Annotated in this window: 52 protein-coding genes, 7 tRNA genes and 2 pseudogenes (1 of these 61 running past the window's edge); 44 read left to right on the top strand and 17 right to left on the bottom strand. The window is 36.5% G+C overall.

The window, feature by feature from the left end; genetic code table 11:
* The 7 genes from nuoL to ACG94X_RS12420 form a co-directional block, all read left to right on the top strand.
* On the top strand, positions 1–855 hold the 3' end of the coding sequence (gene nuoL / locus ACG94X_RS12450) for an NADH-quinone oxidoreductase subunit L (protein ID WP_419384039.1). The gene continues 1,041 nt to the left of window position 1, outside the view; only the last 855 of its 1,896 coding nucleotides appear in the window; its start codon lies beyond the left edge, outside the window; the stop codon is at positions 853–855.
* A gap of 7 nt (positions 856–862) precedes the next feature.
* Entirely contained in the window at positions 863–2,467 is a 1,605-nt protein-coding gene (gene nuoM / locus ACG94X_RS12445; RefSeq protein ID WP_419384070.1) for an NADH-quinone oxidoreductase subunit M, read from the top strand.
* 2 nt (positions 2,468–2,469) lie between these two features.
* Positions 2,470–3,966, top strand: coding sequence for an NADH-quinone oxidoreductase subunit NuoN (gene nuoN / locus ACG94X_RS12440; RefSeq protein WP_419384038.1), 1,497 nt, complete (start codon positions 2,470–2,472; stop codon positions 3,964–3,966).
* Between the two features lie 121 nt (positions 3,967–4,087).
* Positions 4,088–4,723, top strand: a complete 636-nt coding sequence (upp, locus tag ACG94X_RS12435) for a uracil phosphoribosyltransferase (protein ID WP_419384037.1) — start codon at positions 4,088–4,090, stop codon at positions 4,721–4,723.
* 70 nt (positions 4,724–4,793) lie between these two features.
* On the top strand, positions 4,794–6,602 hold the full coding sequence (locus tag ACG94X_RS12430) for a hypothetical protein (protein ID WP_419384036.1): 1,809 nt from the start codon (positions 4,794–4,796) through the stop codon (positions 6,600–6,602).
* Between the two features lie 125 nt (positions 6,603–6,727).
* Entirely contained in the window at positions 6,728–7,516 is a 789-nt protein-coding gene (locus ACG94X_RS12425; protein WP_419384035.1) for an excalibur calcium-binding domain-containing protein, read from the top strand.
* Between the two features lie 98 nt (positions 7,517–7,614).
* Positions 7,615–7,908: a cold shock domain-containing protein gene (locus ACG94X_RS12420; protein ID WP_419384034.1), complete on the top strand. Its 294-nt coding sequence runs from the start codon at positions 7,615–7,617 to the stop codon at positions 7,906–7,908.
* A 97-nt stretch (positions 7,909–8,005) separates the two neighbouring features.
* On the opposite strand, the gene gigC is transcribed toward ACG94X_RS12420, so the two are convergent.
* Positions 8,006–8,884 carry a LysR family transcriptional regulator GigC gene (gene gigC / locus ACG94X_RS12415; protein WP_419384033.1) on the bottom strand — a complete coding sequence of 293 codons (879 nt, stop codon included), beginning with the start codon at positions 8,882–8,884 and terminating at the stop codon, positions 8,006–8,008.
* An 87-nt stretch (positions 8,885–8,971) separates the two neighbouring features.
* Here gigC and ACG94X_RS12410 point away from each other — a divergent pair, with 87 nt between their 5' ends.
* Positions 8,972–9,733: a ferredoxin--NADP reductase gene (locus ACG94X_RS12410; protein ID WP_419384032.1), complete on the top strand. Its 762-nt coding sequence runs from the start codon at positions 8,972–8,974 to the stop codon at positions 9,731–9,733.
* A 201-nt stretch (positions 9,734–9,934) separates the two neighbouring features.
* Here ACG94X_RS12410 and ACG94X_RS12405 read toward each other — a convergent pair whose 3' ends face one another.
* Positions 9,935–10,357 (bottom strand): hypothetical protein, encoded by a 423-nt coding sequence (locus tag ACG94X_RS12405; RefSeq protein ID WP_419384031.1) that lies wholly within the window; start codon positions 10,355–10,357, stop codon positions 9,935–9,937.
* Between the two features lie 155 nt (positions 10,358–10,512).
* On the opposite strand from ACG94X_RS12405, the pseudogene ACG94X_RS12400 reads away from it, so the two are divergent.
* From ACG94X_RS12400 to ACG94X_RS12390, 3 genes and pseudogenes are all read left to right on the top strand, one after another.
* Positions 10,513–10,647: pseudogene (locus tag ACG94X_RS12400) on the top strand (hypothetical protein); the annotation flags it as partial.
* A gap of 413 nt (positions 10,648–11,060) precedes the next feature.
* Entirely contained in the window at positions 11,061–11,222 is a 162-nt protein-coding gene (locus ACG94X_RS12395; protein ID WP_419384030.1) for a hypothetical protein, read from the top strand.
* 161 nt (positions 11,223–11,383) lie between these two features.
* Positions 11,384–11,545: a hypothetical protein gene (locus ACG94X_RS12390; RefSeq protein ID WP_419384029.1), complete on the top strand. Its 162-nt coding sequence runs from the start codon at positions 11,384–11,386 to the stop codon at positions 11,543–11,545.
* A 41-nt stretch (positions 11,546–11,586) separates the two neighbouring features.
* On the opposite strand, the gene ACG94X_RS12385 is transcribed toward ACG94X_RS12390, so the two are convergent.
* From ACG94X_RS12385 to ACG94X_RS12365, 5 genes are all read right to left on the bottom strand, one after another.
* Complete coding sequence (locus ACG94X_RS12385; protein WP_419384028.1) at positions 11,587–12,786, bottom strand: BaiN/RdsA family NAD(P)/FAD-dependent oxidoreductase; 1,200 nt, start codon at positions 12,784–12,786, stop codon at positions 11,587–11,589.
* Between the two features lie 66 nt (positions 12,787–12,852).
* On the bottom strand, positions 12,853–13,728 hold the full coding sequence (locus ACG94X_RS12380) for a 1-aminocyclopropane-1-carboxylate deaminase/D-cysteine desulfhydrase (RefSeq protein WP_419384069.1): 876 nt from the start codon (positions 13,726–13,728) through the stop codon (positions 12,853–12,855).
* Between the two features lie 72 nt (positions 13,729–13,800).
* Positions 13,801–14,931, bottom strand: coding sequence for an HlyD family secretion protein (locus ACG94X_RS12375; protein ID WP_419384027.1), 1,131 nt, complete (start codon positions 14,929–14,931; stop codon positions 13,801–13,803).
* A 91-nt stretch (positions 14,932–15,022) separates the two neighbouring features.
* Positions 15,023–16,675 carry an MFS transporter gene (locus ACG94X_RS12370; RefSeq protein WP_419384026.1) on the bottom strand — a complete coding sequence of 551 codons (1,653 nt, stop codon included), beginning with the start codon at positions 16,673–16,675 and terminating at the stop codon, positions 15,023–15,025.
* Between the two features lie 9 nt (positions 16,676–16,684).
* The gene (locus ACG94X_RS12365) at positions 16,685–17,233 is read right to left on the bottom strand and encodes a TetR/AcrR family transcriptional regulator (RefSeq protein ID WP_419384025.1); all 549 of its coding nucleotides are present in this window, start codon (positions 17,231–17,233) and stop codon (positions 16,685–16,687) included.
* A gap of 301 nt (positions 17,234–17,534) precedes the next feature.
* Between ACG94X_RS12365 and ACG94X_RS12360 the strand changes: the two genes are divergently transcribed.
* Together ACG94X_RS12360 and ACG94X_RS12355 are read left to right on the top strand one after the other, a co-directional pair.
* Positions 17,535–17,711 (top strand): NF038215 family lipoprotein, encoded by a 177-nt coding sequence (locus ACG94X_RS12360; protein WP_419384024.1) that lies wholly within the window; start codon positions 17,535–17,537, stop codon positions 17,709–17,711.
* Between the two features lie 200 nt (positions 17,712–17,911).
* The gene (locus ACG94X_RS12355; RefSeq protein ID WP_419384023.1) at positions 17,912–18,535 is read left to right on the top strand and encodes a LysE family translocator; all 624 of its coding nucleotides are present in this window, start codon (positions 17,912–17,914) and stop codon (positions 18,533–18,535) included.
* Positions 18,536–18,680: 145 nt separating this feature from the next.
* On the opposite strand, the gene ACG94X_RS12350 is transcribed toward ACG94X_RS12355, so the two are convergent.
* On the bottom strand, positions 18,681–19,658 hold the full coding sequence (locus ACG94X_RS12350) for an MBL fold metallo-hydrolase (RefSeq protein ID WP_419384022.1): 978 nt from the start codon (positions 19,656–19,658) through the stop codon (positions 18,681–18,683).
* 294 nt (positions 19,659–19,952) lie between these two features.
* On the opposite strand from ACG94X_RS12350, the gene ACG94X_RS12345 reads away from it, so the two are divergent.
* From ACG94X_RS12345 to ACG94X_RS12335, 3 genes are read left to right on the top strand one after another with little or no spacing between them, the layout of a single operon-like run.
* The gene (locus tag ACG94X_RS12345; RefSeq protein ID WP_419384021.1) at positions 19,953–20,624 is read left to right on the top strand and encodes a CsgG/HfaB family protein; all 672 of its coding nucleotides are present in this window, start codon (positions 19,953–19,955) and stop codon (positions 20,622–20,624) included.
* Positions 20,625–20,637: 13 nt separating this feature from the next.
* A complete protein-coding gene (locus tag ACG94X_RS12340) occupies positions 20,638–21,015 on the top strand; it encodes a DUF4810 domain-containing protein (RefSeq protein ID WP_419384020.1) in 378 nt (125 codons plus the stop codon).
* Positions 21,012–21,692 carry a DUF799 domain-containing protein gene (locus ACG94X_RS12335; protein WP_419384019.1) on the top strand — a complete coding sequence of 227 codons (681 nt, stop codon included), beginning with the start codon at positions 21,012–21,014 and terminating at the stop codon, positions 21,690–21,692. The genes ACG94X_RS12340 and ACG94X_RS12335 overlap by 4 nt, the downstream gene beginning before the upstream one ends.
* 38 nt (positions 21,693–21,730) lie before the next feature.
* On the opposite strand, the gene metG is transcribed toward ACG94X_RS12335, so the two are convergent.
* Positions 21,731–23,788, bottom strand: a complete 2,058-nt coding sequence (gene metG, locus ACG94X_RS12330) for a methionine--tRNA ligase (protein WP_419384018.1) — start codon at positions 23,786–23,788, stop codon at positions 21,731–21,733.
* A 179-nt stretch (positions 23,789–23,967) separates the two neighbouring features.
* Here metG and ACG94X_RS12325 point away from each other — a divergent pair, with 179 nt between their 5' ends.
* The 3 genes from ACG94X_RS12325 (at position 23,968) to ACG94X_RS12315 (ending at position 26,035) form a co-directional block, all read left to right on the top strand.
* Positions 23,968–24,765 (top strand): hypothetical protein, encoded by a 798-nt coding sequence (locus ACG94X_RS12325; RefSeq protein WP_419384017.1) that lies wholly within the window; start codon positions 23,968–23,970, stop codon positions 24,763–24,765.
* A gap of 387 nt (positions 24,766–25,152) precedes the next feature.
* On the top strand, positions 25,153–25,668 hold the full coding sequence (locus ACG94X_RS12320) for a hypothetical protein (protein WP_419384016.1): 516 nt from the start codon (positions 25,153–25,155) through the stop codon (positions 25,666–25,668).
* Between the two features lie 76 nt (positions 25,669–25,744).
* Positions 25,745–26,035: a putative quinol monooxygenase gene (locus ACG94X_RS12315; protein ID WP_419384068.1), complete on the top strand. Its 291-nt coding sequence runs from the start codon at positions 25,745–25,747 to the stop codon at positions 26,033–26,035.
* Between the two features lie 71 nt (positions 26,036–26,106).
* Here the strand turns inward: ACG94X_RS12315 and ACG94X_RS12310 are convergent, their stop codons facing one another.
* Entirely contained in the window at positions 26,107–26,325 is a 219-nt protein-coding gene (locus tag ACG94X_RS12310) for a DUF6500 family protein (RefSeq protein ID WP_419384015.1), read from the bottom strand.
* Positions 26,326–26,621: 296 nt separating this feature from the next.
* Between ACG94X_RS12310 and ACG94X_RS12305 the strand changes: the two genes are divergently transcribed.
* Positions 26,622–27,086 carry a hypothetical protein gene (locus ACG94X_RS12305; protein ID WP_419384014.1) on the top strand — a complete coding sequence of 155 codons (465 nt, stop codon included), beginning with the start codon at positions 26,622–26,624 and terminating at the stop codon, positions 27,084–27,086.
* Positions 27,087–27,533: 447 nt separating this feature from the next.
* Here ACG94X_RS12305 and ACG94X_RS12300 read toward each other — a convergent pair whose 3' ends face one another.
* Positions 27,534–27,833, bottom strand: coding sequence for a hypothetical protein (locus ACG94X_RS12300; protein ID WP_419384013.1), 300 nt, complete (start codon positions 27,831–27,833; stop codon positions 27,534–27,536).
* 357 nt (positions 27,834–28,190) lie between these two features.
* Here ACG94X_RS12300 and apbC point away from each other — a divergent pair, with 357 nt between their 5' ends.
* The gene (apbC, locus tag ACG94X_RS12295) at positions 28,191–29,444 is read left to right on the top strand and encodes an iron-sulfur cluster carrier protein ApbC (RefSeq protein WP_419384012.1); all 1,254 of its coding nucleotides are present in this window, start codon (positions 28,191–28,193) and stop codon (positions 29,442–29,444) included.
* 118 nt (positions 29,445–29,562) lie between these two features.
* Positions 29,563–29,823: pseudogene (locus tag ACG94X_RS12290) on the top strand (avidin-fold protein); the annotation flags it as partial.
* A gap of 78 nt (positions 29,824–29,901) precedes the next feature.
* On the opposite strand, the gene ACG94X_RS12285 reads toward ACG94X_RS12290, so the two are convergent.
* Entirely contained in the window at positions 29,902–30,468 is a 567-nt protein-coding gene (locus ACG94X_RS12285; RefSeq protein ID WP_419384010.1) for a DUF2062 domain-containing protein, read from the bottom strand.
* Positions 30,469–30,927: 459 nt separating this feature from the next.
* Between ACG94X_RS12285 and ACG94X_RS12280 the strand changes: the two genes are divergently transcribed.
* From ACG94X_RS12280 to ACG94X_RS12245, 8 genes are all read left to right on the top strand, one after another.
* Positions 30,928–31,521, top strand: a complete 594-nt coding sequence (locus ACG94X_RS12280; protein WP_419384009.1) for a LysE family translocator — start codon at positions 30,928–30,930, stop codon at positions 31,519–31,521.
* Between the two features lie 140 nt (positions 31,522–31,661).
* Entirely contained in the window at positions 31,662–32,231 is a 570-nt protein-coding gene (gene dcd, locus ACG94X_RS12275; protein WP_419384008.1) for a dCTP deaminase, read from the top strand.
* 367 nt (positions 32,232–32,598) lie between these two features.
* Entirely contained in the window at positions 32,599–33,936 is a 1,338-nt protein-coding gene (locus tag ACG94X_RS12270) for a hypothetical protein (protein ID WP_419384007.1), read from the top strand.
* A gap of 381 nt (positions 33,937–34,317) precedes the next feature.
* Complete coding sequence (locus tag ACG94X_RS12265) at positions 34,318–35,667, top strand: hypothetical protein (RefSeq protein WP_419384006.1); 1,350 nt, start codon at positions 34,318–34,320, stop codon at positions 35,665–35,667.
* Between the two features lie 237 nt (positions 35,668–35,904).
* Complete coding sequence (locus ACG94X_RS12260) at positions 35,905–37,533, top strand: hypothetical protein (RefSeq protein WP_419384005.1); 1,629 nt, start codon at positions 35,905–35,907, stop codon at positions 37,531–37,533.
* Between the two features lie 16 nt (positions 37,534–37,549).
* Positions 37,550–38,272, top strand: a complete 723-nt coding sequence (locus ACG94X_RS12255) for a hypothetical protein (protein WP_419384004.1) — start codon at positions 37,550–37,552, stop codon at positions 38,270–38,272.
* A 28-nt stretch (positions 38,273–38,300) separates the two neighbouring features.
* Positions 38,301–40,676 (top strand): DUF6160 family protein, encoded by a 2,376-nt coding sequence (locus ACG94X_RS12250; protein ID WP_419384003.1) that lies wholly within the window; start codon positions 38,301–38,303, stop codon positions 40,674–40,676.
* A gap of 104 nt (positions 40,677–40,780) precedes the next feature.
* On the top strand, positions 40,781–41,725 hold the full coding sequence (locus tag ACG94X_RS12245) for a DUF6160 family protein (protein ID WP_419384002.1): 945 nt from the start codon (positions 40,781–40,783) through the stop codon (positions 41,723–41,725).
* Positions 41,726–41,815: 90 nt separating this feature from the next.
* Here the strand turns inward: ACG94X_RS12245 and ACG94X_RS12240 are convergent, their stop codons facing one another.
* Positions 41,816–43,531: a proline--tRNA ligase gene (locus ACG94X_RS12240; protein WP_419384001.1), complete on the bottom strand. Its 1,716-nt coding sequence runs from the start codon at positions 43,529–43,531 to the stop codon at positions 41,816–41,818.
* A gap of 293 nt (positions 43,532–43,824) precedes the next feature.
* Positions 43,825–44,466: a hypothetical protein gene (locus ACG94X_RS12235; protein ID WP_419384000.1), complete on the bottom strand. Its 642-nt coding sequence runs from the start codon at positions 44,464–44,466 to the stop codon at positions 43,825–43,827.
* Between the two features lie 283 nt (positions 44,467–44,749).
* Between ACG94X_RS12235 and pilG the strand changes: the two genes are divergently transcribed.
* The 6 genes from pilG (at position 44,750) to ACG94X_RS12205 (ending at position 53,214) form a co-directional block, all read left to right on the top strand.
* Positions 44,750–45,133, top strand: coding sequence for a twitching motility response regulator PilG (pilG, locus tag ACG94X_RS12230; protein ID WP_004827613.1), 384 nt, complete (start codon positions 44,750–44,752; stop codon positions 45,131–45,133).
* 21 nt (positions 45,134–45,154) lie between these two features.
* A complete protein-coding gene (locus ACG94X_RS12225; RefSeq protein ID WP_419383999.1) occupies positions 45,155–45,523 on the top strand; it encodes a response regulator in 369 nt (122 codons plus the stop codon).
* A gap of 3 nt (positions 45,524–45,526) precedes the next feature.
* Entirely contained in the window at positions 45,527–46,063 is a 537-nt protein-coding gene (locus ACG94X_RS12220; protein ID WP_419383998.1) for a chemotaxis protein CheW, read from the top strand.
* A gap of 43 nt (positions 46,064–46,106) precedes the next feature.
* Positions 46,107–48,176 carry a methyl-accepting chemotaxis protein gene (locus ACG94X_RS12215; protein WP_419383997.1) on the top strand — a complete coding sequence of 690 codons (2,070 nt, stop codon included), beginning with the start codon at positions 46,107–46,109 and terminating at the stop codon, positions 48,174–48,176.
* A gap of 137 nt (positions 48,177–48,313) precedes the next feature.
* Positions 48,314–52,741 (top strand): hybrid sensor histidine kinase/response regulator, encoded by a 4,428-nt coding sequence (locus ACG94X_RS12210; RefSeq protein ID WP_419383996.1) that lies wholly within the window; start codon positions 48,314–48,316, stop codon positions 52,739–52,741.
* A gap of 8 nt (positions 52,742–52,749) precedes the next feature.
* Complete coding sequence (locus ACG94X_RS12205) at positions 52,750–53,214, top strand: hypothetical protein (protein WP_419383995.1); 465 nt, start codon at positions 52,750–52,752, stop codon at positions 53,212–53,214.
* A gap of 74 nt (positions 53,215–53,288) precedes the next feature.
* Here the strand turns inward: ACG94X_RS12205 and dapE are convergent, their stop codons facing one another.
* The 3 genes from dapE to ACG94X_RS12190 all read right to left on the bottom strand — a co-directional run bounded on the left by dapE (position 53,289) and on the right by ACG94X_RS12190 (position 55,783).
* Positions 53,289–54,422: a succinyl-diaminopimelate desuccinylase gene (dapE, locus tag ACG94X_RS12200; protein WP_419383994.1), complete on the bottom strand. Its 1,134-nt coding sequence runs from the start codon at positions 54,420–54,422 to the stop codon at positions 53,289–53,291.
* 225 nt (positions 54,423–54,647) lie between these two features.
* On the bottom strand, positions 54,648–54,788 hold the full coding sequence (locus ACG94X_RS12195) for an entericidin A/B family lipoprotein (protein WP_419383993.1): 141 nt from the start codon (positions 54,786–54,788) through the stop codon (positions 54,648–54,650).
* Between the two features lie 143 nt (positions 54,789–54,931).
* Entirely contained in the window at positions 54,932–55,783 is an 852-nt protein-coding gene (locus ACG94X_RS12190; protein ID WP_419384067.1) for a DUF1853 family protein, read from the bottom strand.
* A 231-nt stretch (positions 55,784–56,014) separates the two neighbouring features.
* On the opposite strand from ACG94X_RS12190, the gene ACG94X_RS12185 reads away from it, so the two are divergent.
* From ACG94X_RS12185 to ACG94X_RS12150, 8 genes are all read left to right on the top strand, one after another.
* Entirely contained in the window at positions 56,015–56,407 is a 393-nt protein-coding gene (locus ACG94X_RS12185; protein ID WP_419383992.1) for a YbaN family protein, read from the top strand.
* Between the two features lie 350 nt (positions 56,408–56,757).
* Positions 56,758–56,833 (top strand) — tRNA-Val (locus ACG94X_RS12180).
* Positions 56,834–56,856: 23 nt separating this feature from the next.
* Positions 56,857–56,933, top strand: a tRNA-Asp gene (locus tag ACG94X_RS12175).
* A 45-nt stretch (positions 56,934–56,978) separates the two neighbouring features.
* A tRNA-Asp gene (locus ACG94X_RS12170) sits at positions 56,979–57,055 on the top strand.
* Between the two features lie 73 nt (positions 57,056–57,128).
* A tRNA-Val gene (locus ACG94X_RS12165) sits at positions 57,129–57,204 on the top strand.
* 19 nt (positions 57,205–57,223) lie between these two features.
* Positions 57,224–57,300: transfer RNA gene (locus ACG94X_RS12160), tRNA-Asp, on the top strand.
* A 197-nt stretch (positions 57,301–57,497) separates the two neighbouring features.
* Positions 57,498–57,573, top strand: a tRNA-Val gene (locus ACG94X_RS12155).
* Positions 57,574–57,592: 19 nt separating this feature from the next.
* Positions 57,593–57,669: transfer RNA gene (locus ACG94X_RS12150), tRNA-Asp, on the top strand.
* Positions 57,670–57,671 lie beyond the last annotated feature (2 nt).

The raw sequence follows: 57,671 nt of genomic DNA, 5'->3' as shown, positions 1-57,671 counted from the left end.
TCTTCTGGTGCAGTCATTCTTGCGTATCACCATGAACAAAATATCTTTAAGATGGGTGGCTTGTTCTACAAAAACAAATTCTTATTTGCTTGTTTCGCCATCGGTGGCGGTGCATTGGCTGCAATTCCATTCCTTACGATTGGCTTCTTCTCTAAAGATGCAATCTTAGGTGCGTTATGGGTTCAAGGTCACCAAACTGCAGCAATGTATGGTTGGTTGTACTGGGTTGGTGTAGCAGGTGCATTCTTAACGTCTATTTATACATTCCGTTTAATTTGGGTTGTATTCTTTGGCAAAGAAAATACGCCGTATCATGAAATTAAAGGTGCAACATATTGGGCTCCTTTAGGTATCTTGGCAGTACTTTCAACAGGTTTAGCATATTTCATTAAAACACCTGTAGAAAAAGCGCTGACTGTTGCGAACATTCCTGTATTCAATATTTCTACTGAAGAATTGGTACATGGTATGCATTCTGCTGAATATACAGCAGTAGGTATTGCGTTAGCAGGTTTAGTCGTGGGTGTTGTGCTATTTGCTTTTGCATATAAAGCTGTGAAAAATTTTGCTGCAACTTCTTTTGGTGCAGGTCTGACCAATATTTGCCGTAATGCATTTGGTTTTGACGCGTTATACAACCTTGTATTCGTTCAGCCATATTTGCTTATTACGAAAATTTTGGGTCGTGATCCAATTGATGGCTTATGGCTTGTTTTACCTGCCATTGTGAAAGGTGGAAATAAATTTACAAGTGCCCGTCAAACAGGTTCATTACGTGAATATGCATCAAGTATGTCACTCGGTGTAGTGGTGTTGCTGATGATCTTGATCGTGATTCAGGTAGTGGGGAAATAAGATGGAAATCACAAACAATTGGATTTTACCCGCACTGATTCTTGTACCTTTTATTGCAGGTTTTACGTGCTGGTTAGTCGATAAAATTGATCAACATTTGCCGCGTTATATTGCTTTAGTTGGGATGCTCCTAACTTTAGTATTGACCATTGTATTATGGAAACAAGGCGGATTTACGTATGAGTTAGGTGCGAAAGCACCGACTTGGACAGCAGAATTTTATTTACCTTGGATTAAGACCCTTGGTATTAATATTCATTTGGCTGTAGATGGTCTTTCACTTCTTATGGTGGGCTTGACTGCATTACTGGGTGTACTTGCAGTTGGCTGTTCATGGGGTGAGATTCAAAAGAACGTTGGCTTCTTCCATTTAAACCTTTTATGGTCTTTGGGTGGGGTTATTGGTGTTTTCCTTGCAATTGATATGTTCTTATTCTTCTTCTTCTGGGAGATGATGCTGGTACCTATTTATTTCTTGATTGCACTTTGGGGACATACTGGCGCAGATGGTAAATCTCGTGTCTATGCTGCAACCAAATTCTTTATCTATACGCAAGTTGCTGGTTTAATCATGCTCATTGGTATTCTAGGCTTAGTGGTCTATGGATACATGATGACAGGTATGATCGGCTTCGATTATAACTACCTACTTGCAGTTGCGAATACACTTGATGCTCAAGCACCTCATATTGCTTATGCGTTGATGATCTGCTTCTTTATTGGTTTTGCAGTGAAACTTCCTGTATTCCCATTACACGGTTGGTTACCAGATGCGCATGCTCAAGCACCTACAGCAGGTTCTGTAGACTTAGCAGGTATTTTGATTAAGACTGCTGCATACGGCTTATTGCGTTTTGTTATTCCATTCTTCCCAGCAGCTTCTGCACAATTTGCAGATATTGCGATTATTCTCGGTTTAATTGGTATTTTCTACGGTGCGGTCCTCGCTTTCCAACAAACCGATATGAAACGTTTACTTGCATACACATCAATTTCGCACATGGGCTTTATTTTACTTGCACTTTATGCAGGTAATATTCTGACATTCCAAGGCTTAATGATCATGATGTTAGCGCATGGCTTATCATCTGCTGCATTATTCATTATGTGTGGTCAAGTATATGAGCGTTTACATACGCGTGATTTACGTTTGATGGGTGGTATTCGTGGTCAGTTCCAATACTTACCATTCTTCTTAATGTTCTTTGTTGCTGCATTGGTGGGTATTCCTGGACTAGGTAACTTTATTGGTGAATTCCTGATTTTGATGGGATCATTTGGTAAATACCCTACATTTACCATCATTGCTGCAATTAGCTTGGTGTTTGCTGGTGTTTATGGTTTGATTCTGATCCATAAAGCTTTATTTGGTACACCAAATGAAGATCAGAAGTCACATTATGAAAGTCCATTAAAAGACTTAAATGTACGCGAAACTACAATTCTGCTTATCTGTGCTTTAGGCTTAGTTTGGTTGGGTGTGTACCCACAAACGTTCTTGGATATTTCAAATTCAAGTATGGCTTGGTTAGCAAATAGCTATATTCCAGTTCAAGAAATTGTCGATGCTACTCAACAAGTGGTTTCACAACAAAATGTGGAGATCCAATAGTCATGAACTTCACAATGTCATTTTCGGATCTCATGCCTTTGGCTCCAGTAATGATCGTAGCGTTAACTGCGATTGTTGTGATGATCTTAACTGCGGTAAAACGTAATCATAATTTGATTGCGACAGCTTCGGTTGTTGGTTTAAATCTTGCTGCTATTAATCTTTTATTTATGATGTTTGGTGGCTCTTTTGCGCCATCGAATGTGATGAATATGTTTATGGTTGATCCATTCGCATTATTCTATCAACTCATGATTATTATTGCTTCATTGGCTTGTTGTACGCTGTCTCATGCGTATATCGAAAAGTATAATGATAATCGCGAAGAACTATATATCTTAATGTTGATCTCTGTTGCAGGGGCAATGTTAATGGTGACAAGTTCACATTACGCATCATTCTTTATTAGCTTAGAGTTAATGTCGATTCCTGTTTATGGCTTATTGGCATATACACACCAACGTTCGCAATCATTAGAAGCGGGTATTAAATATTTAGTACTTTCTGCGACTGCATCTGCAATGTTGTTGATGGGTATGGCTTATATCTACGCTTATACAGGTTCGTTGGCATTCTACGAATCATTCCAAGCATTGATAGAAGCAATTAAACAGCCGATGGTTATTTTAGGTTTAGGTCTGATAGTTTTTGCGATTGGTTTTAAACTTTCACTTGCACCATTCCATAAATGGACACCCGATGTTTACCAAGGTGCGCCTGCGCCAATCGCAACATTCCTTGCGACTGTAGCGAAGGTTGCAACCATTGGTTTACTGGTTCGTTTTATCCTGACTTCAGGTGCAATTCTTGTTCCTTCAATCGTTACGATCATTACTGTGATTGCAGTATTGTCTATTGTTGTGGGTAACTTGCTTGCAGTACGTCAAGTGAACTTGAAACGTATCTTAGGTTATTCATCTATTGCACATTTCGGTTATTTATTAATTGCATTGGTGAGTATGACTTATGCAAGCTTAGGTAGCGTAAGTGTTTATGTGGTGACTTATACATTAACCACGATCGGTGCTTTTGGTGCTGTTGCGTTAATGTCTAGCCCATATAACAATGTAGATGAAGCTGAATCTCTTGCAGATTACCGTGGTCTGTTCTGGCGTCGTCCAGTGCTCACTGCAACGTTGACTGTGATGATGTTATCGCTTGCGGGCATTCCATTAACAGCAGGCTTCATTGGTAAGTTTATGGTGGTTATGGCTGCTGTAACGGCTCAGCATTGGTTCTTGGCTGCAATGATTGTTGTGGGTAGTGGTATCGGTTTGTATTACTACTTACGTGTGATGGTTGTAATGTATATGACCCCACCTGAAACGCCACGTATCGATGCAGTCGATCATTGGGGACAAAAAGTCGGTGGGATGATGGTACTCGGCGCTGCTGCATTGGTACTTTTAATTGGTGTCTATCCAGATCCAATTATCACCTTTGCATTAAAGTCTGAAATTTTATCACCTTTACACTTTTTAATGACTCAACAGCACTAATCGTAAGAAATTATCGTTGTTAACAAAAAAAGCCTCCAATCATTGGGGGCTTTTATTATTTCTTATATGAAATAGATTTATAATACTTGAAATATACTTTTGTCTTTTTAGGTGTTCTCCCGTGTCTATTCAAGAAATTCGTCATCCGCTTATTCGTCATAAATTAGGTTTATTACGTCGTGCTGAGATTAGTACTAAGAATTTCCGTGAACTTGCTCAAGAAGTAACCATGCTTTTAACCTATGAAGCAACTAAAGATTTACCAATGTGTGAACATGAAGTTGATGGTTGGAATGGGAAAGTTACAGTAGACAGAATTGCAGGTAAAAAAATTACGGTAGTACCGATTCTACGTGCAGGGATTGGCATGTTAGATGGATTTTTAAACTTAATTCCAAGTGCAAAAGTTTCTGTACTTGGATTAGAACGTGATGAAGAAACACTGGAAGCTCGCACTTATTATAAAAAATTAGTTCCAGATGTTCAAAACCGCTTAGCAATGATTATCGATCCAATGCTTGCAACCGGCGCTTCTTTAGTTGCTGCGATTGACGTATTAAAAGCCAGTGGTTGTAAAGATATTCGTGTCATGGTTTTAGTTGCAGCACCTGAAGGAATTAAACGTGTTGAGCAGGCTCACCCTGATGTCATTATATTTACAGCATCGATTGACCAAGGTTTAAACTCAAGCGGTTATATCGTTCCTGGCTTAGGCGATGCTGGAGATAAAATCTTTGGTAGTGTGCAAAAAGATTAAAATTTAGTATGATTAAAGGAGGCTATAGAGAGCCTCCTTTTTTTATATCTATGATTAAAAGAGAAAAAAAATGTTTCGAAAGGGGATTGTGACATTTTTTGATGAAAGTTCGGGTAAGGGGCATATTGTATTATCAACTGATCATCAACAAGTTGTTTTTAAATTAGAAGATTTTTCAAATCAATCTGTTCTTCCTCAAATTGGGGAGCGGATTAAATGTGTTATTTTGCAGCAACACGGTGAACACTTAGCAAAATTTATAGTCCGTTTAGATCATAAAAATTATGTGGCTAGCCAAAAAAATGCATTATCTAGGGCTCATTTTTATGAAGATGGTACAGATGATAGTGTCCGTAATATTCGCAAAATTCTTAAAAAAAGAAGAGCTTCATCTGATATTGCTGTTTTGGAAGATGGACAAGCCAATGCTATAGATCATTTAGAGCAAGATTCACAGACAGATTCACAAGAAGATAAGCAAGCTATTGCTGAAGACGTTACGGTTTCTGAACATTTGCCAATATCTACAGCTTTAGCAATTGTTCCGATTGAAACTGATACTGATGATAGCGTTGTTCAAGATATCTCTATAGAAGAAGCAGTTATTCAAGATTCAGTGATTGAAGAAATCGTTATTCAAGAAGCGGCTATTCAACAAGAACCCATTCGAAAAGCAGCGATTCTAGAAGAGAGTATTCAAGACATCCATTCAATTGATGATGAAAAGCTGTTTGATCAAACTCCGCAAGAAAATTTAATTGAATCTGAAGATATTATTGATGATACAGATGCAATTCAGGACATTATTGTTGATCATGAAGAAATAGTTATTCCATATATATATGAAGTTAATTCAACGGAAGCGATTAATGATGCTATTCCAGACGTTGATGTCGTACAGCATATTGCTTCCATAAATGTGAATGATGAAACCTTAGCCTCGATTCAAGCGAATGAAGAGGATGTGGGGCAACAGGCGACCTCGACAAATGACACTAACATCCTTAACTCAATAGCTGAAACAGAATCAATTATTGTTGAAGAAATGACTCAGCCTGTGGAATCACCACATCATATTGTCGCTGTGGATATTACAACGATTGAAGATTATGCACTTGTTGTTGAGCCTTCAGCGATAAATTTAACGGAATCTAAAGAGATTGCCTCTCAACAAATATTTGCGGAAGCTGTTGAAGCTGTTGAAGCTGTTGAAGCTGTTGAAGCTGTTGAAGCTGTTGAAGCTGTTGAAGCTGTTGAAGCTGTTGATGCTGTTGAACTAATTCCTGAAACGAATTTAATTCAGCAGGAAAATGAAGTTCATAAAGTTGAATTAATTAAAAATATTGCAACTGTAAATATTCATAAAGAAGATACTCAGATTCAAAGTAATCTTGAATTAGAACATTCGCAGCACATTGACGTTTCAATGTTATTTGAAAAAAATAAATCTGAATCAGGTTTAGTTGAATCAAGTGAAGATCAGGAAAAAAATAAATCTCTTCTGGATGATGTGGCGGAGGAACGTGATGTAGATGAAGTTGAAAGTATCGACTCTTCTATAAATCATCGTAATCAACAAATACTTGAAAAGAATATGAACTTAAATATTTTGCAAAGATGTATGCAAAGTATTCGAGTAAAATTTTTATATTCAAAGCGCAAGCAGCCAAAAATTAAGAAAGAGACAGATAAAAAGTTTAGTTTTAATCCTTGGATTATAGTGACCATTGGAATTTTATTGTTTGGGGTTAATTTTATATTTTATGCAATTGATCGATATCAACAATATCAAAGTAATAATTTAATTAAACTTCAACAATATAAAAAAGTGCAACATGACGAAATTAAACGTCAGAAAAAAGAGGCTCAATCTAAGTGAAATTTAAGCAATTGAATGAATTCATTGAGAAAAGAGATTCTCTCGTTAAATGGAATGGATGAGGTTATATAACGGTTCAACTCATCATTTAATCAAAGTTTTTGATATTCATAAAGAGAAAATGAATGCTTTATTTGGGGAAAGTGGTCGAATATAACGCCGAGATGGGCTATGGTTATCTATCGGTTCATGCTTCGGATAAGCATGTGCGGTTTTATGCAATTGATTTTCCAAAGGAAGGTGGGCAACCTAAAAAAGGTGAGAAGATCAAATATATTGCTTTAGAGCAAAATGGGGTTATAAAAGCCAGTCAAATTATTCGCTTAGATGTGGCAATGAGTGAAGAACTCAAGCAGAAAAAAGCCAATGTGAGCAAGCAAAAAAATATTCTTAAAAAAAGTAAAAATGATCGAAACCCATTTAGTTTTATTTCTATCGCTATTTTGGTGATATTTTCAGGCTTGGTTTATTTGGGTATTTCTGCTTGGAGTCAGTATAAAAATTATCAGAATGAGCAACAAAGCAAATTTGTACTGTTGGAACAACAACATAAACAAGCGGTTGAACAGCAACGAAAAGAGATTGGTTATGTAAAGCCCATCATGTTTAGTGATAAATCTAAAAATGCACTGAATGAAACATCTAAAAATATTGAATCAGAGCTGAAGTTAGTAAAGGTTGAAAATAATCAATTGGAACATACCGCATCAACATCACAACACACAGTGAAAAATAAAGAAAATACTTCGAAAGTACAATTTAAGTGTGATGGGCGTACGCACTGTAGCCAAATGAGATCATTGGAAGAAGCAGTATTTTTTATCAAAAATTGCCCGAATACCAAAATGGATGGAAATAATGATGGAGTTCCATGTGAACGACAATTTAAAACAAGGAATACATTCAAAAGCTAAAATTATGAAAGCTTGATAAAAATGTGACGCGATGTTTGCTTATTCAATTCAGAACAAGGATATAATACGGAAATTGTGTAAAGTTATGAGGAATGTTGATGAAACCTGAATTTCAACAAGGTAAAGTAAAGCAGTATGATGCAGATAAAGGCTTTGGCTTTATCGCTGGGTTTGACGGAGATATATTCTTTCATATTTCAGATTTTCCCTTAGCGGACGGTGAGCCTAAGCGAAATGAAATCGTAAAATTTTTAGTGGTAGAAAATGGTGATAAATTTAAAGCTGTGCAAATAGCACGAGTAGAGGATAAATCTGCAAAAGCTAAAAAGGCAAAAATAGCTGAACATAATAAATCGATAACTACCTCTTTATTATCAAATTTTAAGAAATAATCGACCAGCAATTTTTATTATTCAATTATTTGGATAAATAAAATTGATTTTTGATTAAAAAAAGCGCCATTTGGCGCTTTTTCTAATCTAGTAATGGTTATTCTTCACAAAATTTCATAAAGGCTTTCAAACCAGGTCCTTGATATTTCTGACGATGTACAAGCATAAATAATGGACGAGTCAGTTGCCAAAATGGTGTGTCTAAAATAACCAGTTGCCCTTTATCTAGTAAAGGTTGGATCGCAAGTTTTGAAATACATGACACGCCTAAGCCACCGGCAACAATTTTCAAAATGGCTTCATTGTGTCCTAAAGTTAGGCGAATATTGGCATTGGGCAAATCTTTTAATATTGCATTATCAAATACTTCACGGGTACCTGAACCTTCTTCACGTAGAACCCATTCGATTTGATAAAAATCTTCAGGTCTTAGCGCACGTTTAACATTTGCTAGCTGATGACTTGGCGCACAGCAGATAGCCAATTCATCATCTCGCCAATGAATGCATTGTAGCTGTGGCAAATGGCATGAACCTTCGATTAATGCTAAATCCAGTTGGAACTGGTTCACTGCTTCGATCATCTGGCGGGTATTGCCCACTTGTAATTGCAAATGCGCCTGTGGTTGAGTTTGTAAAAAATCTGCCATGAGATCAGGCATTAAATAATCGCTGATGGTTAGCGTTGCGCCTATTCTTAAATCTATGCTTTGTAATTCACCTTTAGCCGCTTGTTCGAAAGCATCACAACGACCTAAAATTTCGAGTGCTTGGGGGAGTAAGAATCGCCCTAGATCGTTGAGTTGTAATCTTTTTCCTAAACGATCGAAAAGTGGCGCACCCAATCCACTTTCTAAATCTGCTAAAGCCATACTTGCAGCACTTTGAGTGAGACGAACAGCATCACTCGCTTTAGTTACGGTGCCTTCTTGTGCAACTGCTACAAAAACCGCCAATTGGCGTAAAGTCATGCGCATGGGAATATAGCCTTAACATTTAAAAAATATTTATAAAATATACAGTCATGCTACCATGAGGCGTATCTTTCGTGCCACGTAGAAATCATGTCAATTGAAAAATTTAGCGTAGAAACGGTTTTATCTGTACATCGTTGGACCAATACTTTGTTTAGTTTTACCATGACGCGTCCTGCTCATTTTAAATTTACAGCAGGTCAATTTGCACGTATTGGTTTGAAAGTGGCTGATGAGCTTGTTGTACGAGCCTATTCTGTGGTTTCTTCGCCCTTTGATGAGACTTTAGAATTCTTTTCGATTGTTGTACCTGATGGTGCATTTACCTCGAATTTACAACATTTGAAAATAGGCGATGAGCTTTATTTAGAGAAAGTTCCTTATGGTTTTTTAACCTTGGCACGTTATCAGTTACCGCTTCCAAAAGATTTATGGTTATTGGCTACGGGTACAGGATTAGCCCCTTTCATTTCTATGCTACAAGATTTTGAAACTTGGTCTAAATACGAAAAAATCAATTTAGTGTATAGCGTCAGAACGGCATCGGAATTGGCTTATATTGAACGTATTCAGGAAATTGCTGAAACGTTTGGTGAAGGGCACACAGGGTTTAAATTTATCCCTATTATTACCCGAGATCCAAAAGCAACCTTGCATGACCGTTTACCAGCTTTAATTGAAAATGGTGAATTGGAAAAAGTTGCTGGCTTTGAATTTAACCCTAAAACAACGCATGTCATGTTATGTGGAAATCCACAAATGGTCGATGACACAAAAGATGCATTAAAAGCCCGTGGCTTAACTATGAACCGCCGTGGGGAAGGTAATATCGCTGTTGAAAATTATTGGTAGATTATTTATTGTCTAGATGAGTGAATTTTAGGGTGTTTTTAATAAAATATCCTTTAATTTCAAACTCTCTGCACTGAGAGAGAATGATTTAATAAAACGTATTACTCATTGATAAATATGGCATGAATTCAAAAAAATAACCGAAATATATTTAATTTTAAACTGGTGAATCGCTACATCTGTGATTGAAACATTGAATAATTAATGCACAAACATATCCATCGCTTCACGTAGTTCCTGAATTGCAGTATCAATATTGCTTGAGAGCCATGTTGGTTCAAAAAATCCAGCATAATGTTCAATGCGATCTTGCGGCACAATGATACGAATAGGGCAATCTTCTTCTAACAGTCGCCACGGTAAAATTGGCACTTCATTGTCTAAAAAAGCGGCAACATTGCGAATGTCAATAATCATCGCATTGATGCAATCTGGAAGTGGCATCACAGAAAGTTCTTCCGTACGTCTGCGGAAAAACTCTAAATCACCCCATTTTAAAACATAACTAGGCTTATTAAACTCAATGATTCCAATCAAATGCTCATCTCTAGAAGTATGTATGAAGCATTGATGAGTGACATCCGTGTCTAGATCTAAGTTGACACTTTGTCGTTGATACGCCATATCGTTTATAGCCAAAAAATGGGGTACATATTATAGCTCATTTATCTATCAAGTATTGTGCATTGTATAATTTACTTTCGGTTAAAATAATTTACACAATTGAATTAAATAACTTGCTAGTATAAAAATACATCAACAAGATGGAGGTGGAAATTATGCGACACGATTTCAGCAAACCCTCTCATGTGACAAGTGCAGATGAAATAACTCAGAAGAATCGCTTACCTATTTATATGCTTATTCTTGTGGGGTTGTTTCTATTCGCTATACTGGTTTACATGATCGCCAATTGGATTTAACCCAATACAATGATCCAATTATTTTGACAATAATTCTAACGTGATCTCAATCAACTCTAGTTATACTTGATATTACTAGAGTTTTTATATTTTTTATGCGAGAAAAGTATTTACAATACAATTTTATTCGATAAATTAATAAACGATGATTCTGGTGTTTTGTAAGGTTTTTAATGGGGAATATATCGTTAAATTTGCATTAAAATCAATATCTTGTTCACTAGTTTGTATATGAGTGATTTAATTGATAAAGTTAACAATGAAAAATGAATATAAACCGATAAGTGATTCATTCAATAAGGATAAAATTGACCCGAAATAACCTTTAATTCATGAATGAGATCACGCAGGATGTCAGATCGATCTTTTTATTTTATGACTGTTTAAGCTGATAGGAGAAAACCATGTCAAACAAAAGTCCCAATAAATTTATTGCCCCAATTGTTATTGCAGGGATCACGATAGGATTTTTAGCCAGTGCTTATAAGTTTGTTTTTGCGAAACCTAAAAAGCAGCAAGCTAAAAATTTAGTACAAGACGAACAGCAAAAACCAGATGATTTATGATTCTATTCACATAAAAAATTATGGGAATGAAATTACGGTATATAATTTTTTTGTGTAAAACGGATAGACATTAAATTTATGATGAGCTAAGTTTAATTGCTTCAGCTATTTGAAATAAAAATATTTTAATTTAATCAAAATTCATTTAAAAAGGATTTAAAATGAAATTTATGAATTGGCTACAAAAAATACATTTACAAATTATGACTGTAAATCATTCAGATACAGCAGAATCAGAAAAATTAGATCTGATGGATGTCGCAATTCAACGTATTCAGCAAAACCGTCAAATTGCATTGTTTAAAACCGATTATTTGGAATAGATTAGCTTTAAAATAGATTCAAATACAGCGTCTTTTTATAGCTATACATATTCAGATGCCGCATGTGCAGAAGCCCATGCCCATTGGAAATTGAATCCGCCTAAGTGACCCGTGACATCTACAATTTCACCAATAAAATACAAACCTTTTTGTTTTTTACTTTCCATCGTTTTAGATGAAAGCTCTGTGGTATCTACACCGCCTAAAGTGACTTCGGCAGTACGATAACCTTCTGTTCCTGATGGTTTGACTTCATATTGATGCAATTTATTGGCAATATTTTCAAGCTTTTCATCACTGAGTTGCCCAATAGCCGTTTCTGAAAATTCAGCCCAAATTAAATTTTGTAATTCAAGTACAACACTTTTAGGCAGTTGCTCTATTAATAAGGTTCGAATAAGCACTTTGGGTTGGCTTTGTTTCTTGGCTTTAAAAAATTCAAATAGATCTAAACTGGGTAAGAAGTTGATTTGGAAGCTTTGCCCTACATTCCAATAGTTTGAAAGTTGTAGTGAACTCGGCCCACTTAAACCACGATGGGTAAATAATAAAGCTTCGGTAAAACTAATTAATTCATTAGACAGCGTTGCTTCAACAGCATTGCCACTTAAACGAGTGGTGATTTCTTTGAATTGGTCTGAAAATGTAAAAGGAACTAAACCTGCACGAGTTTGATAGATATGATGCCCAAATTGTTTTGCAATTTTATAACCAATATCTGAACCGCCTAAAGTGGGAATAGATAAGCCACCAGCAGCAACTACGACAGATTCTGCTTCAAAAAAGCCAATATTCGTTGCGACTTGAAAGCCTTGACCGTCAAGTGTATTCACTGCTTTAACTTCGCAATTACTCTTGATCTCGACTAATTTTGTTTTTTCACACTCATTCAGCAACATGGCTAAGATTTCTTTTGCACCATTCAATGTGAAAAGTTGCCCATGTTTACGCTCCTCATACTCGATACCGTATTCACAGACCATGCCAATAAAGTCCCAATTGGTATAGCGTGAGAGTGCAGAAATGACAAAGTGCGGATTATGTGAAATAAAGTTTTCAGGTTCTACATAGAGATTGGTGAAATTACATTTCCCACCACCTGACATGAGAATTTTTTTGCCAATTTTATTGGCTTTTTCTACAACCAAAACTTTACGACCGCGTGCAGCCGCTTTTGCAGCAAGCATTAAGCCAGAAGCACCAGCACCGAGGACAATTACATCGTAAAGATTGGAAGACATGTACAAACTCAGAGGAGATTAAAGCAGGGCATTATAGACATATTTGAGTTTATTTTCAGGGTAATATTAATTTGCTTTACGTCCCTGCAAGCCACCACTATGAATCACCAGTATTCGTGTACCTTGAGCAAAATAATGCTTTGAAATTAAATCGAAAATACCAAACAACATTTTCCCCGTGTAAATATGTTCTAAAGGAATACGATGTTGATGTTCAAACTGCTCAATGAAAGCCAATAATTCAGGCTGAGTTTTGGCATACCCCCCAAAACAATAGCGATCGATAATTTTCCAATTATTTTTTGCTGTCTGTGCAGCAACTTCAGTTTGTAAAAAATCACCTTTTAAAGCGGAAAAGCCTAAAACTGTTTGATGTTTTGCACTGGCTTCAATTAACCCAGAAATTGTTCCACCTGTACCCACAGCACAACAAATTATATCGTAATGATTTAAATCATTTGCCGTTAATATTTCCTGACAGCCTTGTATTGCAAGTGTATTGGTACCACCTTCTGGAATAATATAGCTGTTTGGAAATTGTAGATTCAATTCATTCAGAAATTCAATGTTGTCTTTTTGGCGATATTCTTCACGTGAAACAAAATTAAGCTGCATGCCAAATTGTTTGGCAGTTTCTAAAGTGTGATTCAATGTTTTATGTTGCAGTTCTTCACCACGAATGATCCCAATGCTTTGAAAACCAAATAGATGTGCCGCATATGCGGTTGCTGCAATATGGTTGGAAAATGCACCACCAAAAGTCAAAATATTTTTGACTCCTAACCTTTGGGCTTCTAAAAAGTTATATTTCAGTTTAAAAAACTTATTCCCTGAAATTTGCGGATGAATTTGGTCTAAACGCTTGATGGTTATTTCAATTGCTTGATCATTTTCGAATGGTAGTTTTTGATAGGGAATAGTCTGCGCAATATCTTCAAACATAGTCATCAGTCAGAATGGTCTAAATAATTAATATTCAATTGTATTGTAACGAAATTGGGTGATAGCACTTGGTTAATTTAATGCCGTATCTACAGAAGTCACGACAGACATGCCAGGGCGTAAATTTTCCATACCTTGCTGATTTGGATCGATTGCGATCCGAACAGAAATACGTTGCACAACTTTGGTGAAATTACCTGTGGTGTTATCTGGTTTAAGCACACTAAATTCAGAACCCGCAGCAGGGGAAATTTCTTCTACATGCCCTGTAAATTTACGATGATTCATTGCATCGACAGTGAATGATGCTTTTTGTCCCAATTTCATCTGTGAAATCTGTGTTTCTTTAAAATTCGCAGTAACCCATGTTTGTTTTGGAATTAAATACATCAGCTGAGTTCCTGCAGCAACATATTGCCCCACACGTGGTGTCACTTCACCGAGTTGCCCATCCATAGGCGCAGTAATCACACTGTAATCTTTGGTGGTCACGGCTTGATCAAACTGTGCTTTGGCATTGGTTACTTGGGCTTTTAAGCCTGATTCCGCAACTTGCGCTGTTTTTAACGCTTCTTGCGCCACTAATACATTGGCTTCCGCTTGTTTAAGTAAAGCAAAATTGTTTTTTGCATCGGCTTTAGCTTTGTCTTGTTCTGTTTTAGAGGTCGCACCACTATTACCTAATTGTTGATAACGGTTCAATTGAGCAACGGAAAGTTCATAGCTCGCTTGAGCTTGATCAACTTTGGCTTGTGCAGCAATAATATCTGCTTTACGTTGTTGAATAATCTGAGTTTGATTGGCTAATGTCGTTTTGGCTTGATCCACCCCAGATTCAGCCTGTGTGACTTTTTGATCATAAGTTGTTGTGTCGATATGCATTAAAATTTGACCTTGTTTGACATGATCAAAATCAACCACCCAAACATCTTTAATATAACCATTGATTTGAGAAGATAAAACCGTCGTTTTACCTTTGATATAGCTATTATCGGTAGATTCGATTGAGTTATGAAATGGCCCAATTTTCCATGCCGATAAAATGATTGTAATACCGATCAACAAGACAAAAAACATCAAAATCAAGGTGCGTGTTGCTGTTGGAATCAGTTTACTTGACGGTACTGGTGTCGGTTGTATCGTCGGTTCAGTAATCTGTCCTTGATTGGGTGCTTGTTCCGTTTCATTTTGATCTTGTGACATAATCATTCTCAAATCTGGGGGGTTTTTGGTTACTTATTGACGAATATCATTCATTTTTTTGGGTTTAATTCATTTAAAAGCATCAAAAAGCTTAGGAGGTATTGGCAATATTTTGTTGTTTGATTAATACATATTTATTTCTCGCAATATTATAACTAGCCCATATCAATAAGAAGATTGCGAATAAACCATTTAATGCAATCACATCGTTATATGCACGTACTTGTGCTTCACGTGTCACGACTTGATTTAAACTCCGTATCACCTGATTTTGTTGAAGTATTGGATCTAAAGTATATTTACTCGCTGCTTGTTGGTAACTGTTCAGTCTTTCATTGACCAAAGGATCTGTTTGTGGCAAATGACTAATAATTTCACTACGATGATACTGTGTTCGAACCTGTTGATAGGTCGAGAAAAATGAATTGCCCATTAACCCACCAAAGCTTTGTGTTGCAGAAAATAGCACGACAAAAGTAACCATATGCGAAGGTCCTTTTTGCAATGCACTAATAATTCCTGTCAATAATAGCGGGCCAATAAACATACCACTGGCAAACCCAACTAAGAATTGGCTACGATAAAAATTGGCTGGGCGAACGTCACTGGTCAGATGGTAATCCAATGCACATGCGATAAAGATCAGGATTTCTGCGCCAATTAAATGCCAAACAATGCGCTCTCGTTTAAAAGTCATCGCACTGAAAATAGTACCCGAGCTTATACCCAGAAAAATAACGACATAGAGTGAGACAAATTGGTCTGGTCCCATGCCCATTGTTTTGAGGAAATTAACTGCTGCGTAGGTTTGCTCTGACATTAAAAAACGTAATGCCAAAGCACCGAAAATAAATCTTAATGTCGATGCTGTACCTAACCATCGGGTAATAATCAGCGGATTGACCCGAAAGTGTTCATAAGTAAAACCAATGATCATTAAACAGAAACTGGCAATGAGGGTATATCCCAACCATTTGGCTTCAAACCACCAGAGAATAGGCCCTTGAGTGAGCACAACGCACATTAAAGCAAAGCCTGGGGCAAGCAGTGCGAAAGTGATTAAATCTTGTTTTTCAAAGACCTCAATTCTTAAACTACGTGGTAATTTTAATGAAACCACCATGGCTAAACAGCACAGTGCTAAACCCAATTCAAAGGTATAAAAAATATTCCAATCATTCACATCGACAATATAGGGCGAAAGAATCCAAGCAAGGGGAATCCCTAATTGTTGAAAGCCTAATGCAAGATAAATGCCGCGTCCAAAGTTGGCACGTTCAAAAGCTTGCATAATGTAGTACATACCCAATGAACTGAGTGGGGCAGCCACTAAGCCACTCATTACACGGACAAAAACTGCCATTTCATAAGTATGGACAAAAATATGTAGAATCAGCACAGCACTGAAAAGGACTAAACCTATTTCTGAAAATAGCCTCAGCCCATATTGTTGTCTTGCTTTAAATAATAAGAGGTTAGAACTAATATTTGCCATTACATAAGCTGCAGGAATCCATGCCGCTTGTGAGGGTGTCAGTGAATATTCTCCCTGAATTAAAGGAAGGTTCGCTGTGATAAAACCATTACTCAGACTGCCCGAAATAGCGATAAATAAGCCAATAAAAAAATATAAAAAACGCTTATATGTGGGATGGGCAATCACAGCAGGAGAACCCGGCAAGGTTGGTTTTTCTTCAGGTGTCCAATCGGGTGCTGGTTCTAAAAGACGAGGTGTTTTATCCATATACGTCTCTTACGCTTTAATACCATGAATAAGAAGATCAACAGCACGCTTGGCTAAATCCATTTGTTCTTCATCGCCCAATCCTTGAAATGATGATCTGAGGATACTGGTGATCATGGCATAATCTTTGGGACTTAAATCTGGGCGGCAGATCTGATTGGCAATAGACTGGTCAATAAGCGGTTGTAAAATTGCATCCCGTCTTTGATAAATTTGTACCATAATTGGATCATTTCGATCAATCACTCGCCAATATTCTGTCAGCGCCGTTAAATTGGGTAAGTTGTAAATATGGTTTTGGATTAATTGAATAAATCCGTCTGGATATTCTGAATATTTTTTTGCACGTTCTTCCAATCGTGTAAGCGCTTGTTCCATAAGCGCAATGACCAATGCACGACGATCTTCAAAGTTACGATAAAAGGTTGCTCGTCCGACACCAGCTTCATCAATTATCAATTGTAAAGGTGCTTGAATGCCTTGCTGACGAAATATTATTATCGCTGCATTCAATAAATCCTCACGGTTTTGAGCAGCACGTTGTTGGCGTTTGAGCATAGAAGAACAGCAGGTTTAGTATTTAGATATATTTAACGGACATTTTTGTCCGATGTAAATAGTCGGCTGTGTGAAATTTTGTAAATCTTCTCTAAAATAGTTTTAGCTTGGCAAAAAATAGGCGTACTTTTGAACCATCACCAAGTTTTTATCAAAAAACTCTAAATAAAATTCAATGAAATTGATGATCCCGAAATAGATTCAATATTGGGCAAAATAAACATGACTTATTATAAAGTAGCTGAATTTTTGTTCAAATCTGTTATTCTAAAATTATAAAAACAAAGAATGAGGATATGTTATGAAAATGCTATCCATGGTGTTAAGTGTTATGGTCACTGTGTTGTTGGTCGGGTGTGAGAAAAAACCACCGACACCGACTAAGACAGAAGTACGTTCAATGAATATTGCAGGAATGCCTGTTTATGAAAAAGATTATCTTCTTAGCGCAAAGACTGAAACTATTGTTAGAGATTAAGTGATTAGACTATTTCAAAACTCCATGATTCTTCTTGTATCGCACTTAGGCGAAAAATGAATAGGAAATACAGAATGATAAAAGAGTTTTATTGTTTTGGTATGAAAAGTTGTAGTTAATTTTTTGAAATAATCGAAGCAAATTATTTGTTTATATCGTAAAATTCATTTCAAATTTTCGCAAGTTTAGAGCTCAATTTTATGGAATCCTTATTGATCTTAGGTTCGATTACTTTGGCTCTAATGCTTGGTGCGATTAGTCCTGGTCCAACCTTTATTTATGTAGCAAAAAATTCAATTGCGATTTCACGTAAACATGGTCTGTTCACCGCTTTAGGAACAGGGACTGGCGCTGCCTTTTTTGGATTTTTAGCTATCATTGGGTTACAGGCAGTTTTATTGGCTGTGCCTTCTGCATATTTGGTATTGAAAATCTGTGGTGGCTTATATTTACTGTATTTGGCATATAAAATTATTAAACATGCTAAAGATCCTATGACTCAGCCAGATGGTTCTCTCCAGAGCATGAGTCATGCACAAGCGTATCGTTTAGGGTTTATTACTCAGTTAAGTAACCCGAAAATTGCGATTGTTTTAGCCAGTATTTTTACGGCACTTTTACCCAAAGAAATTCCTTCTTATTATTATGTTGTACTGCCTTTATTGTGCTTTTTTATTGATGCTGGTTGGTATTCGTTGGTCGCTGTCGCTTTGTCTGCTGAAGGTCCACGTCGTGTTTATTTAAAGTTTAAAAAGGTGTTTGACCGTATTGCAGGCGGTGTAATGAGTTTGCTTGGTTTGAAACTGATTTTTGGGATGAAGTGATTTTTGAGCTCTCTTTATTTCCCTAATAAATGTTGTAATGATCTAAATCTATAAAATTTCATATATTTTGAATGAAAAAAGTCCTACTTAAATACAGTAGGACTTTTTTATATTTGAATTTAATAAATTTTATTTTGAATATGGATTAATCTTTAAAAAGTACGGGAATCCATTGGTAACGTTTCCCATCTGTACTGTAGATATGCCCAATGCCTGGAAATGGTAAATGAGGCGCAGCGATTGTTTGTCCATTTGCAGCATAATCAGTGAATTGTTTTAAACGAGTCTGAACGGCTTGTTTCGGATCTATATCATATTCAATAGCCGTTTCAGGTTGATCGAACTGCACGGTATGAGAATGAACAATATCACCAATGAAAATCATATCTTCACCTGTAGTTTTTAGCTTATAACTAAAATGTCCGGGTGTATGACCTGCGGTATTAATGACTTCAAAATGATCAATTTTGTCACCCAGTTTAAAAGTCTTAAATTGATTCTTTGCCTGATATGGTGTAAGTGCTGCCTTAATTTTTTCCACTGTTGCTGTGTAATTTTCTCGTTTATCTTGCGGAATTTTTTCAGCTTGTTTCGGGCTTAGCCAATAATCTGCTTCATCGTCTGATACATAAATGGTGGCATTAGGAAAATTCGCTACACCATTTTTACTGACTCCGCAGGAATGTTCGGGGTGTAAATGGGTGAGTAAAATTGTATTCACTTGCTCAGGTTGATAGCCCGATGCTTTTAGATTTTTCAGTACAGAACCTAAATGTGCGCCAAAGCAATCCGCTGTGCCACTGTCTACTAAAACCAGTGAATGACCCGTATTGACTAGAAAAGCATTAATGGAGGTTTGTACACCTTTGGTTTGATCTGCATGATATTTCTTTAAAATTTCTTGAACCTTATCCTGTGAAATATCTTTAAACAGTGTTGGAGAGATAAAGTTTGTGCCGTCCAATAGGGCTGTGATTTGGGTATTACCCACTTGATGTTGATAAAAGCCTGCTACTTGCGCTTGCTGTTCAATGATGGGTAAAATTTTTGTAGTTTCTGCAACTGTTGAAAGTGAGCTGAATAGTGCGATTGAGACTGTTATTGCTAGAATGGATTTTTTCATCATCGTTCAAATAAAATTATTATTGATTATTTCTAACATGAGTCGTTGCTATTGAAAAGTCATTATCAAATTCTGTATAAACTCATGAATAAGGTTTTTATTTAAATTAACTATTTATAAGATTCCTCTATACGTAAAGTTTTTAGTTTTTTGACTTGCATAATATTATTTTAAATTAAAGGTCGGTAGCTGTTTAAATTTCGACTAATGAAAAAACTTTAATATTTATGATGTTTTTTTAATTTATACATTGTTAAAATACTTTTTTACAAATATTTACAATGAGAAGACTTAATGAATAAATTAATATTAACTTTTATAGTGGGGGGTACCACTCTTGCAGGATGTTCGACTACAGAAACAATGAGAACAATTCAGGCGCCACAAGTGACTGCTGCAACCGCAGCTGTTAAATATACTGGTGAAAAAACTCCTGTATCAATTGGCAAGTTTGATAACCGTTCAAGCTATATGCGTGGAATTTTTTCAGATAATGTTGATCGTTTAGGTGGTCAAGCGAAAACAATTTTAGAAACACACCTTCAACAATCTGGTTATTTCTCTGTTTTAAATCGCGATAATTTATCAGAACTTCAGCAAGAGTCTGGCTTTAATAAATCATCGCAATCGATTAAAGGTGCTAGATTCGTTTTAACAGGAGATGTTTCAGAGTTTGGTCGTAAAGAAGTTGGTGATCATCAACTATTTGGCGTCCTTGGACGAGGAAAAACACAAATAGCGTATGCGAAAGTAAATTTAAATATTGTGGATGTAAAAACTGCAGAAATTGTTCACTCAGTTCAAGGTGCGGGTGAGTATGCTTTAAGTGAACGTGAAATACTTGGCTTTGGTTCAACCGCATCCTATGACTCAACATTAAATGGTAAGGTTTTGGATTTGGCAGTGCGTGAAGCTGTGAATAATCTTGTGCTAGATATACAAACTGGTAAATGGTCTGCTAAGTAATAAGGTAGAAATCGTGAAAAATTTATTCTTATTGGTTAGTGGCATATTGTCATTGAGTTTGGTCGGTTGTGCGAGCGCTCCTAAACCATTGTATAGCTGGGGGCAATTTCCACAGCAAACGTATTTATCATTAAGTTTACCTGAGAAAGCTTTACCGCAAGATCAAATCATTAAACTTGAAAAAGATATTGAAAAATCGAAAGCCCAAAACAATGCGATTCCACCAGGTCTTTATGCGCATTTGGGTTTGCTATATTTAAATACAAATGATTTCTCTCGTGCGACTGAATATTTTGGGCTAGAGCGTCAGATCTATCCCGAGTCTACTGTTTTGATGGATCGATTATTGAAAAAAATGACAGGTCAGACCGCATCTGGGGCTAAAAAATGAAAATGTTAAAACGTTTATTTGTTTATAGTGCTCTGGTGATTTTATTTACAGGTTGTACTGTCGCTCCCAAAAGTTCACGTAACTTAAGTGCTTATACTGTAAACATGCCGAAATCTATCTTGATCATGCCTCCAGTCAATGAGTCACCAGATACGCGCGCAACTTATAGTTACTGGTCAACTGTAACGGTACCTGTTGCCGAAGCAGGCTATTACGTTTTTCCAATTAGTGTCGTTGATACTATGTTTAAGGAAAATGGTGTCTTTAATGGTTCAGATGCTCAATCCATCGCACCACAAAAGTTGCAAGAAATATTTGGTGCTGATGCTGCACTTTATATCAAAGTGAAAGAATATGGCTCGAAGTATCAGGTATTTCAAACTGTGGCTACTGTTGCAGTAGAGGCGAAGCTAGTAGATCTGAAAACTGGTGAGTTACTTTGGGAAGGGACAGAGAAGCAACAACTTGCTAACAATAATAGCAATGCAGGTTTAGTGGGTATGCTAGTCGGTGCTTTAGTAGACCAAATTTCAAATCATTTAAGTGACAAAGCGTATGTACTATCAGATACGGTAAGCCATTTATTGTATTCACCACAGCTAAATCAGCAAAAAGGCTTACTATATGGCCCACGTTCACCTAACTTTAGTCAAAACTCATTGAGTGCTCACAAATAAAAAATCCCCTCAATTGAGGGGATTTTTTTGCCTAAATATTAAGAAACCTTATCGCCTGCTTTAGCACCAGATTCAGGTGAAATCACCCAAACACCTTCGCCATTGCCCGCTGCAAGTACCATACCATTCGAAATACCAAAACGCATTTTACGCGGTGCAAGGTTAGCCACCACCACCACCAGTTTGCCTTTTAAATCTTCAGGTGCATAGAACTCACGAATACCACTGAATACATTACGAGGTTCAGCTTCACCAACGTTCAAAGTCAGTTGTAGCAGTTTATCCGAACCATCCACATGCGCAGCATCTAGAACTTCCGCAACACGTAAATCGATCTTCATAAAATCTTCGATACCGATAATTTCAGCTTCACCGACTTTAGCTTCAGGCTTTTTCTCAACTTTCTTTTCTTTCTTCTTTTCAACTTTCACTGGCTCGGCAGCAGCAGCTAAAGAATCCTTAGAAGCATCAACCATAGATGCTACAGCTTTCGGGTCTACACGTTGCATAAGTGGTTGGAACAATGCAATTTCATGATCAACTAAAATCGTTTTGCCTGATGCAAAGTTGAAGTTGTCCATTTTCAAGAAGTCTTGAACTTGGCTTGCAAGTGTTGGCAAAACAGGTGCAAGGTAAATTGCCAATTGACGGAATAAGTTAATGCCGACAGAACATACGTCATGAACTTGCTGTTCCTGACCTTCTTGCTTCGCAAGTGCCCACGGTTTTTTCTCATCAATATATTGATTGGCTTTGTCTGCAAGCGCCATGATTTCACGAATTGCTGCAGAGAATTCACGTGCTTCATATTGAGTCGCAATCGATTCGCCTGCATCAATAAAGCTTTGAACCAATTCAGGTTCTGCACATGTTGCCGAAAGTTTATTGTCAAACTTGGTGTTAATGAATTTTGCACAACGGCTTGCAATATTCACAACTTTACCCACAAGATCTGAATTTACTTTCTGAACAAAATCATCCAAATTTAAGTCAGAATCTTCAACTTTATCAGACAGTTTAGACGCAAAGTAATAACGTAGATATTCAGGATTCAAATGATCTAGATAAGTTTCCGCTTTAATAAATGTACCACGTGATTTAGACATTTTCTGACCATTTACAGTCAAGAAACCATTTACGAATAAACCAGATGGCGTACGGTAGTTTGCACCTTCAAGCATTGCAGGCCAGAACAGCGCATGGAAATACACAATGTCTTTACCAATGAAGTGATAAACCTCATTTTTTGAATCTTTTTTCCAAAAATCATCAAAACTCAATTCAGGGCGTTTGGTTTTAATGTAGTTTTCAAAACTTGACATATAACCAATCGGTGCATCGACCCAAACGTAGAAATATTTATTCGGAGCATCTGGAATTTCAAAACCGAAATAAGGCGCATCACGAGAAATATCCCAATCATTCAAACCATTATCAAACCATTCGTCTAACTTGTTGGCAATTGAAACAGGTAAACGACCTTCATCACGAGTCCATTTTTGCAAGTATTCTGCAAAGTTAGGTAGTTTGAAGAAGTAATGATCTGAAGATTTTTCGACTGGTGTTGCACCACTCAAAGTTGAACGCGGGTTTAATAATTCTGTTGCGTTATAGGTTGTGCCGCAAACTTCACACGCATCGCCATATTGATCTTCCGCTTTACATTTTGGGCAGGTGCCTTTAATGAAACGATCAGACAGGAACATGCTTTTTTCAGGGTCGAACAATTGTGTTACAGGGCGAATAGCGATATTGCCTGCTTCACGGTTTTTAATATAAATCTCGGAAGAACGGTTTTTGTTTTCTTCGCTATTGGTCGAATCGTAATGATCGAAATGGACACTGAAACCATCAAAATCACGAATATGCTCTTTCTGCACATTGGCAATTTGTTCTTCTGGGGTAATACCATTGGCTTCGGCACGCAACATGATGGCTGTACCGTGTGCATCATCCGCGCAGACATAAGTCACGTCATGTCCCATTGCACGCATGGCACGAACCCAGATATCTGCTTGGATGTAGCCGAGTAGGTGACCCATATGAATAGGACCGTTTGCGTATGGAAGGGCGTTAGTGACTAAGATATTTCGCACGGATATAACTCTCTTTCTCAAAGTTAATGCAAGGGCAGTGATTTTAGCTTAATTGCCATGAAGATGCACAACAGAATAGGTGAATTCTTTTCAAATGTAGCTTTTATAGATATTCATATCTTCATCAATTCATTATTATAGAATGACCCATTCATATATTTCCCAAAAGTGACCCTCCCATGATCGATGATGAAGATTTTGATTTTGACCAACCTGTAACACGTATTCCGCAAAATCAAAATGCTCAAAAACAGCTTGGGATGAATATTTTAAGAGAAGCAGAGCAGTATCTTGAGGAAATTTCCGAAGATGAACATCTCTATCTCATCAAAACACTGGAGAATCTTGCAAGTGAAGAATCTTATTTTGATGTTCTTGCAAATGAACTGAATAAACCTGTAGAGGTTAAAGTTGCCAATGATGCGCTAAATTTGGTTTATTTTTTGCAAATTATTCATACCATTGATGATTTATCTACATTTAATCTTTTAGATATTATCAATGGTGAGCATTTCCAAAAAACCTTTTTCGAAGCTTTTGATGAATTAGACATTGGCGATTTAAAAGCGCAACGCCGTCAAGTGATTGAAGAAACATTCAAACTTTATGAATTAAAGCTTTATTCAGGTTGTGTACCGCTACTTTATGCACAATTGGAAGGTTTATTGACCGATATTTTGGTTCAAAAAGGCTATTTAAAACAGCAAGAAACCAAATATGTCGATGTTTATAAAATCGTTCCAGGTTTAAAAGGTCATGAAATTAAGAGCTTGTGGCATAAAGCAAAAATCGCCAACGAGTTGAATCATTTTTTCTTAGAGCTTGCAGCATATAAAATGGATAGCAGTTCGACAGTGAGTATGACTCGCCATAATATTCTTCACGGTACGGATGTCAGTCATTTTACTCAAGGTCGTTGTTTTATCTTATTTATTTGGTTGTTTTCCGCCGTGAGTTTTATGCGCTCTTTAAAATAGGGTAATTCATTGTTTATATATCAGCGATATGCTTTTTACACAGAACATCCATCCACATGACAATCTGATCATGTAGTGTTACCGGACGTGAATCTGCTATGGATTCCAACTTTATTTGTAGCCATTCACTAAATGCTGTTTCTGATTCGCATCATTAAATTCAAACAAGTAGGATTAGATACTCAATTGATAGTGATCGACTTTTCGGAATTTATTTTTGATCAAATTCTGACGTATTAAAAATTAAGTAAGCGTAAAAGTATTTTAAAACATTGCCAAATTATTTCAGAATTACATTGGAAAACTTCACCCAAAACTCACATTCAGTTCAATAAAAGCACAAATTAGTTTTAGATAATAAAGCCAAGTCCAAAAACGGAAAATAATATGCGGTCTTGGAATTTATTCTTTTCAGCAATATTTGCCAGTGTGATTTCAGTACTGAGTGTTGTGATGCCATTTTGTTTATTCTTAAAGTTTTATCATGGCAATTTATTCGTTGTAGGCTCAGAGCGAATGTCGAGTCGTGGCATAGAAGTCATGCTTTATTTAACACCATTTTTATTGTTCACCGCTTTTATTTGTTTTTGGATTGTTTTTAGATGCTTGCCAGTGCCGAAAAAAATCATCGAGACGAATCACATGCTTAAAGTAATCATCACGTTGGGATTAAATTGGTTTGGGTTAATACTCTTCTTTCAGTTTTTAGATGGCAGAATTTATGATGTGGTTGAAACTTTAACATTTGGAATCGTTAGTTTTATCATTTTACTTGTTCCACTCATGGTCGGTTTACTCAGCGGAAATATAATGTATTTGCTTATCGATAAACGAATATTAAAATGTGGGAAAATTAACAAAATTAAAGATAAATATAAGAGCATTTCATCTTCGCCATTATAAAAATCATAAAGTGAAAAGGTGTTAATTTGGATCTAAGTATATGTTATGGTCAATGAAAATCTATTGGTTCGTCACCATGTTAAAACTGATTGCAGAAGACTTTATTCAAATCGATAAGATTGATATCGTGCTACCTCTATATAACGAGCTTGTGAAGAAAACTAAACTTGAACAAGGCTGTATTGCTTATGATTTATTTCATGATCTAAAAGAACAAGGGCATTTTGTTTTTATTGAGGAATGGGTTGATCGTGCGGCATTGAATGCGCATGTACAATCTGAGCATTTCCAGCGTTTAGTTCCACAGATTGATCAATATCAACGCCAAGCGGGTAGGTTTACCCATCTGAGTCAGATAGATAATTGATTTTAAGAATAAGATTGAAGTATTTCCACAATGATATGGATTGAGAATAATCATTTTGATCCTCAACAGTATTAATTCTCTTGAAAAATCATGTGCTTAATCTTGGTTGCTTTTTCAAAATGATCGAGTTGATGTGTCTGTATCCACCATGTTGCAAGCTGCATTAAAGCCTCAGGATCATCATTTTTATTGGCAAAAAATGCATAAAAAGAAAGTCCGACATCGCTGCCTTTCTTCGCAATTTTTTCATCACAAACTCGAATAATTTTAGCCTTAAGATTGGCATTCATATTTGTTCTAGCTCTAAATTAAACTTTCGGGATTGACATATAAAGTATATCGTTAATCCTGCAATAGATAGTTTTAAAAAATAGTCGTATCCCCATATTGATCCGTTTATACATAGTGGATTGACTGAAAATATCAATCGTAACAATACGTATGGTATTTATTGCAAAATGATGTTTTATAACGCAAGTCCGCTTAGATTGTATATAAATACCATTGATGCTTCGGTATTCAATGATAGGCGCCGAAGTGTGTAATAAATGGGTATTCACAAAAACAGTAACAAATCAGGGGAAATATGATGACTGACAGTAAATTAGATGAACTTAAAAACAAAGCATCTGAACTTGGTGAAGACCTGAAACTTAAGGCAAAAGAGGCTCAATTAGAAGGCGAAAAAGTAATAGATGATCTAACTAATAGTGCCAAAGAAGCAAAACTTCAAGGTGAAAAAGCGCTCAATGATTTGAAAAGTGATGTAGAGGCAAGTGGTTCAGAGCACAAAGCAGCTTTTGATGAAAAACTGGGTGCAGCGAAGGACAAAGCTGCTGAATTACAGCATCAAGCAACTGAAAAATTGGAACAGTTGAAAACTGAGGCGAGTCATAAATTTGATGAAGCAAAACAGAAGGCAGATGAGCTGAAACATGAAGCATCTGCAAAACTTGATGAATTAAAAGTTCAGGCAACTGGAAAGTTTGATGAATTAAAGAAAAAGGCAACAGAGACGCTGAATAGCTTTAAAAACAATGATAAAGGTTGATGTGAGTTAATGATGAGAAATCATTTGAACCTTTTATCATAGAAAATTTGATCATGAGATAAGTAAGTCATTGTAAATATGTTGTTTTAACAAATCAGTATAGTTTAAATAAAAATAGACTGTACTGATTTTTTTGAATTTTAAGAAAGTGAATTGATTCACCAACTATCAATTAAAAAAACAAGCGTATTTAAAGTGCTCGGTTTGTAATAATATAGAAGATAAATAGTAGATCTCTTGCGTAACTCAAAAAAATGTTCAAATTTTAGATTCAAATATTCTTTCAGAAAACGTATGAGAGTCCCTTCTCCCTTTGGGAGAAGGCTAGGATGAGGGGCATTTAATAGAAAACCTCTCCCTAACCCTCTCCTAGCAGGAGAGGGAACACTCAAGATAGATCAGAATCAAGTTCGAAATTACTTTAGCAAGAGGTCTAGTGAATAATAATTATGAATCTTTTCTTACCCATTCAATTTTACGCACTTGATTGTTAATAATGGTGAAGGTATAAATAACATTGTCAATATCATAGGCATAATCGGAAGCCGTGATGGTTATTTCACCTTGTTTAACTTCGTATGAGTTCATAGAAATGGGCGATTGATTAATTCGAGTCATCATTTCGGTCACCCTATCACCAACACTGATTAATTGCCCCGATGTTGCTCGGACTGTATTGGCCGATGAACCTGCAAAAGTAACACTAGAAATAAATAATGTGAGTGTTAAAGCTATAATACGTTTCATTCGGGTACCTTTGATTATTGTTCGTAAATAAATGAAGAAATTAAATAAAAGAAATAATATAGCTAAAAAATAGGCGAAGGTATGTATCGAAAATATTACACTTCACCTCAACGATTTCAAAATCAAATATTAAGAACGGTTATTCTGATTGTGATCTTAGTCATCAATGTTAAAGCAGACCCACATAGGTAAATTTTCCCCCATTTTAAAATGGTTGATTAATGAGTTAAACCAACTAAATAGGTTGGATTAATAACAACATTGGAAAAGCTGTGTAGAACAAGGCTTAACCTTCAGCGCATTTACAGTTAAACTAGGGTTTTAGTATTGTTGTATTTGCAAATTTGGAGCAAATCTATGTCGTGGCTTTCTTCACTCAAATCAGTTTTTTCACCTGCGCAGGAGGTGAAAGAGGAAGAAATCCAAACTGTATTGCAAAACTATATTTTGCCTGAATCCAGCAACTCGCTGAAGGATCGAATTACGCAAATTAATGTTGAAGGTCGTGTGTTGCAATTGACCATCAATACCTTTCCAGAAGAAGCTGAGCATTTGCAAAAAATTCATGATGATCTTGCAGATGCATTGGAAAAATGTGGTATTCAAGAGCTGAATATGCATGTGATCCAACAAAAAATCCAACATGATCATAGCTGTTCGAGTGATCAACATGGTCAGTCAGGGCATAGTTGCTCATCAAAACCGAAAGAAGAAAGTCGAAAACTGCCACCCGTTGTTGATGCTTCACCGCAAGTGGCTCAAGTAGTAGAAGATCCGAATAATCCACCGATTCAAAAAGCTGCCCCACAACAACGTGATATTCCGAAACATCCAAGAATTAAAAATGTGATTCTTATTTCATCGGGCAAAGGTGGCGTAGGTAAATCCACAACAACCGTGAATATTGCACTTGCATTGAATACTCTAGGCTTAAAAGTCGGTGTTTTGGATGCAGATATTTATGGTCCAAGTATTCCAACCATGTTGGGAAATGAAGGGCAAACGCCTAAAATTGAAGGGGAAAATTTCGTACCACTTGAAGCTTATGGAATGGCGGTACTTTCAATTGGGCATTTGATTGGTAAACAAAATACACCTGTTGCATGGCGTGGTGCAAAAGCGACGGGTGCTTTGATGCAATTGTTTAATCAAGCACTTTGGCCTGATTTAGATGTCTTGGTGATTGATATGCCACCTGGTACAGGTGATATTCAATTGACACTCGCACAAAGAATTCCTGTTACTGGCGCAGTAATTGTGACTACGCCACAAAATGTTGCACTCATGGATGCGGTTAAAGGTATTGAATTATTTAATAAAGTTCAGATTCCAGTGATGGGCGTTATTGAAAATATGTCTACCCATGTCTGTTCGAGCTGTGGTCACGAAGAACAAATTTTTGGTACAGGTGGTGGTGATCAATTGTCAGCGCAATATGATATTCCGCTGCTTGGACGTTTACCTTTAAATGTGCAAATTCGTGAAAATGCCGATGCAGGAAAACCATCTGTGATTGCTGGTGATGCTGCCGCTGAAAGTTATATTGCGATTGCTAAGAAAATCGTACAATTTTTGCCTAAAGTCGAAAAAGATCCACAACGAATTTTCTGATATTGTCACTTACTCCCTTCTTATTTTTAGGTCGAGGGAGTAAGTTTCTTTAAGGAAAATGAATGAAAAATATCAATTTACTCAATAATAAAGTTTTCATGAGCCTTTCCAATACAGCCAAAAAGGTAAAGTCATCACTGCTAAATATGAAGGCAGACTAGTTCAAATTGGTTCTATTATCGGACAAATGCTCAGTGAAAGTACTTTTGAAATTTGCTACCAACACTTAACAGTGACAGGTGAATTGAGAATAGGGCAATGTAAAACTAAAATTGAATTTTTGGATAATGGTATCATTAAACTTGTAGAAGAATGGCAATGGTTGAATGGTGATTTATCGACAGGGCATTCGGAATTGGTAGAAGTTGTGCTTAATTAATAACATTATAAGTAGCATATTTTAATCATGTTGTTCATATATAAATATTCCAAACTGAATGATTGAATCTGTAAAGCATTAAGTTAGAGAATGCTTAGTGCTCGTTTGGTCATTCTTACGAGTATTCCACTTTCGAATCACGCTCCAACGCCAATAAATACGGGTAATAATAAATAATAATGATGCAAAAACCAAAGCTTCTATAAGTAAGCCAGTCGCTAGAATTTTGGCTAAACTAAAATCGATATGCCCATGCCCAAAGTTTTGAATCCAATGAATAATCTGATGAAATACACCTAAAAGCATATCTTGATTAATCATATGTACATGGTAGATTTTTGAACCAATCCAAAATGCAAAAATTAAAATGGGTATCACCGTGAAAGGATTCATCACCCAAGCTAAAATTAAACCAATCGGCAAATTGGCTTCAAATAAAATAATCGTCAGAATAATCAAAAGGGTATGAAAGGGGATCGGTAAAATACCCCAAAAAGTACCAATAAACATGGCTTTAGAAATGGATTTTCGATTGACATACCAAAGCATTGGACTTAAGGCTTTATTGCCAAAAATCTTCATAAGTTTCAAACTATTGACTTTTTCTGGAGAAGGAAGCCAAGACTGAAAAAAACGCTTTGCCATAAATTTAGAAAATATCAGTAAGATCACTATTGTGCCTGAATAACAAAAGAAGGGACAGTTTTTCTCATGTTGCTCAGATTGTGAGCTTGTCTAGAGGTAATAAATAAGTTTGAATAATAAGCAATAAAACTGAAAATTTACTTAAAAATAAAAAATTATTGATCGGTTTTTTTGTTTAAAAATTCAGTAATGTTGGTTGGGTTATTAGCATTTTTATATTTAAAAAAGATGAAAAATAAACAAAATATTTTAAATTTCACTCTAATATAGGTGATAAAAACAGCGCTCAGTTATAAGATGACTTTACGGTTTTTAATTGTAATTATTTGTTAATGTTTTGATTTTATTTATTAAAGTGTTGATTTGAGCCATGTGTTAATAATTTTTCTTACAAATAATTTTTTGCCAATTGAATATATCTGATTTAATCTGCGTTCAATCCATTGATGAGGTCATTTGATGATTTCATGGTTTTTTATTGGCTTAGTGGTGACAATTTTATTGACACCTGGGCCAACCAATACGCTTTTAGCATCTTCTGGAATTCAAGTTGGAATTCGTAAATCGCTCAGTCTCATTCCTGCTGAAGCGTTAGGGTACTTTATCGCCATTAGTATCTGGGGATTAATTATTGGTTCTGTTTCAAAACAGTTTCCATTCATTCCAACAATTTTAAAATTATTTAGTGCAGGTTATATATTATTTTTAGCACTTAAATTGTGGCGTACAGCCAATCGTGATGAAAATTTTAATCAGCCCACGATTAGAGCGCGTGAACTATTTACAGCAACATTATTAAATCCGAAAGCGTTGTTATTTGCTTCTGCAATTTTTCCAACTTATGTATGGCAAAATGCATCGGCATATACATCACATATGCTCGTATTTTTATTACTCATTGTTCCAATTGCATTTTTTTGGACATTTATTGGTTCGGTATTGTCGAGTAATAAAGTCAGTTGGTTGAACCAATGCAATATGCAGCGTACAGCTTCTCTGGTTCTAGTTAGTTTTTCTGTGCCATTAAGCTATTCTGCACTTTTAAATTTGTAATCTATTTTAGTTAAAAAACAATTTTTTAAGTTTACGATCAAGTGAACTTAACCTATCTGCTCTTCGTTTAAACATTCCTTTCAAAAGCATTTTCAGTTAAAGTACAGCGCAGTATTGAAAATAGATTTTGGGATAGAAAAATGGCAATTAAGTCTGATCGTTGGATTCGCGAAATGAGCGAAAAACACGGCATGATTGAACCGTATGCAGAAAACCAAGTCCGTTATGATGCAGATGGTGAAAAACTCATTTCATATGGCGTGTCGAGCTATGGTTATGATGTTCGTTGTGCACGTGAATTTAAAGTATTTACCAATGTTCATTCTGTGATTGTCGATCCTAAAAATTTCGATGACAAAAGCTTTATCGATATCGAATCTGATGTATGTATTATTCCTCCAAACTCGTTTGCTTTAGCACGCACGGTTGAATATTTCCGCATTCCACGTAATGTTTTGACTGTGTGTTTAGGTAAATCGACTTATGCACGTTGCGGAATTATTGTGAATGTCACACCGCTTGAACCAGAGTGGGAAGGTCACGTTACTCTAGAGTTTTCGAATACGACCAACCTACCTGCACGTATTTATGCAGGTGAAGGCGTTGCGCAAATGCTATTTTTTGAGTCTGATGAAGTGTGTGAAACATCTTATAAAGATCGTGGTGGTAAATACCAAGGTCAAACGGGTGTGACGTTACCTAAGGCTTAATATTAAAAAACAAAATTCGTATTTTGAAGCAAGTGTTAATCACTTGCTTTTTTATGTCTAAAACTCAGGAAAAGAATAAATGTGATGTAATTATCTTTAATTGTTTTAAAAGTTAATTTTATAGAATTATAGTTAAGTTTTGTTAATTAGTTAATTTAGATTTATTTAATTTGTTGTTTTTTATCTGAAATTATTGGCTTTATTGATTTATTTTGATTATTTTGTGACTAGGGTATTTGAATGTTTATGCTAAAAAAATGTGATAACTTTCGCATTGTTTTGCTCTTTTCTTGTTTTAAGAATTGAAATAAAAGTTTTAGCCAAAGGAATAAAAATAAGGGTTAAGCCTTACTAAGGACGGAAGCATATGATGTTCCAGTTAAAATCTTTAAATATTGCATTATTAACATTCTGTGGTTTGAGTGTAGGTGGAGCATATGCTGCGACATTGCAACAAATGACGGATGATCAGATGTCTGAAACAACAGGTCAGGCAATGTTTTCATTAAATTATATTGCCCCAGGTGATGCAGGAAATTACTACACTAAAACAAATGGTAATGTGGGTTTTTATAAGTTGGGTCTAGAAGCCGAAGTGAGTTTAAATGCAAACATTAAAAACTTGCAGCTCGGTTGCGGTGGCACAAATGGAGCTAACGGGTGTGATATTGAGATTAGCAATTTCTCTTTAGGTTGTGTTGCTGATGCTAGTGGTAATTGTTTATCGCTGCTTCCAGATGTAAAAGGCTCAGCGACCAATAATCCTGCAGCTCATACAACAAGTGGTAGTACCATTACAGATATAAGTCAGGCAAATCAAATAAAAGATTTTGTATTATCTAATCCATTTTTTCAGTTTGGAATTAAAAACCCTGAAAGTGCGTCAACACGTGAAGTATTAGGTGTGCGTATAGGTGCAGAAAATGCCAAAGGCCCGATGAGTTTTAATGACATCATGTCTTTTTCAGGTTATTTGTCTGGTACAGCCAATATTACAATGTTAAAAAAGAATAATTTAGCATTTACGACGAATTCTGATTATAAAAATTATTCAGATACTTATGGAAATTTAGGTTTAAATGATTGGGAGATTTTAGGCTTTCCTAAAGTTATGGCATCAAATGTTCGTGCGGATATAACAAAAGATGTGACACGAACTTGGGCTGTTTCAAATTCTGGGAATCGATTTAATTATGCGCAGATTATTGGTGCAAATTTAGATAGCGTTGTAAATGAGGTGGTTGATTCTGTAGCAAATATTGAAACTACTACATGGGTTCCAGATTTTTTGACAAATGCTCTTTTTCCTGTGTTGAAAAGTGGTGTTAAAGATCAAGTTAAGGCACAATTGGCTTCTGGGCTAGGTATAACAACATCTCAATTATCAAATTTTAACTTGAATTATAATCTTTCGAATGTGGGATCATTAGATATAGACTCTCCTTCGTTTGGTATTACTGTGCAGAGTCAAAATCTGTATTATCCTGGGTATGTAGCTTATGACACTGCAGGAAAAGCAACTACAACGCCAGTAGCAATGACTAAAGGTTGGGGAATGTATTTACCTGCTGCATTTACATTAAATATTAGTCAACCTTTGGATGTGTTTACTTCCTCTATTCTAGGGGGGTCAGCAAAAGCTGGTAATATTGTTGGTCTACCTGCACCTTATCGTAATTGTTATGGTAATTTAACATTCTGCTAGACTAATTTTTTATATAAGCGACTTCGGTCGCTTTTTATTGTACTAAATATTTATTAAAATTATAGCTTTAAAATAATTTAGGAAATATATGCCTAAAGATTCAGTCGTTATATTTTTAACTCCATAATAAGAAATTGATAAAATTCAACCGAAATAATTATTTAAATAGAATTAAACAATTCGTTTGCATTCTGTCGGTAAAATATCCATTTTAATAAAAACAATGATAACTTAGTCACATAATATTGCTCTTCTGAAAATAAAAATACATTACTAATGTTAGCTTTTTGAATTTTATGAAGAAATTCTAAATTCAAAAGGTGGTCATTTAAAACAGTAGAGTTTCACTTTTGGACATGGTCTAAGGATAAGGAGATGTTCATGTTTAGTTTAAAAACATTTTGTATGTCACTTTTAGTTATAAGTGGCTTTGGCACGTCTGTAGCATACGCAGATACGTCTTTAAAAAGTATGACAGATGATCAGTTGTCTGAAACCACGGGCCAAGCACTTATGAGCTTGACTTATCTCGCACCTACTGATGCTACTAATATTGAGGCAAAACGTGTTGGTGGTGATACATCGATAGGATTCTATAAGTTAGGTTTTGAAGCAACTGTTGAATTGAATGCGAATATTAAAAAACTCCAATTAGGTTGTGGTGGTACAAATGGGAGTGGTGCTTGTGACTTAGATTTAGATAGTGTTTCATTTGGTTGTATAACAGGAGCCTCGGGATCTTGTATTACCACCGCAACGACAGATCCGAAGCAGCCAAAAGGTTTGGATAGTAATAATTCAATCAGTAATCAACAGAATATGAAGGATTTTGTTTTAAGTAATCCATATTTTCAATTTGCTATAAAAAACCCAAATAGTGCTTCTACACGTGCAGTTGTAGGTGTTCGTATTGGCGCTGAAAAAGCAGAAGGCCCCCTATCTATTGGTAATCTAAATTCATTTAGTGGGTATTTTACTGGGAAGGCAAACTTAACGATGCTAGGGGAAACGAATGTATCTCCTGTTGGCCCAACAACATGGAATAGTAGTGCAATTACAACACCAAGCGCATTTCTTGGCTTGGCAGATGCTTCAATCCTAAATATCCTTCTAGCATCGGTAAGATATAGTGAGATTACTGCAAATTATTCAACTGTTAGTCGTGTAGATTTACCAGTTTCAGTTATTGGGAATAGAGTAACGCAAGCAAAAATACAAGGGTTGGATTTAAGTGGAGTTGTTGATGAAATCATGAATGGTACGGCGAATACTTCAGGTTTGGAATTAAATAGGTCAAATTCTTGTGTGAGAATCTTGGGTGTTTGTTCAGGTTCAATTGGAGCTGATATCGGTAATGCCTTATTACCTGTCTTAAAAAGTGGTGTTTCTGACTATATTAAACAACAGTTGGCAACAGGATTGGGCACTTCTGTAGCAGGTTTAAAGACTTACCAAATGCCATATAATCTAAGTAACGTCCATCAAGTAGATGTAAATTCAAATACGTTCGGTATTGCTTTATCTGCACAAAATTTACAATATCCAGATTATGTAGCGCCTGTGACTAAAGGTTGGAGTATGTATCTTCAGGATGCTTTTGCCTTGAATATTAAAGATAAAGTTAGCGCTCTTGTGAGTAATATTGCTTCAAGTTCTGCTGCTAGGGATGGAAATATTACATTATTAGAGAAACCTTATCGTAACTGTTATGGTAATTTAACATTTTGCTAAACTAACTCTTTATAAGCGACTTCGGTCGCTTTTTGTTTTAGTAAAACTCATTCATCGGAAAATGATATATTTTAACCAAAAAACTTTGTAATAATGAAGAATATTGCATACTATAAAGTGTGATACAGATAACATAAACGTATATACAAGGATTAAAGTTCTAATACGTGAGTTGGATCTAGGAATAAATAAAATAAAATATGGTGCGGAGCATCGTATAACACAGGAAGGTCACAGATGACTACACTCAATTATACGGGAAAATTCAATAAAACCGTTTTAGCGAGTTTACTTGGTTTATGTCTAAGCCAATCTTGCTTTGCACTTGAAGCTTTATCTGACAAGAGTTTGAGTGATACTACAGGTGAAGGTATTGCATTACTGCCTAAAAATGCCTACATGGTTTTTCAAGGTGCAGGTCCAAATCAGACAGAAACGAATATTATCGATGTAAATAAAAGAAACCTAGATACAGGTTATATCTATTATGTTCCTGTTGGGCCGTTGTCATCTTTGTCGCAAGATACAAACAAGGATGGATCAGTCACTGCTACGGATCATTCTGTAGGTAAGGCAGATCTTTATTTGTATGGCTTGGCAATATCTAAAAATTTTAGTAACGATTCAAACAGTCGTTTAGATCCAGGGATAAATGCGACAACTGGTATCGCCAATGCTGCAATTAAGAGCTGGGGAACTGCTGTTAATCCTTGGATTTTAAATGTTAAAACGGATACTGGTGTGCCAGATTTTGGTGCAGGTTCAGGTTCTGTTACATCGTTAAATCTCGAAGCTCCACTTTATGAAAACATATATTCATTTGCACCTGACAAGAAAACAGTAACCACAAATTCTTTTGCTAAAGATGTTGGTGGTGAAGATGCATATAATCTGAAATTGGCTTTATGGGCGGATGCATTTGTACGAGACCAAAGCAAAAAAGATGGTGATGCGAACCAATTTAATTTAGGGGAGTTATTTAGTACAACAGCGACAGGGCGAGCTAATAGACTTAGATTACAAGCTGTAATGAATGGTTTTAGTATTAATGGTAGTAAAATACAATTATTTCAAACACTTGGTGGGTCAACCAATACGGGTGGTATGAGTGTTTTTTATAATAATACACTGGGTCTAGCTGGTGTAATTCGATTGAATAGTGGTGATGGTTCTAAGCTCTTGGGAAGTGCTGCAAGTGGTAAGTGGTTGGTGCCGGCAGGGTTAAATAACCATGTTTTTAGATTAAGTACCCAAGAGTGTGGTGTGGGAAATCTGAATGGATGCACAGCTCCAGCAGCTCAAGGTATTTTATCTAGTCCAGCATTGGATAAGTCTGTAGCTCCAACATTTGACGCCAAAGAAGGTGTATTTATTTATAACTTAAATACTAACTTGGTGTTGGGTTCTTTATATCAACCTTTAATTGTCGGTTCTGATGGGACGAACTTTAATTTAGAGCTTGCACGAATTCCAAACAAACCTGCGATTTATGAAAAAATTTATACTGCTTATGAGGGAGCAGGGTCGGGTGTAAATGGGGTTCTAACTGCAGATGATATTAGTCGATATAAAGGTTCAACGTGCAATGTATATAACTGTGGCACGGGCGGTACCAGTAATACAGGTGGTCTTATAGATGGCTATCAAGGGAATAATGCAACACATAGTAGTATCAGTATTGGTTCGGTTTATAGCCAAGATGGTGGGAAAACATTACTTGCCGATAAAACAATTGGTGCTGTAGGCGTTTCATTTGGTCGTTTAGATAATAGTGCAACGGCATCTAACCCAGCAAATAATCTGGGATCTGCTGTCATTGATGGAATGTTGATTCAGCACATGAAAATTACAACGAAAGGCTTATAGGGTAAGGAGAATTACGATGAAGAAAAATATACTTCTTATTTTAATGAGTTTAATTGCTCTAAGTACGAACGCAATGGAAGCATTGAATGATCAAGATTTACAGCAAATTGAAGGGCAAGCTGGTGCTGATTTATCATTAAAACTTATCTTAAATCAGAATATTTTGACAAACGCAGAACTACAAAGTGATGTAACACCTGTCTTTAGTTGTGCTGGTGATGCAATTAATAAATGTCGCTTGGCAGTTTCACCCAATAAACGCTTTATGAATGGTACAACGCCAAGTGATACCTCTGGGAATAGGTTATGGCTTGTATTTAAAGGTATTCAAGGCACATTGAATATTCAGAAGATGGCTTTAGATGGCACAGATTTGGTGTATGGAAATACGATTAAACCCGCGATTCAATTAGGATTTGTGTCTAGTATGCCTTTACAAATTCGTAATTTTGGTTTTGATTCGTTATCGATTGAAAAGGATGGTTTTGTTTCTACACAAACGAGTGCAAACGTTTTATCTGAGCCAACAGGTCAAACAGCATATGGTTATCTAAATACAGGTGTTTATGCGACGGTTGCACAAAAAACAGGTACTGTTGCCTCGGGTGCTACGACAGGGAATGTGTATGATGTTGGTCGGGAAAAGGGTTTTATGGGCATGCGGATGAACGGTAATCTTGCTTTGCAAGGGCAGATAATGATGTTTAGTTGTGATAAATCAAGCAACAGTCGCTGCTAATGTATAAATCGAATCTGAGGGATTAGGGATGAAAACAAAACAACAACAGCATAAAAAAAAGCTCATTTTAAATACTTTAGCGTTGAGCATATTGTGTGTTCATGTCCCCGCTTATGCATTACAAGTACTTGATGATAGTGATCTAAGAAATGTGAATGGGCAAGATGGTATTCATATTGAAACCACATTAAAAGAAGCTAATATCAAAACTTTATATTGGACAGATCAGGTAGGCCGTGCGGAATCGAATGCAACAGATCAATCATTAACTGCTATAGCTGAAACTGTTAAGCTACAAAAAAGTGATGTTTCGACTACACCATTAAAAGCCGATTTAAAGCTGAATATAGGCACTGTAAGTGCGAAAACAAATTTAAATTTAGATTTGTCTTTATCTCCGATGCTCTTGAGTGTGGATTCATTTCGAGTGTGTGATAGTGCTTCCAGTGGAACACGTTGTAGTGCAAAAATTGGTAGTTTGGCAGTGCAAACAACATCGGATACAGTTATAGGGCTAAAAACAACCAATGGTCTTTTTAGTCAGTCAGATCAAGCAGAGCTTAATTTAGGTCTGCAAAATGCAAATATTTATTTGGGACAAACGAGTGTCTCTGGTGATTTGAATCAATTAATTTTAAAGAACTTTAACTTTAACTTTAAAGGGAAAGGTTTTATTTTTGTTGATCCAGCGGAAGGGTTTAAATTACAAACTAACTCAGGAGCTACATTAGGGTATGTGGATTTAACTCGCGTAGTTGATTCAGCTTCATCACGTCTGACAAATACTGGAACTTATGGCGGCACCTCGACGACAAATTCAGGTTTAAACATAGAAATTATGTTAAATAAAGGGGTTAATAAAGGGACACCGTATGCTTTAGATGCAACGAATACGCCAAATGGAGCTAAGGGTTTAATCCGTGTGGGTGCAACAGGACGAATGGTCAATGGTTCACTACAGTTCCGTGGTGTGCAAAATGCGGGTAGTCTAATTGGCTCTGCTATTAATTCGAGCGGTGTAGATCAAAATAAAGATATTGTTGGTGGCTCTGGTTTAGCATTTAAAATGAAAACAGAATTTACCAAAGATGGCGATCCATTGCTTTCGGATGGTGGAACAGCGACTACTCTTGAAATTGGAGGAGCAGGTTTAAATACTTATGGTTTTGAGTTTGGAAACTTAACAGGTTTGAAAAAAGAAGATCGTGCTTCTTTTGATACTGGAAATGTTTATATTAATTTAACGGATTCGAAGCAAGTTACGCTACCTGTGAACACTACTTTCCAAAATTCAGTGTTTGGTAATGGACAGATGTTAACAACAGATGCAGATTATAAACAAGATATTTATACAGCATCACTTCCTGTAAATGAATTGGATAATAATCGTCTATATAGTTTAGTGACATCAATACGAGGTGGTGAATTCCAAGCCATTGCAAGGAGAGGTCGTTTTACGACCAGTGCAAATGTCGCGACTGCTAATCTATTTGCAGATAATGGCTTAAACAACCAATGGGGTTTAGCATTACCCTTTTATAATTTAAATGCTAATTTAGCGATGTACGGTACAAATGCAGATGCAGCAACATCGTATTACTACACATCAGCTGGAGCTAAAAGTAGTGTTGCAAATTCAGGTACGACTCCTCGACTTGGTTTTTCATTGGGACTCAGTACACAAGGACGAAATAGTGATGGAAGTAAGACTACGTCAATAATGGTCATTGATGGAAGTAAAGACTATTATATGGGTTTAAGAAATGTCGATCTGCTATTAAAGGGTAATGGTAGCATTGGTGTGGAAAATGGAAGTCTCAATTTAAGTTTAAAAAATATGTTGGTGGTGATGGCTGCAGAAGTTGCTGCTGGTTATCTACCTGGGACGACTTATGCATCGTGTTTAACGGGTGCTGTTGTTTGTACCACTAAAAGTCCCTTGGATAATTTCACAAAAAATGATGATGTATTATTTGGTTTAAAACTCCGCTTTGGTGGTGATATGGATCTGTCATTAATACCAGATAGTGAAATTAAAGCAGATGGAACAGGTAGTCGTTTAAGTGTGGTCGGTGACTTAAAACTTAAAGGCACAAATAATACTATTCAAATCTCTGATCCTAATAATGGTTCGGTATTGGGTTTGGATAATCTTACTGGTGATGTACGATTTAATAATGCAATTGTGATTAATAAGAATGCAACCACTGGTACGGGACAGGTTGGATTCAATGCAAGTTTACAATTTAACCCAGGTAATACTCCAGAAGGTGTTTTTAGGGCAAGAGATTTGAATTTTTATCCACCGACACAGACCGGTGTAAACTCAGGTGCGCGACTCGGTGAAATTGCACTCACTGGTGGTAAGTTAACGAGTGAGTTTAATATTATTCCTCGTAATTAATCTATTATGAATAAGTTACTGGTCGGTTTTTACTATTCTAAGCAGCGACTATTTATTAAACTGCAATGTAGTAGGCAATATATAAATTCCTAAGGATTAGGATAATGAAAAAAAATAAAATACGAGCAGGCTATTTATTCTTGCTCATGTTCAGTCCAGTTGCTATAGCAATGCAGCCAATGGATGACCAAAGTCTTGCACAAACAACTGGGCAAGATGGTATTAATATTGGTGTAAATGTAAGTAAGGCACAAATAAACACACTCGCTGTGATTGATCGTGATGGTTTGGGTAGTACGATAAACGATTCCAATAAGGCTTCATTGGTTGTTTCTGGAACAAATACGACTGCTGCTGACCAGAATTTCAGTATTTCTTTTCTTGGCGCAAATAATACGTCATCGACCTTAAATATGGTTATAGATACAGATGGTGGAAGTGGAAAGCCATTTGCAAATATTGGATTAACATTTGGCAGTAATATTACTGGAATTAAAATCTCTCCTTTTGCACTGTACGTTGCAAGTGCTAGTTCGACTTCAAGCCCTTCAGCAATGAATTCTATTTTTACAGGTGCTTCACAAAAAGCAAATGTAGTGAAGCTTATGGAAATGAAAAATGGTTTGGATATTAATTTTGCTGCTTCAAAACCAAAAGTTAATTTGCAATTAGGGAATATGCCACAAAGTCGTTTAATTATTCTGTCAGGTGCAATTCAATCTATTTGTGGAACAGGAGGTGGTTGTCCAATTAATTTTGTTTCAGATAATGGAAATGTTGGTGCAAGTTTTAATTTTCAATTGGTTGCAAATGATAAAACCAATGGATTTGCTTTAGATGGCTTTTATGCTGGTGTTGAGCCGACAGGTTTAGTTTTCGGAAACACAGGTGAATCCAGTAAGTTTGATTTGGGTATAAATCAATTGATGATGGGAACAAGTAGTGTTGTAGGGGCAAATTTTAATGGGCTTCAGAATGGTTCTATGGGTAACATTGGAGCCATAGGTACTTCTGTTACAGATTTGAAAATGAAAATTAGTGGTTTGTAGTGACGGAAAATTCGAGTAAGAAGACAATTGAAAAATAGAACCCGCATTAAGCGGGTTCTATTTGGAAAGTTCAGAATATTAAATAAAGAGTTATTTAGTCAATTTAGTAAGCAGTTCTTCTTTATTTAGGTTTACGGATTCTTCATCACGACGACCTTTATATTCAAAAGTGCCTGCATCTAAGCCTTTTTCACCAATGACAATGCGGTGTGGAATACCTGTTAACTCTAAATCAGAGAATTTAACGCCTGGACGCTCGTTACGATCATCAAGAATTACATCGTAGCCTGCAGCTTGAAGTTCTGCATAAAGGTTTTCAGCAGCTTCTACAGTACGCGGAGATTTGTGTGCATTCATTGGAATAATTGCAACTTCAAAAGGAGCAATGGCTGTTGGCCAAATAATGCCTTTATCATCAAAATTCTGCTCAATTGAAGATGCAACAACACGAGTTACGCCAATGCCATAACAACCCATTGTCACAACTAAAGGTTTGCCGTCTTCACCTAAAACTTTACAACCTAAAGCTTCTGAGTATTTTTGACCCAATTGGAAAATATGACCAACTTCGATGCCACGCTTGATTTGAATTGTGCCTTGACCATCTGGAGATGGGTCACCCTCAACAACATTACGTAGATCATAGATTTCGGTAAATTGAGCATCACGAATCCAGTTTACACCAGTTGCATGTTTATCTAATTCATTTGCACCAGCAATGAAGTCGGACAAGACAGATGCAGCACGGTCAATCACGACAGTTAAGCCTTTTTCAACTAAACCTTGTGGGCCGCAAAAACCAGCAGTTAAATCAAGTGCTTGTAATTGATCATCTGTCGCAAAAACGAGAGGTACAGCAATAAGAGGATGTTTTTCTGCTTTAATCTCATTCAGTTCGTGATCGCCACGAAGGAATAAAGCCACAACTGGAACATGACCTTTTTCATCTGCAACACCCTGGACTAAAAGTGCTTTTACAGATTGAGCAGGGTTAGTGTTTAAGAATGCTGAAACATCGGCAATTGTTTTTTGGTCTGGTGTATCAACAATTTGAAGTGCTTGAGACGGTACAGCGCGTTCGCCTACAAGTACTGCCTCAGCCATTTCCACATTAGCAGCATAATCAGAGTCTGTAGAAAAAGCGATATCATCTTCACCGCTAGAAGCTAACACATGAAATTCATGTGAGCCTGAACCACCAATTGAACCTGTATCGGCTTGAACAGGGCGGAAGTTCAAACCTAAACGGGTGAAAATTCGGCAATAAGTGTCATACATGACATCATATGTTTCTTGTAGCGATGCTTGATTGACATGGAAGGAGTAGGCATCTTTCATGATAAATTCACGTGAACGCATCACACCAAAGCGTGGGCGAATTTCATCACGGAATTTAGTTTGAATTTGATAAAAATTGATTGGTAGTTGTTTATAACTTTTTAGCTCATTACGTGCTAAATCAGTAATCACTTCTTCATGGGTAGGCCCAAGGACAAAATCATTATTGTGACGGTCTTTAAAGCGTAAAAGTTCTGAACCATATTGTATATAACGACCAGACTCTTCCCAAAGTGAAGCAGGTTGGGTCACAGGCATGAATACTTCAAGTGAGCCTGCACGATTCATTTCTTCACGTACAATCGCTTCCACTTTATTTAGCACACGTACACCCATCGGCAACCAAGTGTATAAACCTGAAGCCAATTTACGAATCATCCCTGCACGTAACATGAGCTGATGTGAAATAACCTCAGCATCGTTTGGGGTTTCTCTTAACGTAGCAAATAAAAAGCGACTCGCGCGCATGGAAACTGTCCTAAAATTATTAGATTTAAAGGCACGATTATACGTTAAAAAGCGCACAGGAACATTTATAAAGTTGCTTAGATTTAAAATATCAATCTTCAAGTTAACTGAACGGTAGCTTGGGTTATAAAAATAGATTGATGAAATGAGTTAGTATTTCAATAATTATTTTCTTGAATTAATAGCAAGACACGCAATTTTTCGAAAATATTGATGTTGTTTAATGTTTAGATAAGTCTGTATAGCCATTTTATTGATAATAATTTACTATTTTTTAAAATTAAAATGATTGATTATTCAAGTTTTTTTAAACGATTAATAATATCATCATAATAGGTTTGAGTGTCGCGATAACTAGTTTGTAGGTTTTGAACGTAAGTCTTTGTACGTGCTATATTTTCAGAATTATATTTAATACGATCTTTTAAGACCGTCGGTACAGTTTTGCCTGTGCGATAATATTCAATTTCTTGTCGTTTTAATAAAATACGGTCATTTTGAATTTGTTTAAGATTCTGATTTTGTAAGGCAATTTGCTGTTTGATATTTGCTAGAGCTTCATTTTTCTTAGTAATAGCAACACTAGAGTTGCTATAAGCACGTTTCAAGCGAGAGTCTTGTTCTGATTTTCGCAGTTCATCGGCACGAGAAGAAGATTGTTGTAAATCTTTTTCTACATTATAAGCTTTGCTACGCTTGATCACCTGCATATTACGGTCAAGTGCTTCATAACCATTTTTTATATGCGCAGGTGTCACAGAGCTGCTGATATTGGCAACGCCATTTTTGTCATAATATCTATACCAAGTCGCTTTAGGCTGTTGGCTCTCTGCAAAGCTGAATGAAGCTGTACAAAGCATGATCATAGACAAGACAGTGCTTGTTATTTTTATTGTTTTTTTACCTATGTTTTGGCAATAGAATTTTTTTTCCATAAAAAGTTTGCCATCCCCAAAATTAAAGTAATTTACTTGATTTTCAAATAAGTCTATTATCATTTTAGGACGTTAAATGACTTAAATAAACAATAAAGTTTTAAAATACAGCAGAATATTTTTTTTTATGTGAGATTTATTGTAGTTTTAGTTATGAAGTGAGATTCTCGACAAGAAATGCTCATTGATAAAGTTAGTTAATATATGTTAAAAAATGCTAACTAATTGTAAAAATAATTCTGTTCAGCACAATTCAATCCAAGCTTACGGAAAGGGGTATTAAATGGACGATAAATTTCAAAATCTAAAAGTCATGGTTATTGATGATTCTAAAACCATTCGTCGTACTGCTGAAACATTATTGCAAAGAGAAGGTTGTGAAGTTGTCACTGCTGTAGATGGTTTCGAAGCACTTTCTAAAATTGCAGAAGCGAATCCAGATATTGTATTTGTCGATATTATGATGCCACGTTTAGATGGCTATCAAACTTGTGCTTTGATTAAAAATTCTCAAAATTATCAAAATATTCCAGTCATCATGTTATCAAGTAAAGATGGCTTGTTTGATCAGGCAAAAGGACGTGTTGTCGGTTCTGACGAATATTTAACAAAACCATTTAGTAAAGATGAATTATTAAATGCGATACGCAATCATGTGAGCGCTTAAAAGGTTAATTGGGGGGATGTAATGGCGAGAATCTTAATAGTTGATGATTCACCGACAGAAATGTTTAGATTTAAAGAAATTTTAACAAAACATGGATTTGATGTTTTAGAAGCAACCAACGGTGCAGATGGTATTACACTTGCACAAGCAGAGTTGCCAGATTTAGTGCTTATGGATGTGGTTATGCCTGGTGTTAACGGTTTTCAGGCAACTCGACAAATAGCACGTGGTGCAACGACAAAACATATTCCAATTGTTATTGTCAGTACTAAAGATCAGGAAACAGATCGTGTTTGGGGAAAACGTCAAGGTGCGTGTGATTATCTAACAAAACCAATCGATGAGAGTCAGCTAATCAATACGATTAAGCAGCATCTTCAAGCAGGATAATGTATGGCAGCAAATGGATTTATCGAATTACTTCGATTGTCTAAGCGGGGAAATAAAAATTACGCGGACAACGAAAGTGAAGTAAGCCGATGGTCAGGCATTGCATTTGAAATGATGGGGCAATATTTTGTTGCTCCATTAGGTGAGGTTTCTGAGGTGATATACCCGCCGAAATATACACCAGTTCCCAATGTTCAGGGCTGGGTAAAAGGTTTAGCGAATATTCGCGGACGGTTATTGTCAGTTTCAGATTTGGCTTTTTATTTGTCGGGGCAGAGAAGCCAATTTTTACCCACTCAGAAAGTCTTATGTATTAGTCATAATGACCACTATGTCGGACTGATCGTAGATCAGGTTTTGGGGATTCAACATTTTAATAAAAAAGGTTTTTTTTCTACAAATAATGAATTAGAAGAAAATCTTCAAACGTATTGTCAAGGTTATTTCCAACAGCATAATCAGGCTTGGAATGTATTTTTGTTTAGTCGTTTGTTAAATGATACTCAATACATGAATGCATCAGAAAAATTTATAAACTAGCTTTGGCGCCTATAATAGAGTTAAGCGAACCGGGAGAAGCTGAATGGGCTTTAAACTAAAGAAAAAGAATACAGGGGATACTGCTCTAAAAAGTAGTCCAGGCGTATTAACAAAAGCCAAATCAAAAATTGATGATTTTGCGAAACTATTTGGAGAGAGTGATAAATCAAAGCCATTCATTCATATGGCGCTTGTCAGTATCATTGTCGCAATCATTTTACTTTTGATTTTGTTCTATACCGTTCCTCGAAGTAACGACTTAACTCGTAGTTTGGGTGAATTAAAACTTTTATCTCAAACTTTATCTCGTCAAGCAACTGAAGCGACAGCATCAGGCAGTAAAGAGTCAATTGAAGCACTTAAAGTTTCACAGAATAAATTCAAAGAAAACTTGGAAGTTGTGAAAGATATTCACGCATCTTCTAAAGAAGTTGCGAATGTTGAAAAAACGTGGAAACAAGTTTCTGCTGATATTGACATGATCACGACACATCAAAAAATCATTAATCAATTATATGACACCAATATTGCAGTTTCGGATGTAATTCCGGGGATGCAGGCAGAATATAACTTAATGGTTGACCAAATGGCACGTGATGATATGCCAAGTACTCAGGTGGTTATTGCCAAGAACCAAGTATTCCTTGCGGAACGTATTTTACGTTCGATTGGTTCTGTACTCGGTGGTTCGGATAATACTCGTGCATCTGCAGAAGATTTTAATGCCGATACAGAAACATTTGGTACATATTTAGATGCGCAATTAAACGGCAATCCTGAGTTGGGTGTAATACGTATTGATAAGCCTGAATTACGTGAGTCATTAGAAAGCATTAAAGCTGACTATAGCGAAATTGTGAAATTGGCATCAAATTCGGTACTTAAAAACTCAGATCAAATTTTTAAAGTGCGTCAAGCGTCTGCAAGTATCTTCGCTGAGTCTGATAATTTATTGAAAGGTTTGAATAGACTTTCAATCAATACAGGTGCTGGAACAATTTTACCTGCTTTGATTCTAATCTTTGCTTTAGGCACGTTCTTATTTGCAGTATTTAAATTACTTGGTTTACGTAGTGAATCAGATAAAGTTCGTGTAACTCGTTTACAGGATGAATATGACCGTAACCAGAATGCAATTTTACGTCTACTGGATGAGATTGCAGACTTGGCAGATGGTGATTTGCGTTCATATGCAACAGTATCCGAAGACTTTACGGGAGCAATTGCCGACTCGATTAACTTTGCAATCGATCAGTTACGTGACCTTGTATCTCGAATTAATGATACATCACAAGAAGTTGCACAATATACCCAAAATACGCAGGACATTACCAACCAGTTAGCTGAAGCTTCTGAACATCAGGCGCAAGAAATTGCTGGTGCTTCTACAGCGATTAATGAAATTGCACAATCTATTGACCACGTATCAGCAAATGCTGCTGAGTCTGCGGAAGTAGCACAGCGTTCGGTACAAATTGCGTCAAATGGTGCAGATGTTGTAAACCGTTCTATTGAAGGTATGGATACAATTCGTGAGCAGATTCAAGAAACATCGAAACGTATTAAACGTCTGGGTGAGTCTTCTCAAGAGATTGGTAACATTGTCTCGTTGATTAACGATATTGCCGATCAAACGAATATCTTGGCATTGAATGCTGCAATTCAAGCGTCAATGGCAGGTGAAGCAGGTCGTGGTTTCGCCGTGGTAGCAGATGAGGTACAGCGTCTTGCGGAGCGTTCAGCTTCTGCAACGAAACAGATTGAAACACTGGTTAAAACGATTCAGACCGATACCAACGAAGCTGTAATTTCGATGGAACAAACCACGTCTGAGGTTGTACGTGGTGCGAACCTTGCGAAAGATGCGGGTGTTGCATTGGATGAGATTCAATCTGTATCGAGTAACTTGGCGACATTGATTGAGAGTATTTCTGAGTCTGCGAAATTACAGTCGGCATCTGCAGGTCATATTGCAAATACGATGAATGTCGTACAGGAAATTACGTCTCAAACAACAGGTGCTACGTTTGACACTGCTCGTTCAGTATCTGAATTGGCGAATATGGCAGATTCATTACGTCAATCTGTTTCAGACTTTAAACTACCTGAATAAAACGATTGGTATCCTATGTATATTTTTATTTTGCAGATATACATAGGATCATGAAAGCCTTCTAAAGTCATTCAGTCTGATTAAAATTTTGATCGGTTTTAGTCCCATAGAAGGGAACTAACATAGAAGCCTGAGCTATGAAAGAAATATTAAAACATTTAGTGGAACACGTTACTTTACCTGAAGATGCATATATTGATCAGGACGATGAAATTTTAGAAATTTTTGTAGAAGAACTCGAAGAAATTTTTGAATTATTAGCGCCCGTACTTGAGCAATGGAAGATCGAACCTCAAGACGAATTTTTGGTCACTATTCGCCGTTATTTCCATACTCTAAAAGGGTCTGGACGTATGGTTGGTGCTAAGAGCTCAAGTGAGCTTGCATGGACAGTAGAAGATACTTTAAATCGAATCATTGCGAAAAATTTAGAATTGACGCCAACGATTCAAAAATATGTCGATACCGTATTCAATATTTATAAATATAAACTTTATGCTGAGTTTTCAAATAAACGATCGCATCATATCGATTTAGCGCCCTTGGTGTTTTTGGGGCAACAATTACAACAAAAACAAAGCTTAGAACCTGCTTTGGATGATTTGCTTTTATTATCAAAAAGTTTGAATAATGAAAATGCAATAACAGGTTTGGAAATTAATGATCAGGATCTTACTCCAGTAATATCTGAGCATGAAAATGTGCCTGTAGCTGAAGTGTCTTTTGTAGAATCACATGTAGAAGATAACTTAGACTCAGAAACATTGGCTATATTTGTCGAAGAGTCTGAAGAACACCTTGCGGTTATTAATGCATTTTTACACGTGGAAGAGCATACTTCAGAGCAATATAATCGTTTGATTCGCGCATTACATACATTGCGTGGAAGTTCTTCAATGGCGCATGTGAGTGATGTCTTTGAAGCAAGTACCAAAGTCGAACACTTATTTAAAGTTTTGGTGCAAGAAGATACCGAATCTTCGAGAAATGAAAATGCGTTACTGACGCACTATGCCGAATTTGTCAGTGACTATTTGCACATTTTAAAACAAAAAGGTCCGCAAGACACTGAACTTAAAAATATTTATCGAAAATTCAATGATGCATGGGATCGTTACGACTTCCAAAATCAATATCAGCATGAAAATGACAATCAAGTTGGCTTAGTTTCACAACTGGTTGATTTGGAAATTGATTTGTTATTGGATGCTGAGTTTGAATTTGATAAACGTGCTCAAGTTGAATATCCAAACTATTTCCAACAACTCAGCCAACAAGCGCAATTACTGGTAGAACATAGTAATAATCGTGCATCTCTTGGTATTCATGATTTCAGCCTTGGGTTGAAAGATAGTTATGATCAAGTGTTGGCAAAACCTGATTTGCTTAATACCGATTATGCATTTGAGATATTCTCAAAAGCACATCAAGAGTTTATTCATTTATTTGATACTTTAGCATCTGGGCAACGTGTGAGTTTAGATGATTCAGCCCAAGCAATTTTGGTTGAATTGCATGATTATCTTCATCAAGAAATTGAAGCGACTGAAGGTAAAGTTACCACTCCTGCTGTTGAAGCAAATACTGTTGAAATGAGCCCAGTTGAGTCCGTCGGTAATTATGTACTGACTCAAATTAATAAAGATAAGCAAGCGATTGATCTTGAAAATACTCATAACGATTTTGATGCAGATGTGCTCGATATTTTTATTGAGGAAGCAGATGAATTATTGGTCGGAATGGATCAAGACTTAAATACTTGGTCAAGTCGTCCAAATGATACCACTGCGTTAAATAATCTCATGCGTTATTTGCATACCTTAAAAGGTGGTGCAAATATGGTTCAAGCGAATCATATTGGTTTGATTGCACATGAATTAGAAACAATTTATGAGCGTGTGATTAAAGGTCAATTGAAAGTAACACCACAAATTATTCAATCAATTCGCTTGATTCAGGATGATGTTGCGGATCGTATTCAATTAATTCGTGAAAAATCGATTGATTATCCAGCTGTACATATTCTTTCAGTATTAGAAAATATTGACCAGCAGCGTCCATTGGATACACCACAAGACACAGTTAAGCCTGAAATTCAGCAACAATTTACCAGTGATTTTAACGAATTACATGAAGTTGATTATGTTTCAGATGATATTGTCCAGCCAATTGATGAAGAACTATCTGCTACTGAATTACTGCAACTCAATGCAGATGATGCCGATTTAGATCCAGTTGAAATGATTGCACATGAAACCTTTATCGAGGAAGCACGTGAGCTGATTGATGATGGTTTGAGAATATTAGGTCAGTGGTTTGATCAACGGAGTAATCGTAGTTTACTTCTTCAATTACAGCGTATTGCACACAGCTTGAAAGGCGGTGCAAAAATGGTGAAATTGGAAGAAGTTGCTGATATTTCTTATGAATTAGAAAATGCTTTTGAGCGATTTGCTTTACATAATTTTAGCTCCAATGTTTATGATGGATTACTTGAAAAAACCTTTAAATGGCTAGATGCCGCAATATTCCAACGCAATTATGATAATTTTAATGGCTTAAAATCAAACTTACACGGAATTGAATACGTTGATGTATCAGCGCAGCTTCCTGATAAATTATCACGTAGCAATTTACAGTTTGAAGCATCCACAAATGAATTTATTCAAGGCGATGGAGCAGAGCCACCATCAATGTTAGGTGAATGGGATCTTTCAGAAAAAACTGAAGCCAATAGTGAGATGATTCGTATCTCTGCGGATTTGGTTGAGAAAATGATTGACCTCTCTGGTGAAAATGCAATTAACCGTTCACGTATCGAGATGGATTTGGGGCAGTTGGGGAATACCTTGACTGATATGGAGTTGGCGATTCAACGTTTGGCGGATCAGTTACGTCGAATGGAAGGTGAGCTTGAGTCACAAATTATTGCCAAACATGGTGATTTAATCGGTTCACGTTATGCAGATTTTGATGCATTAGAAATGGATCAATATTCATCATTGAATCAATTGTCAAAATCATTGGCGGAATCTGCATCTGACTTGGTTGACTTTAAAACGACATTGGCTGAAAAAATCCGTGATACAGAAGGTTTATTGCTTCAACAGTCACGTATTCAAGCCGAAATTCAAGAGAGTTTGATGCGTACGCGTTTGGTACCATTTTCTCGTTTATTGCCACGTTTACAACGCTTAGTACGCCAAACATCTTCTACAGTAAATAAACCGACAGAACTGGTGGTGAATAACACTGAAGGTGAATTAGACCGTAATATTTTGGAAAAGTTGGTTTCTCCATTAGAACACATGCTTCGAAATGCAATTGACCATGGTATTGAAGATGCAGAACAGCGTCAGAAATTGGGTAAACCACTGACTGGGCGTATCGATCTTAATATTACCCGTCAAGGTACCGATGTTTTGGTTTCCTTTAATGATGATGGTAAAGGGATTGATCCAAAGATTATTCATGCCAAAGCAGTTGAAAAAGGTTTAATCGAAGCTGAACAAAATTTAGAAGCTGCGGAAATTTTACAATTCATCTTCCACCCTGGTTTTAGTACTGCGCAGCAAGTGACGCAAATATCAGGTCGTGGTGTTGGACTAGATGTCGTACAAAGCGAAATTAAACTATTGGGTGGTCAGGTTACGGTCAGTTCTGAACTGGGCAAAGGCTCAACATTTACGATTCGTGTACCAACCACTGTAGCCGTCAGTGATGCCTTGATGGTAAAAGTTGGCGACCAACAATTCGCTGTACCATTATCGCAAATTGATCGTATCGTTCGAATTTCACCTGCTGCATTAGAAGAATACTTTGAAACGCAGAAGGACTATTTTGATATCGATTTCCAAAGTTATAAATTGCGTTATTTGGGCGAATTTACTGCGAATCAAATCACGCCACGTTTACATGGTATTGCACATTCACTCCCTGTATTGCTCATTAAAGGCAGCATGGGGCAGTCGATTGCAATTCTGGTCGATCAGCTGATTGGTTCACGTTCACAAATTGTCGTAAAACCAATTGGGAAGCAATTCGCTTCGATCAACGAGATTGCAGGGGCAACGATTCTGGGTGATGGTCAAGTATGCTTGATTTTAGATGGTCAAAGTATTGCTCGACAAGTCCAAGGTTCGACTCGTAGTAGTGCTGCACATCTGAATCAAGACAAACAACGTCATCGTGATCAACGTCGTTTAATTATGATCGTGGATGACTCGGTAACGGTTCGTAAGGTGACATCACGTCTCTTGGAGCGTCAAGGTTTCGATGTTATTACTGCCAAAGATGGTGTAGATGCCATAGAGCAGCTTGAAAATACCAAACCAGATTTGATGCTCTTGGATATTGAGATGCCACGTATGGATGGATTTGAAGTGACGAACTTAGTCCGTCACCATGAAGTTCATCGTGATTTACCGATTATTATGATTACCTCACGTACAGGTGAAAAACACCGTGAGCGTGCGTTTAGCTTAGGGGTAACGAATTATATGGGTAAACCATTCCAAGAAGCTGATTTGTTAGAAAATATTGACGCATTGTTGACGGTTAAATAGGAGTAATCATGGCTAAGAATATCGAAAAATCAGCTCTTGATAAAATTAGTACACAGGAATTACAACATCTAATTACTGTATCCACTGGTTTTATTGATGCTTATATTATTGATTGCTATGAGAAAGCACCGATGTTGTTGCCACAAAACATCGTACTTTCGGCTCAGGATAGTGCAACACATGTAAAAGCTGTTGAATGGCATGAAAAGGAATTACCTACTTTTAGTGTCAGTGATCCGAAAAAAACATTAGGGGTGGCTTTAATCATTGAAGGCGAAGACGCGGATGAGCGTTTTGCTTTGATGTGTAATGAAATGCCAGAGTCTATTCGTTTGCGTATTTCTGAAGTGATTGATGCGGAAAATAAAACGAAGGATAAAACGATTTTACAGCATGTGAAAATTGGGGATAGTATTTATCATGTTCCTGATCTAGATCAAATTCAGGTACAAATTGGGCTTAAGAAAGCTTAATTGAATGCTCAACAATTCTAAATAGAAAAGGACGTTTTAAACGTCCTTTTCTACATTCACAATGTATAGAAAAACTATGCCAGTAATTCTATTAAAATTTGTTCATAAATCTCAGCCAAAGGCTCTAATTCATCAATATTTACATGTTCATTGATTTGATGAATGGTGGCATTTAAAACACCTAATTCAAGTACCTGTGCGCCAGTAGGTGCAATAAAACGTCCATCCGATGTACCACCACTGGTCGAAAGTTCAGTTTCTGTACCAGTAACATTTTTAATGGCATTTTTTGCAGCATTCACCAATTCACCAACAGGGGTTAAGAATGGTAATCCTGACAATGTCCAATGAATATCATAGTCAAAATTATACTGATCTAAAATATCTAAAACACGTTGTTTTAATTGTTCTGCAGTCACTTCGGTTGAATAACGGAAGTTAAAGGTCACCGTCATTGTACCAGGAACGACATTGGTTGCACCTGTTCCTGCTTGAATATTTGAAACTTGGAACGTAGTGGCAGGAAAGTATTCATTACCATTGTCCCAAACAGTATCACACAGTTCTGTAATTGCTTTAGAAGCAATATGAATGGGGTTGATTGCTAAATGTGGGTATGCAACATGACCTTGCTTACCTTTTACAGTCAGCACGGCATTGAGTGAACCACGACGACCATTTTTAATAATATCACCCAAAGTATTGGTGCTTGATGGTTCACCGACCAGACACCACGTCATTTTTTCATTACGTGCTTCTAATGTTTCAATAACTTTGACGGTACCGTTGATCGATGGACCTTCTTCATCTGACGTGATTAAAAATGCAATCGAACCTTTATGATCTGGATGCTTTTTTACAAAGCGTTCAGAGGCAACAACCATGGCTGCCAATGCAGTTTTCATGTCGGCACTGCCACGTCCATAAAGTTTACCATCACGTATTTCTGGTAAAAATGGATCAGATTCCCAAGCATCTAAATGACCCGTTGGAACCACATCTGTATGACCTGCAAAGCAAAAAACAGGGGAGCTTGTACCACGTCTTGCCCAAAGATTATCAACATCTTCAAAACGCATATTTTCAATATTAAAACCAATAGCGGCTAAACGCTCAGCCATGATGGTTTGACAGTTATGATCAACAGGGGTCACAGAGGGTTGACGAAGAAGTTGTAAGCTAAGATCTAAAGTATCCGAGTGATTCATGAACAAAAATCGATTAATCAAATTATTTGATATAATAGAGGAAGATATATCTGAATGAAAACCTAAATGCAAAAAGTCGCTCATTGAAACGCAGATTAAACTGTCACTTTGCCTTTATATCTTTTAAAATGATATCAATGCGATGCATTTATACTGGATAAATCGTTAAATTAAAGCAAAAAATAGCCCTATTCGTTGATAAGGCTATGATCGTATAGATGAAGTTTACAATTTATTTTCAGCTTTTTCAGCTGTATTTGTTACAGCATCACCCGCTTTAGAAACATCTTTACCCATGCCTTTGAAAGTATTACAACCTGTTAAAACAAATGCAATCAGCAGTGAAGCAGCAAAAATTTTTTTCATTAACATCTCCATTTGTAAGCTTTTTAGATGTTTGTTTAGCATACAGAATTACAAATTATGGAAATAGATTTTTTTATAAGACAATTGGTTAAACTGTGTATTTGATTGTATGAATAATTACATGCTATTTACACTGTAAATGATCATTGTGATTTGTAAAAAATTAACGGTGCTTGCCTATACATATAAAATTCTTGTGTATTTTTATTGTGATAAAGCCCATTACACCACCAATGCGCTGTTGGCGATGTCTGCTCTAAGTTTGGACAAATCCATTCATGTCTTTGTAAACGATAAAAATGATCGTCAAGATTGTGTGGAATATTGTAGCCCCAATGACCAAGTCGTCTTTTGTTATTGATCCATTCTGGCAAGGTGCTATTGCTTTGATATTGAGGTATATAAAGTTGACCTTTCAGAACCATTAACTTTTTTTCAATTTTAAAATCGAGCACTTGATTGAATTGAAACTGTTTTGCGGAGAAATGGTTCAATTTACGAAACAAGGTGTCACTACGATTTAAACCATACCAATTTAAAAGCGCTAAATCTGATTCACCTAGATAATATTTTAGCGCCACTTCCCATTGTTCAATTTGTTGTGTGGCAAGATTGAGAACTAAAAAATCAATTTCCCCTACAGTATTTTTCCCTGCAATGATTTGAATGCTGTGTTGAATCAACTGAAAATGTTGATTGGCTCTATCTTGTAGCCAAAACCAGAATAAATATTCAAACCTTAATCCCAGACGGGTACTTTTTAATTGCTGCAAAAATGCAATTAATGGTTCTGGGTCTTTATCTAACTCAGTTAATCTAAACTGATAATCTTCAAATTGTTGTTGCCAAAAATCTTGAGGGTGTAGTTCGAAATGATTTTGAATATCTAAAGATTGTGGAATACGTTGAAGTATATTTGGACTTGCAATGCAAAACGCGAGCTGACGCACAATTGGATGCTTATAGCTTAACCACGGTTCAAAAAGCGTTGTCATAGGATCTGTTCTCAATAAAAACTCCACAATCTATTATGCAATAAGAATATCGCTGAATTGATGCTTGATATAAAGAAAACATATCAATATTTATTTATTTTTCGATTAAAAATATTGAACAACATACATTCTTATACGCAACAAAAAATAAAATAGCGAGAGCCGGCTTAAAACTGACGAACCCAATCATTTGGGCGTTATACTCGTCACATTGGTAGATTGAGTAAATGTATGAAAAATTTGTTTTGGCGAATATTAGTCGTCGTTTTTATTGTTCTTGGTTTTATCGGAGCAATATTACCAGGCATGCCAACAACAGTTTTTCTTATTTTAGCTGCATGGGCTGCATCAAAAGGGTGGCCGCAAGTCGATTATTGGTTGCTTAATCATCCTAAATACGGTGCGACGCTAAGAGCATGGCGTGAAAATGGTACAGTTCCACGCAAAGCCAAATGGTTTGCCAGTATCATGATGCTAATGAGTGGTGTGATCATGTTATTTACCAATGCACCTCTAGCAGTTAAAATTTTCACAGATTTAACTATGCTTATTGTTTCAATTTGGCTTTGGTCACGTCCTGAGCCTAAAATTGTTGTGAAGCCAGAATCAGAAATTGAAAATTAAAAACAAAATTTAAGATATTCGCAGATCGTTTTTATACATATATAGAGTCATAGATGTTGTTGATGAGTACAAGGTTGCGAAAATAAAGATTTTTAGATCAGCTCACTTATTAATAGTTGATTGTTATTTGATCGGCTTAAGTTGAGTGGATAAAAAAATGAAAAAGAACGCAATTTTTAACCCACGAAATATTCCGATAAATAGATAAATAATAACCAAAAAAGCAGTTATTTATTGAAAATCATCTATTTTTTAATCACTCAAACGCAAAAAGGTTAAATCATGGATAAAAGCGTTTGACACACACTCTATATTCTCTATAATGCACCTCACAAACGATGAAGTCGTTAGGGCGCTTAGCTCAGTTGGTAGAGCGTCTGCCTTACAAGCAGGTTGTCGGCGGTTCGATCCCGTCAGCGCCCACCAAGCTTTAATGTTGAATTTATAGTGCAGCGGTAGTTCAGTTGGTTAGAATATCGGCCTGTCACGCCGAGGGTCGCGGGTTCGAGTCCCGTCCGCTGCGCCACTTAAATTCTTCAGTCGTTTGTTTGCAATTTTATATTGTCAAAGTGCAGCGGTAGTTCAGTTGGTTAGAATATCGGCCTGTCACGCCGAGGGTCGCGGGTTCGAGTCCCGTCCGCTGCGCCACTTTACATAAAGATTGCAATAGGGTGTAATGCCTGATTAGGGTTTGATTGATTTTTTAGTTAATCCTCACTCAGGGCGCTTAGCTCAGTTGGTAGAGCGTCTGCCTTACAAGCAGGTTGTCGGCGGTTCGATCCCGTCAGCGCCCACCAGCTTTAATGTTGGATATATGCAGCGGTAGTTCAGTTGGTTAGAATATCGGCCTGTCACGCCGAGGGTCGCGGGTTCGAGTCCCGTCCGCTGCGCCATTTATCTTTGTTCCTGAGATGAAGATACATTGGCCTGTAATACTTAGTGACACGTTTTTAAAAAAGTAATAATATTTTTTTATTACCTATTAAAAACAATAAGATTTGATTATCTTATATTTTAAGGATGAACATTAGAAAAGTCTTAGATTTTATCTTTTGTTTAAGCAAAGTTATACTTTGTTGAATCCTACTCAGGGCGCTTAGCTCAGTTGGTAGAGCGTCTGCCTTACAAGCAGGTTGTCGGCGGTTCGATCCCGTCAGCGCCCACCAACTTTAATGTTGGATATATGCAGCGGTAGTTCAGTTGGTTAGAATATCGGCCTGTCACGCCGAGGGTCGCGGGTTCGAGTCCCGTCCGCTGCGCCATT

The sequence above is a fragment of the Acinetobacter psychrotolerans genome, assembly GCF_048552595.1.
Classification (GTDB): domain Bacteria; phylum Pseudomonadota; class Gammaproteobacteria; order Pseudomonadales; family Moraxellaceae; genus Acinetobacter.
The sequence above is the reverse complement of the archived record's forward strand: the minus strand, read 5'-3'. Positions and strand labels throughout refer to the sequence as shown.

Excerpts from the sequence above, each read along its gene's own strand:
- nuoN (WP_419384038.1), top strand. The coding sequence starts at position 2,470 with ATGAACTTCACAATGTCATTTTCGGATCTCATGCCTTTGGCTCCAGTA.
- ACG94X_RS12430 (WP_419384036.1), top strand. The coding sequence starts at position 4,794 with ATGTTTCGAAAGGGGATTGTGACATTTTTTGATGAAAGTTCGGGTAAG.
- ACG94X_RS12425 (WP_419384035.1), top strand. The coding sequence starts at position 6,728 with ATGCTTTATTTGGGGAAAGTGGTCGAATATAACGCCGAGATGGGCTAT.
- ACG94X_RS12420 (WP_419384034.1), top strand. The coding sequence starts at position 7,615 with ATGAAACCTGAATTTCAACAAGGTAAAGTAAAGCAGTATGATGCAGAT.
- gigC (WP_419384033.1), bottom strand. The coding sequence starts at position 8,884 with ATGCGCATGACTTTACGCCAATTGGCGGTTTTTGTAGCAGTTGCACAA.
- ACG94X_RS12410 (WP_419384032.1), top strand. The coding sequence starts at position 8,972 with ATGTCAATTGAAAAATTTAGCGTAGAAACGGTTTTATCTGTACATCGT.
- ACG94X_RS12405 (WP_419384031.1), bottom strand. The coding sequence starts at position 10,357 with ATGGCGTATCAACGACAAAGTGTCAACTTAGATCTAGACACGGATGTC.
- ACG94X_RS12395 (WP_419384030.1), top strand. The coding sequence starts at position 11,061 with ATGTCAAACAAAAGTCCCAATAAATTTATTGCCCCAATTGTTATTGCA.
- ACG94X_RS12390 (WP_419384029.1), top strand. The coding sequence starts at position 11,384 with ATGAAATTTATGAATTGGCTACAAAAAATACATTTACAAATTATGACT.
- ACG94X_RS12385 (WP_419384028.1), bottom strand. The coding sequence starts at position 12,786 with ATGTCTTCCAATCTTTACGATGTAATTGTCCTCGGTGCTGGTGCTTCT.
- ACG94X_RS12380 (WP_419384069.1), bottom strand. The coding sequence starts at position 13,728 with ATGTTTGAAGATATTGCGCAGACTATTCCCTATCAAAAACTACCATTC.
- ACG94X_RS12375 (WP_419384027.1), bottom strand. The coding sequence starts at position 14,931 with ATGTCACAAGATCAAAATGAAACGGAACAAGCACCCAATCAAGGACAG.
- ACG94X_RS12370 (WP_419384026.1), bottom strand. The coding sequence starts at position 16,675 with ATGGATAAAACACCTCGTCTTTTAGAACCAGCACCCGATTGGACACCT.
- ACG94X_RS12365 (WP_419384025.1), bottom strand. The coding sequence starts at position 17,233 with ATGCTCAAACGCCAACAACGTGCTGCTCAAAACCGTGAGGATTTATTG.
- ACG94X_RS12360 (WP_419384024.1), top strand. The coding sequence starts at position 17,535 with ATGAAAATGCTATCCATGGTGTTAAGTGTTATGGTCACTGTGTTGTTG.
- ACG94X_RS12355 (WP_419384023.1), top strand. The coding sequence starts at position 17,912 with ATGGAATCCTTATTGATCTTAGGTTCGATTACTTTGGCTCTAATGCTT.
- ACG94X_RS12350 (WP_419384022.1), bottom strand. The coding sequence starts at position 19,658 with ATGAAAAAATCCATTCTAGCAATAACAGTCTCAATCGCACTATTCAGC.
- ACG94X_RS12345 (WP_419384021.1), top strand. The coding sequence starts at position 19,953 with ATGAATAAATTAATATTAACTTTTATAGTGGGGGGTACCACTCTTGCA.
- ACG94X_RS12335 (WP_419384019.1), top strand. The coding sequence starts at position 21,012 with ATGAAAATGTTAAAACGTTTATTTGTTTATAGTGCTCTGGTGATTTTA.
- ACG94X_RS12325 (WP_419384017.1), top strand. The coding sequence starts at position 23,968 with ATGATCGATGATGAAGATTTTGATTTTGACCAACCTGTAACACGTATT.
- ACG94X_RS12320 (WP_419384016.1), top strand. The coding sequence starts at position 25,153 with ATGCGGTCTTGGAATTTATTCTTTTCAGCAATATTTGCCAGTGTGATT.
- ACG94X_RS12315 (WP_419384068.1), top strand. The coding sequence starts at position 25,745 with ATGTTAAAACTGATTGCAGAAGACTTTATTCAAATCGATAAGATTGAT.
- ACG94X_RS12310 (WP_419384015.1), bottom strand. The coding sequence starts at position 26,325 with ATGAATGCCAATCTTAAGGCTAAAATTATTCGAGTTTGTGATGAAAAA.
- ACG94X_RS12305 (WP_419384014.1), top strand. The coding sequence starts at position 26,622 with ATGATGACTGACAGTAAATTAGATGAACTTAAAAACAAAGCATCTGAA.
- ACG94X_RS12300 (WP_419384013.1), bottom strand. The coding sequence starts at position 27,833 with ATGAAACGTATTATAGCTTTAACACTCACATTATTTATTTCTAGTGTT.
- apbC (WP_419384012.1), top strand. The coding sequence starts at position 28,191 with ATGTCGTGGCTTTCTTCACTCAAATCAGTTTTTTCACCTGCGCAGGAG.
- ACG94X_RS12285 (WP_419384010.1), bottom strand. The coding sequence starts at position 30,468 with ATGGCAAAGCGTTTTTTTCAGTCTTGGCTTCCTTCTCCAGAAAAAGTC.
- ACG94X_RS12280 (WP_419384009.1), top strand. The coding sequence starts at position 30,928 with ATGATTTCATGGTTTTTTATTGGCTTAGTGGTGACAATTTTATTGACA.
- dcd (WP_419384008.1), top strand. The coding sequence starts at position 31,662 with ATGGCAATTAAGTCTGATCGTTGGATTCGCGAAATGAGCGAAAAACAC.
- ACG94X_RS12270 (WP_419384007.1), top strand. The coding sequence starts at position 32,599 with ATGATGTTCCAGTTAAAATCTTTAAATATTGCATTATTAACATTCTGT.
- ACG94X_RS12265 (WP_419384006.1), top strand. The coding sequence starts at position 34,318 with ATGTTTAGTTTAAAAACATTTTGTATGTCACTTTTAGTTATAAGTGGC.
- ACG94X_RS12260 (WP_419384005.1), top strand. The coding sequence starts at position 35,905 with ATGACTACACTCAATTATACGGGAAAATTCAATAAAACCGTTTTAGCG.
- ACG94X_RS12255 (WP_419384004.1), top strand. The coding sequence starts at position 37,550 with ATGAAGAAAAATATACTTCTTATTTTAATGAGTTTAATTGCTCTAAGT.
- ACG94X_RS12250 (WP_419384003.1), top strand. The coding sequence starts at position 38,301 with ATGAAAACAAAACAACAACAGCATAAAAAAAAGCTCATTTTAAATACT.
- ACG94X_RS12245 (WP_419384002.1), top strand. The coding sequence starts at position 40,781 with ATGAAAAAAAATAAAATACGAGCAGGCTATTTATTCTTGCTCATGTTC.
- ACG94X_RS12240 (WP_419384001.1), bottom strand. The coding sequence starts at position 43,531 with ATGCGCGCGAGTCGCTTTTTATTTGCTACGTTAAGAGAAACCCCAAAC.
- ACG94X_RS12235 (WP_419384000.1), bottom strand. The coding sequence starts at position 44,466 with ATGGAAAAAAAATTCTATTGCCAAAACATAGGTAAAAAAACAATAAAA.
- pilG (WP_004827613.1), top strand. The coding sequence starts at position 44,750 with ATGGACGATAAATTTCAAAATCTAAAAGTCATGGTTATTGATGATTCT.
- ACG94X_RS12225 (WP_419383999.1), top strand. The coding sequence starts at position 45,155 with ATGGCGAGAATCTTAATAGTTGATGATTCACCGACAGAAATGTTTAGA.
- ACG94X_RS12220 (WP_419383998.1), top strand. The coding sequence starts at position 45,527 with ATGGCAGCAAATGGATTTATCGAATTACTTCGATTGTCTAAGCGGGGA.
- ACG94X_RS12215 (WP_419383997.1), top strand. The coding sequence starts at position 46,107 with ATGGGCTTTAAACTAAAGAAAAAGAATACAGGGGATACTGCTCTAAAA.
- ACG94X_RS12210 (WP_419383996.1), top strand. The coding sequence starts at position 48,314 with ATGAAAGAAATATTAAAACATTTAGTGGAACACGTTACTTTACCTGAA.
- ACG94X_RS12205 (WP_419383995.1), top strand. The coding sequence starts at position 52,750 with ATGGCTAAGAATATCGAAAAATCAGCTCTTGATAAAATTAGTACACAG.
- dapE (WP_419383994.1), bottom strand. The coding sequence starts at position 54,422 with ATGAATCACTCGGATACTTTAGATCTTAGCTTACAACTTCTTCGTCAA.
- ACG94X_RS12195 (WP_419383993.1), bottom strand. The coding sequence starts at position 54,788 with ATGAAAAAAATTTTTGCTGCTTCACTGCTGATTGCATTTGTTTTAACA.
- ACG94X_RS12190 (WP_419384067.1), bottom strand. The coding sequence starts at position 55,783 with ATGACAACGCTTTTTGAACCGTGGTTAAGCTATAAGCATCCAATTGTG.
- ACG94X_RS12185 (WP_419383992.1), top strand. The coding sequence starts at position 56,015 with ATGAAAAATTTGTTTTGGCGAATATTAGTCGTCGTTTTTATTGTTCTT.